General features: G+C 56.7%; 45 protein-coding genes, 1 tRNA gene and 7 pseudogenes (1 of these 53 cut by a window edge). 26 read left to right on the top strand and 27 right to left on the bottom strand.

The genetic code is table 11. The features are described from left to right. A protein-coding gene (gene gltB / locus AAYR33_05425) for a glutamate synthase large subunit (protein XAO72308.1) crosses the window boundary here: on the top strand, positions 1 to 482 show its 3' end. Its footprint begins 4,036 nt before the window's first position; 482 of the gene's 4,518 nt are visible here — the last part of the coding sequence; its start codon lies beyond the left edge, outside the window; the stop codon is at positions 480 to 482. Between the two features lie 39 nt (positions 483 to 521). Here gltB and galE read toward each other — a convergent pair whose 3' ends face one another. Beyond that, on the bottom strand, positions 522 to 1,547 hold the full coding sequence (galE, locus tag AAYR33_05420; protein ID XAO72307.1) for a UDP-glucose 4-epimerase GalE: 1,026 nt from the start codon (positions 1,545 to 1,547) through the stop codon (positions 522 to 524). A 332-nt stretch (positions 1,548 to 1,879) separates the two neighbouring features. On the opposite strand from galE, the gene AAYR33_05415 reads away from it, so the two are divergent. The 3 genes from AAYR33_05415 to AAYR33_05405 are packed head-to-tail and all read left to right on the top strand — an operon-like array spanning position 1,880 to position 6,524. Beyond that, complete coding sequence (locus AAYR33_05415) at positions 1,880 to 3,322, top strand: AMP nucleosidase (protein ID XAO72306.1); 1,443 nt, start codon at positions 1,880 to 1,882, stop codon at positions 3,320 to 3,322. Positions 3,323 to 3,345: 23 nt separating this feature from the next. After that, on the top strand, positions 3,346 to 5,160 hold the full coding sequence (locus AAYR33_05410) for a M3 family oligoendopeptidase (protein ID XAO72305.1): 1,815 nt from the start codon (positions 3,346 to 3,348) through the stop codon (positions 5,158 to 5,160). Then, positions 5,157 to 6,524 (top strand): AarF/ABC1/UbiB kinase family protein, encoded by a 1,368-nt coding sequence (locus tag AAYR33_05405; protein XAO72304.1) that lies wholly within the window; start codon positions 5,157 to 5,159, stop codon positions 6,522 to 6,524. The genes AAYR33_05410 and AAYR33_05405 overlap by 4 nt, the downstream gene beginning before the upstream one ends. Before the next feature lie 62 nt (positions 6,525 to 6,586). Here AAYR33_05405 and glpK read toward each other — a convergent pair. The 4 genes and pseudogenes from glpK to AAYR33_05385 all read right to left on the bottom strand — a co-directional run bounded on the left by glpK (position 6,587) and on the right by AAYR33_05385 (position 11,795). After that, positions 6,587 to 8,066, bottom strand: a pseudogene (gene glpK / locus AAYR33_05400) (glycerol kinase GlpK). A gap of 143 nt (positions 8,067 to 8,209) precedes the next feature. Then, positions 8,210 to 8,991: pseudogene (locus AAYR33_05395) on the bottom strand (MIP/aquaporin family protein). 301 nt (positions 8,992 to 9,292) lie between these two features. Continuing rightward, positions 9,293 to 10,802, bottom strand: a pseudogene (glpD, locus tag AAYR33_05390) (glycerol-3-phosphate dehydrogenase). A 216-nt stretch (positions 10,803 to 11,018) separates the two neighbouring features. Next, on the bottom strand, positions 11,019 to 11,795 hold the full coding sequence (locus AAYR33_05385; GenBank protein ID XAO72303.1) for a DeoR/GlpR family DNA-binding transcription regulator: 777 nt from the start codon (positions 11,793 to 11,795) through the stop codon (positions 11,019 to 11,021). Between the two features lie 172 nt (positions 11,796 to 11,967). Between AAYR33_05385 and uvrB the strand changes: the two are divergent. From uvrB to gshB, 4 genes and pseudogenes are all read left to right on the top strand, one after another. After that, positions 11,968 to 14,185: pseudogene (uvrB, locus tag AAYR33_05380) on the top strand (excinuclease ABC subunit UvrB). Beyond that, positions 14,185 to 14,979: pseudogene (locus AAYR33_05375) on the top strand (aldose 1-epimerase). The pseudogenes uvrB and AAYR33_05375 overlap by 1 nt, the downstream one beginning before the upstream one ends. A gap of 147 nt (positions 14,980 to 15,126) precedes the next feature. After that, a complete protein-coding gene (gene greB, locus AAYR33_05370; GenBank protein ID XAO72400.1) occupies positions 15,127 to 15,645 on the top strand; it encodes a transcription elongation factor GreB in 519 nt (172 codons plus the stop codon). 74 nt (positions 15,646 to 15,719) lie between these two features. Beyond that, complete coding sequence (gene gshB, locus AAYR33_05365) at positions 15,720 to 16,703, top strand: glutathione synthase (GenBank protein XAO72302.1); 984 nt, start codon at positions 15,720 to 15,722, stop codon at positions 16,701 to 16,703. Between the two features lie 37 nt (positions 16,704 to 16,740). Here the strand turns inward: gshB and AAYR33_05360 are convergent, their stop codons facing one another. Further along, positions 16,741 to 16,866: a hypothetical protein gene (locus AAYR33_05360; protein XAO72301.1), complete on the bottom strand. Its 126-nt coding sequence runs from the start codon at positions 16,864 to 16,866 to the stop codon at positions 16,741 to 16,743. 380 nt (positions 16,867 to 17,246) lie between these two features. Here AAYR33_05360 and AAYR33_05355 point away from each other — a divergent pair, with 380 nt between their 5' ends. The 3 genes from AAYR33_05355 to AAYR33_05345 all read left to right on the top strand — a co-directional run bounded on the left by AAYR33_05355 (position 17,247) and on the right by AAYR33_05345 (position 20,220). Next, a complete protein-coding gene (locus AAYR33_05355; GenBank protein ID XAO72399.1) occupies positions 17,247 to 17,915 on the top strand; it encodes a class I SAM-dependent methyltransferase in 669 nt (222 codons plus the stop codon). Positions 17,916 to 18,050: 135 nt separating this feature from the next. Beyond that, entirely contained in the window at positions 18,051 to 19,262 is a 1,212-nt protein-coding gene (locus AAYR33_05350) for a hypothetical protein (GenBank protein ID XAO72300.1), read from the top strand. A 58-nt stretch (positions 19,263 to 19,320) separates the two neighbouring features. Continuing rightward, the gene (locus tag AAYR33_05345) at positions 19,321 to 20,220 is read left to right on the top strand and encodes a heme o synthase (protein ID XAO72398.1); all 900 of its coding nucleotides are present in this window, start codon (positions 19,321 to 19,323) and stop codon (positions 20,218 to 20,220) included. 298 nt (positions 20,221 to 20,518) lie between these two features. Here the strand turns inward: AAYR33_05345 and AAYR33_05340 are convergent, their stop codons facing one another. From AAYR33_05340 to AAYR33_05310, 7 genes and pseudogenes are all read right to left on the bottom strand, one after another. Further along, positions 20,519 to 21,478 (bottom strand): TIM44-like domain-containing protein, encoded by a 960-nt coding sequence (locus AAYR33_05340; protein ID XAO72299.1) that lies wholly within the window; start codon positions 21,476 to 21,478, stop codon positions 20,519 to 20,521. A 14-nt stretch (positions 21,479 to 21,492) separates the two neighbouring features. Beyond that, positions 21,493 to 21,837, bottom strand: a complete 345-nt coding sequence (locus tag AAYR33_05335) for a metallopeptidase TldD-related protein (GenBank protein ID XAO72298.1) — start codon at positions 21,835 to 21,837, stop codon at positions 21,493 to 21,495. 55 nt (positions 21,838 to 21,892) lie between these two features. Next, positions 21,893 to 22,132, bottom strand: a pseudogene (locus AAYR33_05330) (metallopeptidase TldD-related protein). 205 nt (positions 22,133 to 22,337) lie between these two features. Continuing rightward, positions 22,338 to 22,823 (bottom strand): DNA gyrase modulator, encoded by a 486-nt coding sequence (locus tag AAYR33_05325; protein XAO72297.1) that lies wholly within the window; start codon positions 22,821 to 22,823, stop codon positions 22,338 to 22,340. Next, entirely contained in the window at positions 22,820 to 24,085 is a 1,266-nt protein-coding gene (locus AAYR33_05320; protein ID XAO72296.1) for a pitrilysin family protein, read from the bottom strand. Before AAYR33_05320 ends, AAYR33_05325 begins: the two co-directional genes overlap by 4 nt. A 31-nt stretch (positions 24,086 to 24,116) precedes the next feature. Next, positions 24,117 to 25,517 (bottom strand): threonine synthase, encoded by a 1,401-nt coding sequence (thrC, locus tag AAYR33_05315; GenBank protein ID XAO72295.1) that lies wholly within the window; start codon positions 25,515 to 25,517, stop codon positions 24,117 to 24,119. Between the two features lie 64 nt (positions 25,518 to 25,581). Continuing rightward, positions 25,582 to 26,616 carry an L-dopachrome tautomerase-related protein gene (locus tag AAYR33_05310; protein XAO72294.1) on the bottom strand — a complete coding sequence of 345 codons (1,035 nt, stop codon included), beginning with the start codon at positions 26,614 to 26,616 and terminating at the stop codon, positions 25,582 to 25,584. Positions 26,617 to 26,764: 148 nt separating this feature from the next. On the opposite strand from AAYR33_05310, the gene AAYR33_05305 reads away from it, so the two are divergent. The 3 genes from AAYR33_05305 to AAYR33_05295 are packed head-to-tail and all read left to right on the top strand — an operon-like array spanning position 26,765 to position 28,417. Further along, positions 26,765 to 27,493: a tetratricopeptide repeat protein gene (locus AAYR33_05305; GenBank protein ID XAO72293.1), complete on the top strand. Its 729-nt coding sequence runs from the start codon at positions 26,765 to 26,767 to the stop codon at positions 27,491 to 27,493. Positions 27,494 to 27,542: 49 nt separating this feature from the next. Beyond that, positions 27,543 to 28,133, top strand: coding sequence for a hypothetical protein (locus tag AAYR33_05300; GenBank protein XAO72292.1), 591 nt, complete (start codon positions 27,543 to 27,545; stop codon positions 28,131 to 28,133). 53 nt (positions 28,134 to 28,186) lie between these two features. After that, positions 28,187 to 28,417, top strand: coding sequence for a glycosyltransferase family 9 protein (locus AAYR33_05295; GenBank protein XAO72291.1), 231 nt, complete (start codon positions 28,187 to 28,189; stop codon positions 28,415 to 28,417). 80 nt (positions 28,418 to 28,497) lie between these two features. Here AAYR33_05295 and AAYR33_05290 read toward each other — a convergent pair whose 3' ends face one another. From AAYR33_05290 to AAYR33_05275, 4 genes and pseudogenes are all read right to left on the bottom strand, one after another. Further along, a complete protein-coding gene (locus tag AAYR33_05290) occupies positions 28,498 to 31,371 on the bottom strand; it encodes a [protein-PII] uridylyltransferase (GenBank protein ID XAO72290.1) in 2,874 nt (957 codons plus the stop codon). A gap of 23 nt (positions 31,372 to 31,394) precedes the next feature. After that, a pseudogene (gene mutS / locus AAYR33_05285) lies at positions 31,395 to 34,024 on the bottom strand (DNA mismatch repair protein MutS). A gap of 172 nt (positions 34,025 to 34,196) precedes the next feature. Then, complete coding sequence (gene murJ / locus AAYR33_05280) at positions 34,197 to 35,753, bottom strand: murein biosynthesis integral membrane protein MurJ (protein XAO72289.1); 1,557 nt, start codon at positions 35,751 to 35,753, stop codon at positions 34,197 to 34,199. Between the two features lie 80 nt (positions 35,754 to 35,833). After that, positions 35,834 to 36,328, bottom strand: a complete 495-nt coding sequence (locus tag AAYR33_05275; protein XAO72288.1) for a glutathione peroxidase — start codon at positions 36,326 to 36,328, stop codon at positions 35,834 to 35,836. Positions 36,329 to 36,738: 410 nt separating this feature from the next. On the opposite strand from AAYR33_05275, the gene AAYR33_05270 reads away from it, so the two are divergent. The 3 genes from AAYR33_05270 to AAYR33_05260 all read left to right on the top strand — a co-directional run bounded on the left by AAYR33_05270 (position 36,739) and on the right by AAYR33_05260 (position 38,560). Then, a complete protein-coding gene (locus tag AAYR33_05270) occupies positions 36,739 to 37,608 on the top strand; it encodes a 3-hydroxyacyl-CoA dehydrogenase family protein (GenBank protein XAO72287.1) in 870 nt (289 codons plus the stop codon). 108 nt (positions 37,609 to 37,716) lie between these two features. Continuing rightward, positions 37,717 to 38,244, top strand: a complete 528-nt coding sequence (locus AAYR33_05265) for a Gfo/Idh/MocA family oxidoreductase (GenBank protein ID XAO72286.1) — start codon at positions 37,717 to 37,719, stop codon at positions 38,242 to 38,244. Between the two features lie 37 nt (positions 38,245 to 38,281). Then, positions 38,282 to 38,560 (top strand): hypothetical protein, encoded by a 279-nt coding sequence (locus AAYR33_05260; GenBank protein ID XAO72285.1) that lies wholly within the window; start codon positions 38,282 to 38,284, stop codon positions 38,558 to 38,560. Positions 38,561 to 38,575: 15 nt separating this feature from the next. Here the strand turns inward: AAYR33_05260 and AAYR33_05255 are convergent, their stop codons facing one another. The 4 genes from AAYR33_05255 to hemC are packed head-to-tail and all read right to left on the bottom strand — an operon-like array spanning position 38,576 to position 42,181. Further along, positions 38,576 to 39,541, bottom strand: a complete 966-nt coding sequence (locus AAYR33_05255; protein XAO72284.1) for an NAD(P)H-dependent glycerol-3-phosphate dehydrogenase — start codon at positions 39,539 to 39,541, stop codon at positions 38,576 to 38,578. Continuing rightward, positions 39,538 to 40,386 carry a 23S rRNA (adenine(2030)-N(6))-methyltransferase RlmJ gene (gene rlmJ, locus AAYR33_05250; GenBank protein ID XAO72283.1) on the bottom strand — a complete coding sequence of 283 codons (849 nt, stop codon included), beginning with the start codon at positions 40,384 to 40,386 and terminating at the stop codon, positions 39,538 to 39,540. Before rlmJ ends, AAYR33_05255 begins: the two co-directional genes overlap by 4 nt. A 9-nt stretch (positions 40,387 to 40,395) precedes the next feature. Then, a complete protein-coding gene (locus AAYR33_05245; GenBank protein XAO72282.1) occupies positions 40,396 to 41,139 on the bottom strand; it encodes a uroporphyrinogen-III synthase in 744 nt (247 codons plus the stop codon). Beyond that, positions 41,123 to 42,181 (bottom strand): hydroxymethylbilane synthase, encoded by a 1,059-nt coding sequence (gene hemC, locus AAYR33_05240; GenBank protein ID XAO72397.1) that lies wholly within the window; start codon positions 42,179 to 42,181, stop codon positions 41,123 to 41,125. Before hemC ends, AAYR33_05245 begins: the two co-directional genes overlap by 17 nt. Before the next feature lie 154 nt (positions 42,182 to 42,335). On the opposite strand from hemC, the gene tsaD reads away from it, so the two are divergent. Continuing rightward, entirely contained in the window at positions 42,336 to 43,439 is a 1,104-nt protein-coding gene (gene tsaD, locus AAYR33_05235; protein ID XAO72281.1) for a tRNA (adenosine(37)-N6)-threonylcarbamoyltransferase complex transferase subunit TsaD, read from the top strand. Positions 43,440 to 43,512: 73 nt separating this feature from the next. Next, positions 43,513 to 43,602 (top strand) — tRNA-Ser (locus AAYR33_05230). Positions 43,603 to 43,817: 215 nt separating this feature from the next. On the opposite strand, the gene AAYR33_05225 is transcribed toward AAYR33_05230, so the two are convergent. Both AAYR33_05225 and AAYR33_05220 read right to left on the bottom strand, forming a co-directional pair. Next, entirely contained in the window at positions 43,818 to 45,017 is a 1,200-nt protein-coding gene (locus tag AAYR33_05225) for a hypothetical protein (GenBank protein ID XAO72280.1), read from the bottom strand. A gap of 1,082 nt (positions 45,018 to 46,099) precedes the next feature. Next, positions 46,100 to 46,375 (bottom strand): hypothetical protein, encoded by a 276-nt coding sequence (locus AAYR33_05220; protein ID XAO72279.1) that lies wholly within the window; start codon positions 46,373 to 46,375, stop codon positions 46,100 to 46,102. Between the two features lie 383 nt (positions 46,376 to 46,758). On the opposite strand from AAYR33_05220, the gene AAYR33_05215 reads away from it, so the two are divergent. Beyond that, positions 46,759 to 47,904, top strand: a complete 1,146-nt coding sequence (locus tag AAYR33_05215; protein ID XAO72278.1) for a Hint domain-containing protein — start codon at positions 46,759 to 46,761, stop codon at positions 47,902 to 47,904. 110 nt (positions 47,905 to 48,014) lie between these two features. Here the strand turns inward: AAYR33_05215 and secB are convergent, their stop codons facing one another. Then, entirely contained in the window at positions 48,015 to 48,536 is a 522-nt protein-coding gene (gene secB / locus AAYR33_05210; protein XAO72277.1) for a protein-export chaperone SecB, read from the bottom strand. 438 nt (positions 48,537 to 48,974) lie between these two features. Here secB and AAYR33_05205 point away from each other — a divergent pair, with 438 nt between their 5' ends. The 5 genes from AAYR33_05205 to AAYR33_05185 all read left to right on the top strand — a co-directional run bounded on the left by AAYR33_05205 (position 48,975) and on the right by AAYR33_05185 (position 53,679). Continuing rightward, positions 48,975 to 49,658: a Tim44/TimA family putative adaptor protein gene (locus AAYR33_05205; protein ID XAO72276.1), complete on the top strand. Its 684-nt coding sequence runs from the start codon at positions 48,975 to 48,977 to the stop codon at positions 49,656 to 49,658. 117 nt (positions 49,659 to 49,775) lie between these two features. Then, positions 49,776 to 50,894: an MltA domain-containing protein gene (locus AAYR33_05200; protein XAO72275.1), complete on the top strand. Its 1,119-nt coding sequence runs from the start codon at positions 49,776 to 49,778 to the stop codon at positions 50,892 to 50,894. Between the two features lie 65 nt (positions 50,895 to 50,959). Then, positions 50,960 to 51,733, top strand: a complete 774-nt coding sequence (locus AAYR33_05195) for a site-specific DNA-methyltransferase (GenBank protein XAO72396.1) — start codon at positions 50,960 to 50,962, stop codon at positions 51,731 to 51,733. A gap of 81 nt (positions 51,734 to 51,814) precedes the next feature. Next, complete coding sequence (locus tag AAYR33_05190) at positions 51,815 to 52,201, top strand: heme-binding domain-containing protein (GenBank protein XAO72274.1); 387 nt, start codon at positions 51,815 to 51,817, stop codon at positions 52,199 to 52,201. Beyond that, positions 52,156 to 53,679, top strand: a complete 1,524-nt coding sequence (locus AAYR33_05185; GenBank protein ID XAO72273.1) for a cytochrome c peroxidase — start codon at positions 52,156 to 52,158, stop codon at positions 53,677 to 53,679. Before AAYR33_05190 ends, AAYR33_05185 begins: the two co-directional genes overlap by 46 nt. On the opposite strand, the gene AAYR33_05180 is transcribed toward AAYR33_05185, so the two are convergent. Both AAYR33_05180 and hemF read right to left on the bottom strand, forming a co-directional pair. After that, a complete protein-coding gene (locus tag AAYR33_05180) occupies positions 53,630 to 54,649 on the bottom strand; it encodes a hypothetical protein (protein ID XAO72272.1) in 1,020 nt (339 codons plus the stop codon). The two genes, AAYR33_05185 and AAYR33_05180, sit on opposite strands and share 50 nt — an antisense overlap. 213 nt (positions 54,650 to 54,862) lie before the next feature. Beyond that, positions 54,863 to 55,816, bottom strand: a complete 954-nt coding sequence (gene hemF, locus AAYR33_05175) for an oxygen-dependent coproporphyrinogen oxidase (protein XAO72271.1) — start codon at positions 55,814 to 55,816, stop codon at positions 54,863 to 54,865. A gap of 170 nt (positions 55,817 to 55,986) precedes the next feature. Here hemF and AAYR33_05170 point away from each other — a divergent pair, with 170 nt between their 5' ends. After that, complete coding sequence (locus tag AAYR33_05170) at positions 55,987 to 56,889, top strand: S-methyl-5'-thioadenosine phosphorylase (protein XAO72270.1); 903 nt, start codon at positions 55,987 to 55,989, stop codon at positions 56,887 to 56,889. A gap of 60 nt (positions 56,890 to 56,949) precedes the next feature. On the opposite strand, the gene AAYR33_05165 is transcribed toward AAYR33_05170, so the two are convergent. Further along, on the bottom strand, positions 56,950 to 57,621 hold the full coding sequence (locus AAYR33_05165) for a dienelactone hydrolase family protein (GenBank protein ID XAO72269.1): 672 nt from the start codon (positions 57,619 to 57,621) through the stop codon (positions 56,950 to 56,952). Between the last annotated feature and the right edge of the window lie 50 nt (positions 57,622 to 57,671).

Here is a 57,671-nt window from a genome sequence, read left to right as displayed (position 1 = left end):
ACGCAATTATCGGCAATACGGTGCTGTATGGCGCGACGTCAGGCGCGCTCTTCGCAGCGGGGCAGGCGGGTGAGCGCTTCGCGGTCCGGAATTCCGGCGCACTCAGCGTCATTGAAGGCTGTGGTGCGAATGCGTGCGAATATATGACAGGTGGAGAAGTGGTCATCCTCGGGCAGACGGGCGCGAATTTCGGCGCTGGCTTTACTGGGGGCATGGCTTTTGTGTTGGATGCGGAGGGCCGGTTTGAGGAGAAGCTGAATCGTGAAACCCTCTTATGGAGTCGCGTCATCGACCCTCATTGGCAAGCGCGGCTGCGGCACTTTGTCGAACGTCATGTCTCGGAAACGCGCAGTGCCTATGCGCAAGAGATCCTGCATCGTTGGGAAGATCACCTCCCGCGTTTCTGGATGATTGTGCCGCAGGATTATGCGCGGTCAATCGGCTTTAAAGTGACGGAAACGGCGGAAAGCCTGCGTGCCTGATCCGGCCGGTGTCGCCCGCAAGCGTGGTTGCGTGAGGACTTACCGACGCATCACACTGGCGACATCGACCTGGCTTGCTGCATTTCCGTAACCATCAGGATGGCGCGTGCGCCAGGCGATCGCTGTCTCAATGATCTGATCAATTGCGGCATAACGGGGCGTCCAACCCGTATCTCTCGTCAAAGAGGTCGCGTCAGCGACCAGGACGGATGGGTCTCCGGCCCGTCTTTCCGCCTCATGCCATGGGACGTCGCGACCGCTGACGCGTGCGATACTCTTCAAAACGTCGAGATTGGAATGCCCGGTGCCCGTGCCGAGATTATAGGCGACGCTGCGATGATCAAGCACATCCAGGACGCAAATATGTGCCGCGGCAATATCGGATACATGCGTGTAATCGCGGATGCAGGTCCCGTCAGGTGTCTCATAATCCGTGCCGAAAATCTGTAAGGCACGACGGCGGCGCAGCATTGCATCAAGGGCAAGCGGGATGAGATGCGTTTCCGGCTTGTGATCTTCCCCCGCGCGGCCATTTGGGTCCGCCCCGGCCGCGTTGAAATAACGCAGGCAGGCGCTGCGAAGGCCGTGCACCCGATCCGCCCAATGTAAAGTGCGCTCAATGAAAAACTTGCTTTCCCCATAGACTGATCCCGGAATGATCGCGGCATCCTCCGTGATGGCACTGTGCCGGTCCGGCCCCCCGAAAAGCGCGGCGGTCGAGGAAAATACCAGCTTGCGGACGCCTTGCTGCGTGCAGGATCTGATCAGGTTCAGCGATGAGGTGAAATTATGTTCAAGGTAATGAAGGGGGTCGCGCATACTTTCCCCCACGATGGAAAGCGCGGCAAGATGAAACACGCCATCCCATCGATGCGCCCCGAAAATCGGTGCGAGCGCCGCGCCATAGCGCAGATCAACCTCATGCAGGCGGGCGGCAGATGGCACGACCTCTCGATGACCGGTCGACAGATTGTCGATAATTTCGACCTCGTGCCCCGCATCCAGAAGGGCGAGGACGATATGACTACCGATATAGCCAGCCCCGCCAGTCACCAGGTAACGCATAAAACCCCCTTTTAAGAGGCAACGCCGCCCATTTTGACAATTGAGCTGGATGGGTAGCTGCCGAACTGAAGAAGAGACCGCCTAAAGACACCGATATGCTTCGTCATGCCAAATATTGTCCCATTGATCAATGATGTAACACGGGCATTCCATCACTGATTATCACGTTGTGGAGCGTATGATTTACGTCCCCGGGCGGGATCCGTCGCGCGTTTTAAAAGGGCTTCCGCTTCCTGCCTTCCCTCAAGCCTTAACAAGGGCTACCATAATAGCTTCCGCGCGACGCTGCGGCTTCGTGGGCGTGGGTGAGGCGCAGGCCAGGGGGGCTTTCAATGGACGAAACGCAGGATCTGGAGGCATTATCGCGCGTGGGTTCGGCGTTTAAACGCGCCGCGACTGCGGAAAGCGCGTATGAACGGCTTGTCGCGCTTTACAAGGGCGAGGTCGCCCGCGTTGCGGCGTCCATCAAGGGAGAGGGGAAAGGGTCGGGCTATTATCCCTATCTCGCTTTCTTTCAACGCCATAATGCGGCGGATATCACAGCGCGCGCCCGATATGATATTCTGCTTGAATCCGGATTCTACGGCACAACCATCACCCGCCCGAAACTTTACGACGCTTATTTGCGGGATCAGCTTGCAGATTTGATGGCAACTTACCGGGCGCCCGTTTATGTCGGGCTCTCACGACGCCCCATTCCGCTGCCTTATGTCGTCAAATCGGGCGAGGGGCTGTCGGTTGAAATGCTGCAACGTCATGGCGTGGGGTTTGACCTGCCGGATCTGCATGCGACGGATGATGACATCGCCAATTGCGTCTATAAGCCGGAGAGCGAAGCCCCGCGTCCCCTCTCATTATTCTCAGCAGAGCGGATGGATTATTCCCTCGGGAGGCTGCATCATTATACGGGGACATCGCCCGAGCATTTCCAGAAATTCATCCTCCTCACCAATTATCAACGTTACGTCGATGGCTTCAGGGATTTTGCCGCGGCACAATTGGGGGAGGAGTATACGCATTTCGTCGCGCCCGGAGATACGGTCTATGGCAAGGAGGGGCTTATCTCCGGTGAGGAGCCTTCAAGCCTGCCGCAAATGCCAGCCTATCATTTATGTCGGCCGGATGGTCACGGCATCACCCTCGTCAATATCGGGGTGGGGCCGTCAAACGCCAAGACGATTACGGATCACCTCGCCGTGCTGCGTCCGCATTGCTGGCTGATGGTGGGCCATTGTGCGGGGTTGCGTCGTTCCCAGAAGCTGGGAGATTATGTGCTGGCTCATGGCTATGTGCGCGATGATAATGTCCTGAACGACATGCTGCCTGCCTGGGTGCCGGTGCCCCCCATTGCGGAAGTGCAGGTGGCGCTGCAACAGGCCACGCAGGAAGTGACGCAGCTTGGCCCGTCGGAAATCAAAACCCGTATGCGCACCGGCACAGTCCTGACAACGGATGACCGTAATTGGGAATTGCGTTTGCGCGCTCTTTTTTCCCAGATCAATATGAGTCGGGCCATTGCCATAGATATGGAATCAGCGACAATCGCGGCGAATGGTTTTCGCTTCCGCGTCCCTTATGGGACGCTGCTTTGCGTCTCGGACCGCCCTTTGCATGGTGAGCTGAAACTCCCCGGCATGGCCAATACGTTTTATCGGACGCGTATTTCCCAACATTTGATGATTGGCATTGAAACGATGCGCGCTTTGCGACGCAATGGGGTTGATCACCTCCACTCCCGCAAATTGAGAGGCTTTGACGAGCCGCCTTTCCGCTGAATGATATGAGAACGGATCATAACTTGACTGACACGACGACGCCCACCGATAGACAGCCGACGCTTCCCCGTTGGGATCTCTCTGACCTTTACGCGAGTCTTGATGACCCCGTAATCGCCCGGGATATCGAAACCTGCGCGGCGGAGGCGCGTGCCTTCGCAACGCGGTATAAAGGGCAGGTGGCGCAGCTTTACGGGGAGGCGTCGGCTGTCGCAATCGAAACTTATCAGACATGTGATGAGCGTATGGGTCGCCTCCACGCTTATGCGCAGCTTCGTTTCGCGACGGAGGCGACGCAGGATAAAGTCGGTCGCTTCAGCCAGATGATTCAGGAGCGGCTGAATAAGATCGCCTCTGACATCATGTTTTTCACGCTGGAGATCAACCGGATGGCGGATGACAGGCTGGAAGCCTGTCTTGCGGACACGTCTCTCCAAGATTGGGCGCCTTTCCTCCGCGCCGTGCGCCTGACGCGGCCCTACCAGCTCGCCGATGATGTGGAGAAGCTCCTGCTTGAAAAAGACGTGACAGGGCGCGCGGCCTGGGTACGGCTTTTTGATGAAACGCAGGCCGCGATGACCGTCTCACTCGATGGGGCCGTGAAGCCTCTCGGCGAAGCACTGAATCGCCTGAGCGACCCTGACCGTGCCCGTCGTAAGGACGCTGCGGATGCGATGCACACCACATTAACCCGTCATCAACATGTGCTGACAATGGTGACCAATGTCCTCAGCAAGGACAAAGCGATTGAGGATCATCTTCGCGGTTATGAGAGACCTGATAGCAGTCGTCATCTCGCGAATTTTATCGCCCCGGGGATTGTTGATACGCTCGTTGAGACGGTCACGTGCAATTACGAAAATTTCTCACACCGTTATTATCGTCTGAAGGCGGGATGGCTGGGCTTGGACAGCCTGTCCCATTGGGACCGGAATGCACCTTTAACGCAGGATGAAACAGCCCAGATTTCCTGGGTGGAAGCCCGTCAGATCGTCACGGATGCCTATCAGGATTTTGACCCGGTATTGGGCGAAATGGCCCGCGATTTTCTCGACAGGGACTGGATTGATGCCGCGTCTTATCCCGGCAAAAGCGCCGGCGCCTTTGCCCATCCCGTCACTCCTGCCGTACATCCCTATTTTCTACTGAATTATCACGGTAAAGTCCGTGATGTGATGACGCTTGCGCATGAACTGGGCCACGGTCTGCACCAGATCCTCGCAGGGCGGCAGGGTTATCTGCAATCAGCCACGCTGCTTACGCTCGCTGAAACCGCGTCTGTGTTTGGTGAGATGCTGGTCTTCCACCGTCTCGTCGCCAATGAAAAAGACAAAGTCAGGCGTTGCCATATGATCGCGGCAAAAATTGAGGATATGCTCAATACCATCGTGCGCCAGGTCGCCTTTTATAAGTTTGAAAGGGAGGTGCACGCGGCGCGTCAGGATGGTGAGCTTTCCGCGGCGCAACTCGGTGAAATCTGGCTGAAAACCCAGCGCGACAGTCTCGGCCCGGCCATCATGCTGGATGAAAGTTATAGCATCTACTGGAGTTACGTGTCGCATTTTATCCATGCGCCTTTTTATGTTTACGCCTATGCTTTCGGGGATTGCCTCGTTAACGCGCTCTATCAGCTTTACCAGCAGGGACACCCGGATTTTACCCGCAAATATTGCGCCCTACTTGAGGCGGGCGGCACACAGTTCCATAAGGAACTGCTGGCACCTTTCGGAATTGACCTGACGGATCCGACATTCTGGCAAAAAGGTCTCGATGTCATCTCCGGCTCGATTGATGCGTTGGAGGATGAGGCACTTGAGGAAAGACAACCTGCAGCATGACGAAGAAAGATCCTCTCGATGAGACCGGGTTATTCGGTGAGTTCAAGCGCCTCGCCCGCACGTCAGGCACGGTAGGGGGGATCGCGACAAGGCTGATCGGCAGTAAACTCGGCTTCTCGCCAGACACATCCGCACATGCGAATGAGCTGCGCCTGGCATTGGGGGGGCTTAAAGGCCCTTTGATGAAGGGCGCGCAGATCCTCTCAACCATTCCCGGGGCGCTGCCCGACGCTTATGCGGAGCAACTGGCCGAACTCCAGGCCAATGCCCCCCCGATGGGATGGAGTTTCGTGCGCCGCCGCATGATGTCGGAGCTCGGACCGGAGTGGGAGCGGCAATTCCGCCATTTCAGTCACGAAGCGTCTGCGGCGGCCAGTTTGGGCCAGGTGCATCGCGCGACGACGATGGACGGGCAGGATGTCGCCTGCAAATTGCAATATCCCAATATGCGCGCCACGGTTGAGTCGGATTTGCGGCAATTTAAACTGGCGGTCGGGGTGCTGCAGCGCGTCCTGCCCGCCATCAAGCAGGATCAGGTCGTCAAGGAGTTGGAAGCGCGGCTGCGGGAAGAGCTTGATTACCAGCGTGAAGCGTCCCATATGCGGCTTTATGGCGACATGTTGTCGGATCAGAAGCGTGTCACGGTTCCAAAAGTTGTAGAAACGCTTTCAACCGGGCGGCTTTTGACGATGGAGTGGGTTTCCGGCGAGGGTATCAAGGCGTTTCTTGAAGGAAATCCGTCGCAGGCGACGCGGAATGACGTCGCCCGCGCCTTGTTTTACGCATGGTATACGCCCGTTTATCGCTACGGCATTATCCATGGTGACCCGCATATGGGTAATTTCACCGTCCGGCAGGATCGTGGGCTGAACCTGCTTGATTTTGGCGCGATCCGGATTTTCCCGCCGCATTTTGTCAAAGCCATCATCGACCTTTTTTCAGCTTTACAGGCGGATGATGAGGATATGGCCCTCGCTGCCTATGAGAATTGGGGATTCACCGGCCTCTCACGGGATACGGCCCGCGTCCTGAATGAATGGGCGCGTTTTGTCTATGGTCCCCTGATGGATGATCGTGAGCGGCTGATTCAGGAGGATGACGACCCGAATTTCGGGCGGGATATTGCGGAACGGGTCTATGAAGGGCTCAAGCGCACCGGTGGCGTCCGGCCGTCGCGGGAGTTTGTGCTGGTTGATCGTTCAGCGATCGGGCTCGGAAGCGTTTTTGTAAGGTTGAAAGCAAAACTCAACTGGCACCGCCTGTTTCAGGAACTCATCGCCCATTTTGACGTCGATGCCCTCGCATCCCGCCAGAAGGAAGCCCTCGACCGGGCGGAAGTGCCCCCACCTCTGAGCGATCTTTAACGGGCGCAGTTGCGCTGCATAAAGGTGCGACGCTGCCTTTATTCCGCAGCGCCGCCCTTCGCTTATCTCGCGGCCGGGGTCAGGGTGCGGCGAATGGCATCCTGCCAGCCGGATAAGAGATTTCTCCTCAAATCCTGATCAATACGTGGTTTAAAAACCGCATCTTGCTTCCAGCTTTTGGCAAGGTCGTCGGTGGACTGCCAAACGCCGGTCGCCAACCCCGCCAAAAAGGCGGCCCCGAGCGCCGTTGTTTCGAGATCTGTCGGGCGCTCAGCCGGTGTGTCCAGGATATTGGCCAGAAACTGCGCGAACCAGTCATTTGCCGCCATGCTGCCATCAATCCGGAGGGCTCGCGTTTCTGCCGTGCCATCATCCCGCATGGCGTGCACCAGATCGTACGTCTGATAGGCGACTGACTTCCAGAGCGGCGCGCGCAATATGGGCCTGGGTTGAACCCAGGGTCAGCCCGCAAATCAGCCTGCGTACATCCGGGTCCCAATGCGGTGCGCCAAGCCCGACGAAAGCGGGGACCATATAAACACCGTGACTGTTAGGGACACGTGTCGCCATATCATCTGTCTGGGATGCATGGGTGATCAGATGAAGCCCGTCCCGCAGCCATTTGATCGCGGCACCCGCGACGAAGATGGACCCCTCAAGCGCGTAAGTCGTTTCATTGTCAATCCGGTAACCAATCGTGGTGAGAAGGCGGTTGCGCGATGTGACGGGTTTGGACCCGGTATTCATCAGCAGAAAACACCCTGTGCCATAAGTGGATTTGGCCATGCCGGGTTTGAAACAGGCCTGCCCCACCAAAGCCGCATGCTGGTCACCCGCCATGCCGCCAATCACGATTTTCTCTCCGAAAAGTGAGGGATCCGTGTCACCCAGATGGCCGCCATTCTCGACGATACGTGGCAGGATGGCTTTCGGCACATTGAAGAGCTTCAGCAGTGCGTCATCCCATTCCTGCGTATCGATATTGAATAAAGCCGTGCGCGACGCATTTGTGATATCGGTGGCATGGACCGTGCCGCCTGTGAGACGCCATAATAAAAAGCAGTCAATTGTGCCGAAAGCCAGTTCGCCTTTCTCCGCTTTCCGACGCGCGTCGGGCACGTTATCCAATATCCACGCGACCTTACTGGCGGAGAAATAGGGGTCTAGAATCAGACCTGTCTTCTCCCGCACGATTTTTTCATGCCCTTCATGTTTGAGTTGTGCGCAGGTCTGTGCGGTGCGGCGGTCCTGCCAGACAATGGCGCGATGGATGGGGCGACCTGATGAACGCTCCCAGATCACAATCGTCTCACGCTGCGTTGTGATGCCTAGCCCGGCGATTTTATCCGTCCCGCCCGCTTTGCCGATCACCTCCCGCGCTGTGGCGAGGATATCTTTCCAGATCTCCTCCGGGTCATGTTCCACCCAGCCCGGCTCCGGATAATATTGCTGGAACTCGCGTCGTGCCAGCGCAACCGCATGAGCGTCACGATCAGAGACAATGCTGCGTGTCGATGTTGTTCCCTGATCAATCGCGAGAATATGCGTTTTTTTTGGACATGGTTATTTTCCTGTAATGCGACTTGAGAGCGCAAAGCGGCCTTTGAGACCCGGTCAGGCTTCAACAGACGGGGAATGTCGGGGTTGTTCGGGCCGGAGAGGGCGTGTGCTTCCTCCGGGTAGAAGCGCGGCATGAAGGGGCGCACGAGATATTGGTAAATCCCCGCCCCGATAATGCCGCCCGTGATCGGGCCGATAATCGGCACTCGCCAATAATTTCCGGGTACCGGGATGGCGGAGGGCCCCAACCGGCGCACCAGGCAAAGAGGCGCGACCCGAAGTCACGCGCCGGATTAATGGCTCACGCATCCAGATAGCCGGAAGAGGCCCCGATGGCCGCCACGATAAGACCAATGATAAGCGCGCCGGAATTCGCCTGCGGGGCCATGGTGTTGTAATGGCGGGTCACCGCGAAAATCCCGAGGAGAAGAAGCGCGGTCAGGACAATCTGAACGATGAGCGAGTACAGGGGCGTGACGGCGAGCCTCGGATGGGTGAAAAACACGCCTGACGCCCCGCCATCGAGATAGCGGCTGAAATGGTGCACGGCGTTATAATGATCAATGACCGGCGCAAAATTGAGATAGACAAGGGCTGCCCCGGCAAAGCCGCCAGCAATCTGTGCCAGGCAGTAAAGGGGGACCTTTCGCCAGCTGAAATCACGAAACAGCGCGAGGGAGATTGTGACGGCCGGGTTGGCATGTGTGCCACTGACGGCGCCGGTTACATAGATGGCGATGGTCACGCCGAGCCCCCAGACGATGGCGACACCCCAATAGGCATTGGCGTAGGGGCTGAGGTCATAAAGCACATACGTGGCGGCGACACTGTCACCAAACGCTATGATGATCACGACAGCAATGAATTCCGAGATCAACTCACCAAAAAATCTTTTCGAGGGAGACATGTCAGACGTCCAGACAGATCGTGTGGCGATAATGCCGAAGAAGGTGGACGCACCTCGATCGGCCGCTGAAAAGCAGAGGAGGATCCGTCAGCCGGGCTTATCCCGCGCTTTGAAGGATCGACGCCAGCGGACAGGTGACGCTGTGCGATGCGGGGAAATGATTTCTGTCGGCAGTTCAAACATGGTCTTTTTCACATCTGCTCCCTGCCGTTTTAAGCTTTAACGACGGTAAAAGCGCGCTCTTCTGCACGTGAGAAATTGCACGGGATTGCGCCGCGGTGATGACGCCCTTAACGAGATTTCAAGCATTGGCGGCCAATTTCCCGTGAATATAAGCGGCGAGCTGCGTCACCTCGTCCGGCGACAGGCGCAGTCCGAATTTACCGCGTCGCCAGATGATGTCATCCACCGATCGCGCCCATTCTTCCGAGATGAGGTAATCAACTTCCGCCTGATAAAGGTCCGCACCGAAATGCTGTCCGAGAGCTTCTTGGCGCGACGTCACAAAATTCCAGGCGCGCGTCCCATAATTGCGCATAAGCCGCCAGGCCGTCTCAGGGGGCAGGTAGGGCGCTTTTTCCACGAGTGCGGCGACTTGCTTGTCAAATTCCGCACGCGCAAATTCACCTCCGGGCAGGACGGCGTGAGATGTCCAGGGTTCAGCGCCCAGAACCGGCATGTGGGGGGGGGTGAGCTTTTCAATTACATGCTCCGCCAGTTTGCGGTAGGTCGTGATCTTGCCGCCGAAAATGGAGATGACGGGGGCTTTTCCACGTCGAGATCCAGCTTGTAATCCCGAGTGACGGCGGAAGCGTTCTCGGCATGATCATCGAAAAAGGCGCGCACCCCGGCATATTACCAGACGACATCTTTCGGAGAGACGGTTTTGTTGAAGTAGCGGTTGACGCTCTCACAAAGATACGTGACCTCAGAATCATCAATCGCAACGTGATTGGCAGACTTGTCCCAATTGACATCCGTTGTGCCAATCAGCGTAAAGTCTCTCTCATAAGGCACAGCAAAGATGATGCGTTTATCGGGGTTTTGCAGGATGTAGGCCTGAGGTGTGTCGAAAAGCTTGGAGACCACAATGTGGCTTCCCTTCACAAGCCGCGTTGAATTGCGGCTTGTGACGGATAACTCCCCATGCAGGAGATCTGTCACCCAAGGCCCGGCAGCATTGACGATGGCGCGTGTTGTGACTTTTGTTACCGCGCCTGTGACACTGTTTTCAATCCGGGCTTCCCAGTAATCGTCAAACCTTTTTGCAGCCAAGAGGCGCGTGCGTGTGCGGATCGTGGCGCCATGCTCACGTGCGCTGATCGCATTCAGCACGACAAGCCGGCTGTCCTGCACCCACCCGTCAGAATATTCGAAGCCTTTGACATATTGACGCTGAAGAATCCTTCCTGTGGGGTCCTTCCTGAAACGAATGCGTCGCGTTTTGGGAAGGGTCATCCCCATGCAGAGATGGTCATAGATAAACAGCCCCGCCCGCAGCAGCCAGGCCGGGCGCAGCATGGCGGAATGGGGGAGGACGAAACGCATGGGCCAGATGATATGGGGCGCGATCCTGAGCAGATTTTCCCGCTCCATCAGCGCCTCACGAACGAGGCGAAACTCGTAATATTCAAGATAGCGCAGCCCGCCATAAATCAATTTCGTGCTTGCCGATGATGTGTGGCCGGCCAGATCGTCCTTCTCAACGAGAAGCACGCGCGTCACGCATCCCGGGCGATGCCGGTGCCGTTGATACCCCCGCCAATAATGAGAAGATCATAATCGAGGGGCCTGTTGCTCGGTTCTTTCATACGCGCTTTTATCCTATGACACCGTCGGATTGCCGTCGAAATCGAATATCGAACGCGTAACTTCCGTTAAAGCGAACTGAACATTCTTAAAATGGAAATAACAAACGCGTGTATTTTGAAAAATATTTTTATGATATTTTATTAAACTCTGCGTGATGTCAGGGCCGCGCGTCCTCCAGCCCTGCACGCGACCGCCCGCGCGGGAAAATCGCATGGTCAGCTTTTGACGACGTGCAGCGTGACGCCGGAAGCCTCAAGCAGTTTTCGGATGTTTTCAGGGGGTGGGGTGTCCGTCACGAGGTCATCAATATCGCGTAACTGGCCGACACACCCCATTGGCGTGCGGGAAAATTTTGTGTGATCCGTCAGTAACATGACGCGCCGCGCATTGCGGATGATGGCACGGGCGCACTGCACCTCTTCCAGATCATAATCCAGAAGCGCCCCATCCTCATCAATGCCGCTAATGCCGATCACCCCGATTTCCGTCCGGAAATGGGTGAGGGACTGGGTCGCTTCCGCCCCGACGATACCGCCATCCTGCCGACGGATTCGCCCGCCTGCGATAAAAACCTCGAAGCTTTCATGCCAGGAAAGCGCCGAGGCGACATGCAGGTTATTAGTGATCACGCGCAAATCATGATGCTGCATCAAGGCGCGGGCGAAAGCCTCCGTCGTGGTGCCGATATTGATAAAAAGTGACGTGTTGTCCGGTATCATGGCGGCCGCGTAGGCGGCGATTCCCTGTTTGGCGCGGGCATTCAAGACCTGTCGCTGGCGGTATGCGCTGTTTTCAAAAGCGATGACGCTGCTGGCGCCACCATGATGCCGCGCGAGAAATCCGTGGGCGGAAAGGAAGTTGAGGTCGCGGCGGATGGTCTGCACGGTCACATCGAGTGCGCGGGCAAGCTGTTCATTCGAAATATAATTTTCCGCGCGGACCATATCGAGAATTTTGCGGTGGCGCGGTATCGTGATGATCGTTTCGGTCATGGATGCGCCTTTGCCAGCTTGTTGTCGTGAAAATCATCGCAAAAGCTCTTAATTTGGGCAACGCATCTCTACCATGATGCGGCCGGATCTGGGAAACCGAGTAAGTTCGCACATGGTTTGTGACTTTGCCGCCATTCTTGTGCTTAAGCAGAGGGTTCCTTATCTCTGGTGAATGTCCATGCGAACGCGATCGACACTTCAGAATATCCCCGATATTCGACTGACCGGTTTCAAGCCCGAGCGCCAGCCGGCAAAAGAAAAACTGCGCCATATGGTGGTGCAGTCCGATTTTTCACCCTCAGGTGACCAGCCGACCGCCATTGAGACCCTCGTTGCCGGGGTGGCGGAAAATGCGCGGGATCAGGTGCTGCTGGGCGTCACCGGGTCCGGCAAGACCTTCACGATGGCGAAGGTGATTGAGGCAACCCAGAAGCCAACTCTCATCCTCGCGCCCAATAAGACTCTTGCAGCCCAGCTTTACGGGGAGATGAAGCAATTTTTCCCGGAAAATGCGGTCGAGTATTTTGTGTCCTACTATGATTATTATCAGCCCGAGGCTTATGTCCCGCGCTCAGACACCTATATCGAGAAAGACAGCCAGATCAACGAGCAGATCGACCGGATGCGCCATGCGGCCACCCAAGCGCTGCTGGAGCGCAATGATGTCATCATTGTCGCTTCCGTCTCGTGCATTTACGGTATCGGCTCGGTCGAAACCTATTCCCGCATGGTTGTGTGGCTTGAGACAGGTGGCTCGATTGATCGTGATCGCCTGATCAAAGCACTTGTTGAACTTCAATATCGGCGGAATGATGCGGCCTTTGAGCGTGGCACTTTCCGCGTGCGGGGAGAGCAGGTGGATATCTTCCCCGTGCAGAATGAGGATCGCGCCTGGCGGGTTACGCTTTTCGGTGATGAGATTGACGAGATCATCGAGTTTGACCCTTTAACGGGTGCTAAAACGGCGGATCTGTCGGAAATCAGCATTTATGCGAATTCTCACTATGTCACGCCGCGCCCCACCCTCAACCAGGCCATTATCGGCATCAAGGATGAGCTGCGCGCGCGCCTGGGACAATTGACGGCCGAGGGCAAGCTTCTGGAAGCAGAACGGCTTGCCCAGCGCGCACAATTTGACCTTGAGATGATCGAGACAACCGGCGTGTGTAAGGGGATCGAGAATTACTCACGTTACCTGTCCGGGCGCGGCCCGGGCGACCCACCGCCGACGCTGTTTGAATATCTGCCGGAGGATGCCCTTCTGATCGTCGATGAAAGCCACGTGACCGTGCCGCAGATTGGGGGCATGTCGCGCGGTGACCATGCGCGGAAGTCGGTTCTGTCGGAATATGGTTTCCGTCTGCCATCCTGTCTTGATAATCGCCCTCTGCATTTTCATGAATGGGACAGTCTGCGCCCGCAATCGATTTTTGTTTCTGCGACGCCCGGCCCTTGGGAGCTGGATCAAACTCAGGGGATTTTTGCGGAACAGGTCATCCGGCCCACAGGTCTAACTGACCCGATTACAATCATCCGCCCGGTTGAAGGCCAGGTGGATGACCTCCTCGGTGAGGCGAAAGCGACGATCAGAGAGGGGGGGCGCGTGCTTGTCACCACCCTGACAAAACGCATGGCGGAGGACCTGACGGAGTATCTCACTGAAAATAACATGCGGGTGCGTTACTTGCACTCCGAGGTCGATACGCTTGAGCGCATCGAGATCATCCGTGACCTGCGCCTTGGCGCTTTTGACATTTTAGTCGGGATCAATCTTTTGCGGGAAGGGCTGGATATACCGGAATGCTCGCTCGTCGCGATCCTCGATGCGGATAAGGAAGGTTTCCTGCGCAGCCGCACCTCGCTGGTGCAGACAATCGGGCGGGCCGCCCGCAATGTTGATGGGCGGGTCATTCTTTATGCTGACAATATGACCGGCTCCCTGCAATACGCCATTGATGAAACAGCGCGCCGCCGCGCACGCCAGGCAGCTTGGAATGAAGCGCATAACATCACCCCGAAGACAGTGCGCTCACGGATTGGGGAGGCCATGTCTTCCGTCTTTGAGCAGGATTACGTCACTGTGGCGGCGGATGAAACGCAGAGTCATGCGGAATTTGTCGGTAAATCCCTCGCGACTTCCATTGCCGAGCTTGAAAAGCGCATGCACGAAGCGGCCGCCGACCTTAATTTTGAAGAAGCCGCGCGCTTGCGAGATGAAGTTAAACGCCTTGAAGCCATCGAATTGGGCATGGAGCCACCCCCCCATCGCCCGTTCGACAGCGGGCAGGGAGCGCAAAACCGGGGATAAAGTCCGCACGCCGAAGCCTTTTGGACCTGGCGGGGGTGGTTATGACCCGCATAAACAACGATCGCGACGTGGGAAAAAATAATGATCGAGCTGCAATCTGGGCAAAATACCATCGGCATCTTGCCGGAAACAGGTGCCGCCATCGCCTTCTGGCGTGATGGTGCGACGGATATCCTTGTCCCCGTCCCGGACCCGAACCTTGAGGCGCAACATGATGTCGCGGTTGCGGGATATCCCCTCATCCCCTACTCAAACCGTATCGCGCAGGGTCGATTTTCCTTGAATGGCGAAAATTACCGTCTCACGCCGAATATGCGCGGCGAGACGCATAGTATCCATGGCAATGCGTGGGAACATGAATGGAAGGTCGCGCAGCATGATGTTGACCGCGCCATCCTTTATTTTGACCATAAACCCCAAACTGAGCGCGATTTCGCGGAGTGGTCCTTCCCCTACCGGGCGGTCCTCTCCTTCATTCTGACTGGTGACGCGCTGCAGATTGAGATCTTACTGGCGAATCGCGGCGATGTGCCGCAACCGGTGGGTTTCGGCTATCACCCTTTCTTCCGTCGGACACCGGACATGCGCGTTGCTTTCAGCGCGCGGGGCGTGTGGGAAAATGATGCGGCGCATCTGCCGGCGGTGCTCCTGCCATCGACCGGTAAGTGGGATTTCTCAAAGGCGAAGAGCGTCGACACGCTGAATGTCGATCATTGTTTCGCCGGTTGGGCGCATGAGGCGCGTCTGAGTTACCTGGATGCCGGATATGACGTCGTCATCAGTGCGACATCTTTATTCCACCACATCGTGATGTTTACATCGCCGGAAAAGCCTTTTCTTGCGCTTGAAGCCGTGACGAATATGAATGATGCGATCCATCACCCGGAGGTGCTGGATGCGGGCCTTACCATTCTGAAACCTGTGGTGACGCGCTTTCCGGCACCATCACCTACCATATTGACCGCAACACGGCGCGCGCGTCATAAGCGGTTTCCCACGGATATATTTACCGAGTGCATTGACATGGCCGAAACGACGTCCAGTCATTTGGGCACCTACCTCACGCCCGGGGGCGCTGACCGTATGAGGCGGGGGCTCAATGCCCTCCTGCTGGAAGAACGGCCGAAAATTGTTGAAATTGTCTCCTGGGCCGCCGGGAATGGAGACCGCTCCGAAAATGGCGATTATATTTACGGCAAGCGTCGCCTTCATGAAATCGACCGACGCATCCGCTTTCTGCGCAAGCGTCTCGAAAACGCCGTTATTGTGGATCCGTCGCGACAGGAAAAGCGGAACATCGTCTATTTCGGGGCTGTTGTCGATTATATTGATGAGGAAGACCGCACCCATCGCGTGCGGATCGTCGGCAGTGATGAGGCGCGGATTGATCAGGGCGAGATCAGACTGATCTCGCCCCTTGCACAGACCTTGTTGCGCCGCCGCGCGGGTGATGAAGTCGTGTTAAAATCCGCTAAAGGTGAAACCACGCTTGAAATCACGTCCATTTCCTATGACGATGACGTATCGCGTGATGATCATTAAAAGATGATATTCGGTTGCGCTGCCAGTCCCCTGCGACGGGTGAAAAGGCGATATCCGAAATTGAAGGACAAATCATGATTCTTGACATCGCCTTTCAGATGGACCCGCTTGAAGACGTGAATATTGATGGCGATTCGACCTTCGCGCTGATGTTGGAGGCACAATCGAGAGGGTATAATCTGCATGTTTATGACTTTCGGTCACTTGCCTATGGTGAAGATGTCGCGATGCCGGGCCCTGACACCGGCCATGGCGCGCTCTCGGCGGTAACCCGTGCCGTGCAGGTCAAGCGGCGGAAAGGCCGCCATGCTTTTTTCGGTCCGCCCCAACGGTGTCGACTGACATCATTTGACGTTGTCTGGATGCGTCAGGACCCGCCATTCGATATGGGTTACATCAGCGCCACCTACATGCTTGAGCAGATTGAGGGGGCGGGTCCGGATAGAGTGCGCATTTTCAACCATCCGCGCGCCGTGCGCGACGCGCCGGAAAAATTACTGCCCATGCAATTTCCGGAGTTGATGCCCCCGACACTTGTGAGTTGGGACATCGCGGCGCTGACGCAACTCCGGAAGAAATACGGAGATGTCATTCTCAAGCCCCTTTACGGCAATGGCGGAGTAGGAATTTTCCGGGTGCGGGAGGATGATGAAAATTTTGCTTCCCTGCTTGAGGTGCATTTTTCACGCGGGCGGGAGCCTTTAATGATCCAGCGTTATGAGGCCAAAGTAAGGGACGGCGATAAACGCATTATCCTGGTTGATGGCGTGCCGATCGGCGCCATCAACAGAGTGCCGCAATTAGGGGAGGCGCGCTCAAATATGCATGTGGGCGGGAAGGCCACGGCCATTCCGCTCTCGGCACGGGATCAGGAAATCTGCGCGCGGATCGGCCCTTATCTGCGTGAGAATAATTTGATTTTCGTCGGGATCGACGTGATCGGCCATTACCTGACTGAAATCAACGTGACATCCCCAACCGGCCTTCAGGAGCTTGACCATTTTAACGGCATCAATAGTGCGGGACTGATTTGGGACGCGGTTGAGACGCGTCTCTGAATCACGGTCACTCCGCTTTCTCGGGTGTCGTGTCTTCCTACCCTTCCCGCATCACTCGGATGGGCGGGGCTTCATCATCCGCCTCAGCGCTCTTTTTCATGCCGTGATCATAACGCATGGGCAGGCTGAGGGGGAGGGAGGTCGGACTCAGTTGGTGTTTCATGGCGCCAACTGAAACGCTGACTCAGGAATCTCCTGATCTCATGACGATAGTGAAAGGCGAAAATCAACGGCCAGGAGAAAATGGCCACGGTGGCGATGAGAATTTCGAGGAGCATCTTGTTACGCTCTGATATCCTGCTGAGGATTCTCGACATAACGGGGTACGACGGTGTAAGCAAGGGAATGACGGCGCAGCGTTGCGATGATCATAAGATTGGCGCATCTGTTTGCATCACGCCCTCTCGGGCATAACGACAATAATGTCTTCAGGAGTCCAAAAGTGCAATACGGCCTTAATACCTGGTAGAAGTTGCGGGAGAGAGCAAGATCAGCGCGATGACACGGACCAAAATGCCAGACGCCGCCCATCAGCCCGTTGACATGTCGGGTCTGCCGATCGAGTCCCATCAGCCGAAATCCGCTTTGGATGCGGAGGCCGTACGGGCGGCCTACCGGCGCTGGGCCAATATTTACGACACGGTTTTTGGCGGAATTTCAGCTTTCGGTCGGCGCCGTGCTGTTGATGTCGTAAATGGCCTAAGCGGGAACCGAGTTCTCGAGGTAGGAGTGGGCACGGGGCTGGCCCTGCCGCATTACCGCGCTGATAAAATCATCACCGGGATTGACCTCTCCGAGGCGATGCTCGCGAAAGCGCGGGAACGCGTTGCGCGAGAGGCCCTCAGCAATGTCGCGGCTTTGCATGAAATGGATGCTGAAGCCACAGGTTTTGCGGATGACAGCTTTGATATTACTGTGGCGATGTTTGTCGCATCCGTCGTGCCGCATCCGCGACGCCTTCTTGCAGAACTCAAGCGCGTGGTGCGTCCGGGCGGCCATGTGCTTTTTGTCAATCACTTCCTCGCGACGGGTGGTGTGCGCCTGCTTTGCGAGCGTGCGATGGCGCGCGCTTCTCACTCCCTTGGCTGGCATCCGGATTTCGCGCTTGAAGCTTTGCTGACGGAGTCCGATATTCGCAAAGCGAAGATCACCCCCGTGCCACCTTTCGGCCTCTTTACACTTGTGACGCTGCAATGCGACGACGAGTCCTGACATTGTCTTAACAGGTGCGGCCGGTGCCTATTTTATGTTAAACCCCTGACCATCAACCAAATTGCGCCGCAATTTGGTGCATATTTGCAGCGCGACGGCACGTAATCGTCCGTTCGCGCTTGGAGGGTCTTGACGATGGCGCAGGGCAAGCCGATCTATCGGGGCATGATGATCTCTCAAAATCGTCAAGGCGCCCTTCTGCTTGTGATTTCCCTGATTGCAGGCACGCTTGGCGGTTTGCTTGGCCTGCTAGAAACCGGTGTTTCCGGGGCCGCGATGCGCGCTGTCCATGGCGTGCTGCTTGAATTTTACGTGATCACCCCCGCATTTCTTGGTGGGCTGGGGCGACTCCTTCTGCCTTCCGCTTTGGGCCGGGCGGAAGCGCGTTTTCACCCGATTGACTGGGTCGCCGTGACCCTCTTAACGCTCGGGATCGGATGTGCGCTGGCGTCACTCTGCGGTTTCGCGCCCGGTATGGCTTACAGCCTGATCGCCTGGTCTCTCAGTATGGCGCTTCTCAGTGCCAATACGGTTGTTTTCATTCTTGAAAATCGTCGGACAGGTTTTGCCAACATGTCGTGTTTGGCATGGACGGAGCTGGCCACGTCGGCCGGGATGATCGCCATCACCCCCGTCATCGCGATGATGGCACTCAAAATCCTTTCCGCTTCAAATGCTAGCCTGTCCCTCTTTGTCGGGGTTTTTGCCTTGCCCCTTCAGGCCATCGCCATGTCGGCGACAATCGGGATGATGTCATCTGCATTTTTTTTAGATGATCATGCACCTTCCGTCCCATTGATTGGGCTGATCAGTTTCATTGGTCTGGCTGTTCCTGTGATCTGGCTGAAATTCTTCACGATTGGTGTGCTCCAGGCGGGTAACGTCGCGTTAGCTTGGCTGAGTGTGCCGAGTATCGCCATTATTGCGATTTTCATCCGCCAGCTTTGGCGACCGGCGCGACATGACATCGCCGCCATCATCTGGTCCATCGGGGCGATGCTTTTATTGGTTGCGGATGGTGTGCTGCAATGGGGACGCCCTACCGGCATGGCGGAACATGCCATGACCCTCTACGCCGCGATCTGCGCGCTTTTCGGCAGTTTCTATGCGTGGCAGCGTCCCCAGTCGATTATTGTAGTCTCGCCATTATTCGGCATCCCCCATTTTTCGACGTTCTTCTCCGGCGTGTTTCTGTCAATGGCACCCTGGCCTGCGGCGCAGTCCATCGGGCATTTGATGATGTCCCTCTGTCTCACTTTCGTTGGGGTGCTGCTTCTGCGCCTTGTCCTCTGCGCGCGCGATGGGCGGGCGACATCGCCGCACATTGAAATGTCTCACAGGGTTTGAAGAGGGGGCCGTTATGTGCGCCGAGCCGGTGACCTCAATCAATCAATTAACGCCGTCAATGCCGGAAGAGGGTGCGACAATGGCCGATTGGCTGGCGCTCCTCAAGCCGCGTGTCATCTCACTCGTTGTTTTCACAGGGGCTGCCGGTATGGCTGTGGCGCCGCAATGGCCGCCTGTCATCCTGGCTTTTATTGATATTTTCTGCATCTGCATCGGGGCTGGGGCGGCTGGCGCCATCAATATGTGGTATGATCGGGATATTGACGCGATCATGCGGCGGACGTCCGTCAGGCCAATACCGGACCACCGCATGGACCCTGACCGGGCCCTGACTTACGGGATCGTGCTTTCCGTCCTGTCCGTCATATTGCTCTGGCTGGCGAGTAACGCACTTGCTGCGGCCATCCTCGCTTTTTCAATCTTTTTTTACGCCGTCATTTATACGATCTGGCTCAAACGGCGCACGCCACAAAATATCGTCATTGGCGGGGCGGCCGGGGCTTTTCCGCCCATGATTGGTTACGCCGCCGCCACGGGCACGCTGCATCTTCTGCCCATCATCCTGTTTGCAATCGTATTTTTATGGACGCCGCCGCATTTCTGGTCGCTCTCCCTTTACGCATGTAAGGACTACACTCGCGCTGGCATACCGATGTTGCCCGTGGTCAAAGGTCCGCGCCATACAAGGTGGCAGATCCTGATTTACACGATCATTCTGGTGGCGGCCTCTCTCGTGCCGGGGTTCTATCATCTCGCAGGCCCGCTTTATAACGCGGCTGCTGCGCTTCTGGGCTTGGGCTTTTTGATCATGGCGCTGGGCGTATTGCGCGATCCTCAGGATCGTGATGGGCAAAGTCTCACGGCAGATAAGCCAGCGCGGCGGGCATTCCGATATTCCCTTCTTTATCTTTTTCTCCTCTTCCTCGCGCTTCTTTTCGATCGGGTTTTCCTGTCATGACGGAAGATAAGTCTCGACGTCAGTCTCCAAAGAAGCGGTCACCGCAGCAGCAGCGTTTCTGGGCGATGATGGCCGGCATGGCCTTTTTGTGGCTGTGCCTTTTCGCCATTGCGTGGATTTCTTTATAATCAATCATGCCGACATGCGTGGGGATGACGCGGTGTTTTTCTGAACCAGGGCAGTTGTTTTCTGCGCATCCAGTTCAGTAAATACGTCCCTATCACCTACCCACAAACAGCACGTATAAAGCTGGTGATTCGTCATCAGCTTTATACGTGCTACCTGGGTGGCGGGTAGGTCAGCTGCCTGCCTGCTGTATCGCGGAAAGCACCCAATTGCGGCGACCATCGGCCCGGACGAAACTCCAAAGCTCCGTTACGATCTGAGGCTCCGTCTGGCTTCCATCAATTACATAGCCCATCTGATCCGTCGTGATGTCGATCAGACTGTAGCGCATCGCAACCGTCGCATAGACAAGCCGTCCCTCTCGCCATGCTTCGGCAAGGTCAGCATTTATGAAAGTGACATTGGAGGTAACATTTCGCGCGCCGCGGCTGGCATAATCCGTCAATTGCTGATTGAAATATGAGGTCATTTCCGGCGTGGCCATCGTCGAGAGAGCCTGCACATTCTGCGCACTCCAGGCTGCTTGCACATCAACGAGAAGGCGCTGGAATGTCTGATAATCCTCGGCGCTGATGGTGACGTTCTGACTGCCGAAACCCGGTGTCGCATTGGATGAGAAACCGTAAGGGCCGGGCGCTGCCTCATTTCGTGGGGGCGTGACGCCATTATATTGACCTTGCACCGACGCGCCATTCCGTGTGAAAAGCCGCACGGCCCATCTGACCACGATGAAGAGCAGAAAAAGCTGGATGATGACACCGAGGAGGCTGCCAAGCCCGCCTACGCCGCCGAAGAAGCCGTGACCCGACAACATCCCGAATAGACCAGCCCCCAGCATCCCCCCGAGGAAACCGGTCATGAGCGGGTTGCGGCGTGCGAACCCCATACCCGGTGCTCCCATCGGCCGTTGTGCGCCCCAGGGCCGCGCCATGCTGGGCGGCGTGCGCGGCGTATAACTGCGATCAAAAGGACGCGCGACAAAAGGGGCCGTCCGTGTCATGGGTGGGGCCGACCATGTGCGACCACCCCGACTGCCAAAGGACCCGCCGCCTCCCGCGCGCGCCATGGCGTCCATCCCGGAGGTGCTGATGATGAGCGCTGCAAGGAGCGCATAAATACTGAGTTTCTTCATGATCCGTATTCCAACTACTCTCCCGCGATCGTCATATCATTGATGCGCAATGTTGGCGCATTGATACTGCGTTGGAAGGTGAGGTCGTCTGCTGCATATATCTTGAGAAACATATTGCTTAACTGCCATGCAACGGTCATCCCCGCAACAGGTTCGGCAATTTTACCATTTCTTATCATAAAACCTGACGCCCCGCGACTATAGTCCCCGGTCAGCATGTTGATGGTCGATCCGATCATTTCGGTAATATAGACACCTTCGGCGATATCCGCGATGAGGTCTTTCGAGCTTCCCTGCCCACCGGAAAGGTAGAGATTGCTGCTTGTCGGGGCGGGGACTCCGTCCGGGGCGCGAACCATTATTGGGGAGGTTGAGGTGAGAGGCGCTCGTCTGGTCCAGGAGCCAGTTTTGAAGGCACCCATCCTCAACCAATGTTAGGATTTGCGGCTGCACGCCTTCACTGTCAAATAACCGTGAGGCCAGCCCTGCCGGGCGTGTCGGGTCATCAATGACATGCAACCCGGCGGGAAGCACCTGCCGGCCCTTCGATGCTGCAAGAAATGAGGTGCCGCGCGCAACCGCCATGCCATTCAGGGCGGCAGCCAGATGACCCAGCAAACTGCCGGAGACACGCGGGTCAAACACGGCCGCCATCCGCCCGGTGCGGGGCTTGCGCAGGTTGAGACGGTTTTTTTGCCCGAAGGGCTGCGACGTGCCCGAGCGTTGCGGGTGGGTGAGGTCACCCCAATGACGCGTGACGTGAGAGGCGTAATCTCGTTGCATGAGATCGCCCTGACCCGCAATTACGCTGACACTCGCGCCGAAAATTGTCTCCTCACTCTGCGTCATAAACCCGTCACTATCCGCTAAAGACGTGTGCGCGCCAGGATGAGGCCGACGCCCCGTTGCTTTTTGTGATACCGTCACCCGCCAGGGCGCTTTCCTCCGCAATGCGGGAGGCCTCCTGCAGCTGCGCGATAGTGACATTGGAGGTAGGGCCCGTCAGGCGCATTTCCCTCGCGGAAAGCTGTCCTTTGATGGCGCTGGAGGCTAGGCCCGCATGGGGGTTTTTGGGCAGGGCGCGCGCCATGGTGACAGCCTGAGACGCCAACCGCGCGAAGCTCTCCTTTTTTATGACGGTGCTGAAGACATTCGCCACGCGCCGCCCTGAAAACACACGCAGGCCGAGTTTAACAGTCTGCGCATGTTCCGTATCCTCCAACCGTCCCTGCCTGATTGTTGTCGAAAGCGACGTGGTCTCAACCAGCATCGCATCAGCCTGGTCGGCGCCTGCTTTTTTGGCCGCATCCAGAAGTGCGCTGAGGAGATCTTCCTGCGTTTTCATGCGACGGGACAGATGGCGGCGTGGCGAAGCGGGGGCAGCTCCTTGATCGGCCCGACAGAGGCACGGGTGGGCGGCGTTGCGAAGATCTTGCGGACTGCGTGCAGAATGTCGTCTCCCGAAACGCGGTCAATTTTGGCAATTGTCTCCGAGGTCGGGATGGTATGGCCGAAAATCTGCATTTGGCGGGCGATCTGCTCACAGCGACTTCCGGTATTTTCGAGCGACATCAGAAGAGAGGATTTAAGCTGAGCCTTGCCGCGCCGAAGTTCCGCGGCGGAGAACCCGTTTTCGAGCTTCTGCAGTTCCTCTTCAATAACCGGAAGCAATGTCGCCACATCCTCCGCCGCCGTGCCGGCATAAATGCCGAAAAGACCCGTATCCATAAAAGGCTGGACAAAAGAATAGACTGAATAAACGAGGCCGCGTTTTTCACGGATTTCCTGAAAGAGGCGCGATGATATACCGCCTCCGAGAAGGGTCGAAAGCAGCATGACCGCGTGATAATCATCATCAAGATAGGAAATCGCCTTATAACCCAGGATGATATGTGTCTGGTCCAGCTCCCGATGCGTCACGATTTCCCCACCCGCATAAGTGGCCGGCATCCACAAAGGGGCGTTGTGGGTCGACAGGTCTGCGAAAGATGTCTCGACCATCGCGACGACATTGTGATGTGAAACGGCACCTGCTGCGGCAATGACCGTATTATGCGTCGTGTAATTTCGCTGCATGAAGGCAAGAAGCGTCTCACGCCGCATGTTGCGTATCAGTTTTTCCGTCCCAAGGGTCGGGCGGCCCATGGGCTGGTCCGTAAATGCCGTCTCCTGAAACTGATCAAAGATAATGTCGTCCGGCATATCATTCGCCTGGCCGATCTCCTGCAAAATCACACCGCGCTCACGCTCAAATTCATGGTCAAGAAACGTGCTGTGCGTCAGGATATCGCCGATCATATCGATGCCGAGGGCGAGATCATCCTTTAATAATTTGACGTAATACGCGGTTTGCTCCCGCGCTGTGTAGGCATTGATATGGCCGCCCACATCTTCAATCTGCTCAGCAATCTCAGCGGCGCTACGACGTTTTGTGCCCTTGAAAGCCATATGTTCAAGAAAATGCGCAACGCCATTTTCCTCGGCTTTCTCATGGCGGGTGCCGGACGCGACATAAGCGCCGAACGATACCGTTTCGACCCGGTCCAATTTCTCTGTGATAATGGTCAGGCCGTTATCCAACCGGGTGATTTGGCAATGTTCCGTCATAAGGTCTGAGGATCTCCTGAAATCATCTGAGTCAATTTGCGTCAGCCGCGATGTGGGCGCGGATGGCGTCCTGGACAAGCCCGAGGTCACAGGCCAGTCTGTCATATCGTTCAGGCTTCTGCATAATGTCCTGCAAGGGAGGCGGCATGTCCGGGCGGAACCCGAGCGCTGCTTCAATCGCATCTGGGAATTTTGCGGGATGTGCCGTGGCAGCGGCGATCATCGGGATGCCGAGCTTCTGATTCCCGGCACCAGCGGCGATGCCGATGGCGGAATGCGGGTCCGCCATATAATGGCTGTTATCGAAAATGCGTTTGATTTCCGCACGTGTCTGCGCATCATCCAGACGACGCGCTTTGAAGAGCGTTCCGATCGCGTGCCATGCTTCCGTCGGTACTGCCATCCGGCCAGTCTGGCGGAAGCCCTGCATGGTGGTGCGGCAAAGGTCACTGTCTCGGCCCAGAAATTCAAAAAGAAGGCGCTCAAAATTACTGGAAACCTGAATATCCATAGAAGGGGACAGGCTGGGCGCAACGGGTTGCACCGACATATCATTATCGAGGATGAATCGGGTCAGAATGTCATTTTTGTTGGAGCCAATGCAGAAGTGACGGATGGGCAGGCCCATGCGATGCGTGACCCATGCGGCAAGGACATTGCCGAAATTACCGGTCGGCACCGCGAAGGAGACGTCCCGATCCGGCGCTCCGACAGCGAGGGCGGCCCGCACGTAATAAGGGATCTGCGCCGCGATCCGCGCCCAATTGATGGAATTAACGGCAGAGAGCGCGACCTCATCCTTGAAGGGGGCGTCCGCAAACATTGCTTTGACGAGATCCTGGCAATCATCAAACGTGCCGTCAATCGCGATATTAAGCACATTGACTTCAGTGACGCTCGTCATCTGACGGCGCTGAACATCGGATGTCCGGCCATAAGGGTGCAGGATAACAATGAAAACGCGATCCCGCCCTTTGAAAGCTTCAATGGCGGCGGACCCTGTATCGCCGGATGTCGCACCTATAATGGTGACGTGCTGATCGCGCTTTTGCAGGGCGTCCTCGAAGAGATGCCCCAATAATTGCATGGCGACATCTTTAAACGCGTAGGTCGGACCGTGGAATAACTCCATGGCATATTGCTCAGGCGCGATTTCTATGAGAGGCGTGACAGAAGGGTGATCGAAACGCGCATAGGCTTTTCTGCAGAAGCCTTCCAATTCGGGGAGGGCCAGAACATTCTGCGTGAACGGGGCAATGACACGCGCGGCGAGCGCCGCATAAGAGAGGCCCCGCAGACTGCGCCAGTCATCCCGTGTCAATTGCGGCCAGATTTCGGGCACGAAGAGCCCGCCATCCTCTGCCAGCCCGCCAAGGAGAACATCGTAAAAATCCTTGCCTCGGATGGCGCCACGCGTTGATTGATAAAGCATTAAAATAACCTACCACATTCTTTTTGGTACGGGGAGGGACCGGCCATCCGGGCCATAGTTCCTATCAAGGTTGCGGATTCCGGTAAGGCGTCAAACGCAAAAGTTCCGACCCGGCAGCAACGTAAATCTCATTTGTGATGGGGTCGGCATAAGGTGTCTGCGCGTCCACAAGTCTTTGATCGGCAACCTGCATAAAAGGGTCGCGACCCGCATCAAATGAGAGCAGGCGGCCCTCACTCCGGTCGATCATATAGAGCGTGTTATCTGAGCCGATTGTGATGCCACCAATGGTCGGCGTGCGACGCCATTCCGTCAGGCTCTCCATTAATTCAACGGGAGTGAAATCAGGGTCACGCAGAAGCTCCGTTTTCAGGCGGTAGAGGGGGCCGGTCGGTGTCTGAAGATAAAGCCATGCGCCATCCCGCTGAAGCGCGAGGTGCGAAATATTGCGTTGCAGGGGACGCCCATCCGAAGCGCGTACCTCCTGCCCACCAATATTCATGAAACGCTGCCCGAGCATCGCCGGATAATGGGTGAAGAAGCGGCGCCAGATCTTTTTCTCAAGGTCATAAGTGACGAGTGCCGCATCGCCCTCATCGGCGAGATAAATCATCGGCCCATGCACTGCGATGGCGATGAAGCGGCTTGACCCGTCATAAATATTCGGGCTTGCGTCAATGCGGGACTGTAATTTTCCTGTCTCCGCATCCAGTTTCAGCAGAAATGGTTGTGCGCCCGGGCGCGCATTAACGACCCATATTGCGCCGTCATCCGCGCGTGCCAGGGCGGAAGGTGCGTCCAGCCTATCTTTGACGTGCTGCGTCATGGGGAGGGGATGGGCGCCCCCCGCCCGATCCAGTTTTATCAATGATTCTGCGCCGTCTTTCGGGGCGCGTTGCAGGATAAATCCGTCCCTGACCGCGACCACATTATGCCAGTCCGACCCTTCCGGAAGATGCGCGATGACGGTGATATCCGCCGGATGCGGGACGGGTGCCCAGGGTCGCTCCCGCGCTGCAAAACCCTGGAACGGGTAGCACAGCATAACGAACAGCAAGATCGCCTTGCGGAAATGGGAAAGGCTTGCCGTGTTTTTCATGTTTGCCCACCGGAAGATATGCGCCATGGGGTCCGACCTGATCTCACATTGTTGAGGAAGTGAGCTTATCGGCTTCCTTCCCGTGCGTCTATTGCGCGCCTCACATGATGGGCTTCTCAGTTCCGCCATCTGAGCTAAAAATAGAGTGATGCGCTTCGCTTCTCAAAAACAGAATATTGTCGATACAGGAATGGCGCTTCTGGCGTCAGGGGACTTCGAAGGCGCCGCTGCGCGCTTTCGGAAAGTTCTGGCGCAGATGCCGGACGATCACGATGCGATTTACGGCATGGCGTGCGTTGCGCGTGCGGAAGGGCGGCCTGACCGCGCCATTGCCCTGATCGGGCGGGTTCTTAAAGAGGATCTCACGGATGATAAACGGGCGCTTTACCACATCACCCTCGGACATGCGCTGTATGAGGCCGGACATCTGGAGCCCGTGCGGGCGGCATTTTCCGTCGCGACATTATTGACGCCGCAGGATTTCCGCGCCCATGCCGGTTTGGGCGGGGTGTTGATCCAGCAATCTCGATTTGAGGAAGGGGCCGAAAGTTGGAAGCGCGTCGCTGACCTCGCGGCAGAGCCGATCCCAATCTGGCAGGAATATGCTGAGCGCCTCATGTCCCTGCGGCAATTCGAGGCGGCCGCCGCGCCTTTCCGGATGATTGCGGAAGCCCTTTCTGAAAATGGGTTTGCCTGGGCCAATCTGGGTGCGGCTTTATTTGAAGCGGGCAAGATGGAGGCGGCGCTCAATAAGGCAGTGGCACTGGGCGGCGATAGCGCCTACACGCGCGTCAATCGCGCGCTCACCGCCTTGGCCCTCGGCCATTTTGATGCGGCGGAAGCCGATATGGCGCGCGCGAGATCTGGCGCCGGATGACCGGCGCATACGCAACAACGCTGCGACATTGATGCAGCAAATGGGGCAAATGGCTGACGCAGCGGCGATCTACGCAGCGTTGATGCAGGGCGACGATGCGGAAGCGCCGCGCGCGGTTTACAATCTCGCGACATTGCGCCTGGCAGAGGGCAAAATGCGCGATGGGTGGCGTTTATTTGAGGCGCGTCATGCGGTCCTCGGGCGATATTCTCCATTGCCGCCATGGGATGGGCGGGGCGGCTCAGAATGCGTTCTGATTGAGGCGGAGCAGGGGGCGGAGGATTTTATTCAGTTCCTGCGGTTTTTACTGGTGGCGCTGGCGCGTGTGCCGGTTATTCTTCAGACTGATGCGGCTTTGCATCCCCTCATCCATCTGCATCCGGCGCTTGACGCGCATTTAAAATCGGGGCGGCTACGCTGGGAGGGGGGAGCCACCGCGTCTTGCGGCATGATGAGCCTGCCGCATCTGCTCCAGATCACTGAACCGGATGATACGCCCTATCTTATTACCAACGTCATCGCGGCAGAGCGATCATTCAGGGTTGGCCTTTGTTGGCGCGGGTCGTCGCGATATCGGTTCGACGCACGACGCTCGATTGATCCGGCACTTCTTGCACCGCTTTTGCCATCCCCGGTATAGATTTAGTCTCTTTACAGAAAGGGCACGATGATGAAGTGGAAGGGTGCCACATCATGCAGAGCCAATTGCAGGATTGGCGGGCGACGGCGTCGGAAATTCAGGGATGTGACCTTATTATCTCGGTCGATACCGCCATCGCGCATCTTGCCGGCGCTTTGGGACGGGACGTCTGGTTACTCAACCGTTTCGGCGGAGACTGGCGCTGGCTGGGGCCGCGCTGGTATCGCAACGTCACCATCTCAACGCCGCGCGGGCGGAGCCTCCCTGCGCGGCATGGGAGCTGATCATCGACGCTGCGTGTCATTATTTGCGGCAACGCGCTGACCAACATCGGTGACACAGGGGCGCGAAACGGGCGATCCGCTCAGCTTTCCAGTTCAATAAAGACGGAGTCGGCTTCCGTGAGGCTCTCGACAATGGCACCGCGAATACGGTCCAATTGATCAGGCGCCGTGATCTTATTGCTGTCAGCATCCCGCACGTAAAAAACATCCACGGCGCGTACGCCGTAGGTTGTGATATGCGCTGAGGAAATCTGAAGTCCCAAGCCGTTAAGCGTCTGCGCGATGCGGTAAAGCAGGCCAGGCTGATCCCGGCCATTAATTTCGATCACCGTGTGCCGTTCAGACGCACGATTATCAATGACGACGCGAATAGGCACGTTGATCAGTCGCATGCGCTTGCGCGACCGCTCCGCGACCGCGCGACATAACAGGCCGGGCACGTCGAGCTGGTCGTTGATGCTGCGTTCGATTTTGCTGTTAAGCTCTATCAACTGCGCAGGTGTATCGAGTGCTTTCCCCCGTGCATCCTGAATCCAGAATGTGTCGAGCGCGAACCCGTCACGCAGCGTGTGAATGCGCGCATCGACGATGGATGCCCCCGCCACGGCCAGCCCGCCCGCAATCCGCGAGAACAGACCGATGCGGTCCTTACTGATCACCGTGACTTCTGTCACGTCGCGGGAGGGGACGGGTGTGGATTCGACCGATAAAGGCGCGTTGGCGGCATCGGCCTCCGCCAGCAGGCGCGCATGACGCACATGGGTCGCCGAGTCAAAACCGAGCCAGTAACTCCCATACCCACGGGCCAGAAAGCGCGCTATTTCCCCGCGCTTGACGCGGTTCTCCTGCAGCATTTTGTCAGCAAGGGCTTTCGCGAAATTGATCCGCTCATCTGTTTCCGAAGCGGCGAGTCCACCTTCAAGCACTTCCGCGACGCGGATATAAAGCTCGCGCAGCAAGGTCGCTTTCCAGGCATTCCAGACCGTTGTGCTGACCGCTCTAATATCCGCGACGGTCAGGATCAGCAGAAGACGCAGGCGCTCCGGCGATTGAATGACGTCCGCCAGGTCAAGAATCGTTCGAGGATCATCAATATCCCGTCGAAAGGCAGTTTGCGACAGCAACAGGTGATGCAGCACCAGCCAGGAAAGCGTTTCCGTCTCCTCAACTTTCAAACCGAGCGTCGGTCCCAGACGGGCCGCGATTTCAGCGCCGATAACGGAGTGATCCCCCCCGCGTCCCTTTGCGATGTCATGGATCAGCGTCGAGAAATAAACGACAGGACGCGACTGAATAGCGTCGACCAGCGTGTAGACAATCGGGATTTCATCCGCCATGCGGCCATTTTCGATTTCACCCAGCATACGAACGGCGGCGATGCTGTGCTCATCAACCGTGTAAATATGATAAGTGTCGAACTGCATCTGCCCGACAACCCGCGACCATTCCGGTAAAATGGCGCTCATCAGTCCCGTCTGGTTAAGCAGATGAAGCCAGTCCGCCGCGGTTTTCCGGCAGGGGCCGTTCTGCCCCGATGCTTTCTTTTCCACTTCCGAAGGCAGGCCCCGCGCGGTGAGAAGCCGCGCGAAAATAAGCATACTATCGGCATCATCCCGCAAACTTGTTGCGCGCCGCTCATGCTGGATCAATGCGCGGATGGTGAGGGGGTGAATGGGTAACTGGTTATTCTGCGCGACTTCCAACAGGCGCAGCATATCGGCGGGCCGTGCATCAAAATCCGTCTGATCCGTCGGTGCGATCTGACCATCGACCAATGTCAGATGCAGCTCTTTTAAAGCCTCATAGGCAGGGTTGTTTTTTGTCAGGGAAGGTTGCGGCGGGTCAAGACGCGCCATGATGACAGGCTCAATCAGACAGCCCAGCCGGGTGATTTCCCGCACGGTGAGAAAATAATGGCGCATAAAGCGCTCGACACCCTGTTGGCGCCCATGGCTGGCATAACCCATGCGCGCGCCGATGACGGGTTGCGTTTCAAATAAAAGCCGCTCATCCGCGCGGCCGGCGATGTAATGTAGATGCAGCCGGATGGTCCAGAGGAAGTTCCAGGCACGGCGTGCGCGCTGGCGTTCCTGCTCGGTCAGGATATCAAGGGCGCTGAAAGCGGGCTCCGTATGAGGGTGGGGCACCGTGAAGACCGAGCCATCGCTTTCCGAAGCGATCCGGGCCATCCAGCCCAGAGTCTGCAAATCACGTAATCCGCCACGCCCTTCCTTGATATTGGGCTCAACGATAAACGGGTTATCCCCGAATTGTTTGTGTCGGCGTTCCCTCTCATTAAGGGCGGAGAGGATAAAGGCCCGCGCGTCCCCTTTTTCAGAGAGAAGGCAGTTCTGCAATTCGGTGAAGATCGTCAGCGCACCGGCGACAGGGCGGGCATCCATCAAATTGGCGCGGATGGTGATATCCGTCTTGACGGTCTCTAGACAGCTCGCGACGGAACGCGTGGCATGGCCGACACGGATGCCCAGATCCCACAGAAAATAGAGGATGAACACGATCCGCTCCGCCAAAGGCGGCGTCAATGCGCCTGACGTCAGAAATAACAGGTCAATATCACTATGCGGCGCCAGTAAGCCGCTGCCATAACCCCCTGTTGCACAGATACAGAGAGGCTGCGTGCTGGCCGACGTGTGTTTGCGCGCGAAAACATCGAGGCAGTCAATCACGCCATCCATCAGCGCCGCTATCATGCTGGCGGAGGCGATGCCCTTAATATGGCGGCCTTCAAATAATTGCCGGATTTCCCCGTAATGGCGTCCAAGATGCCGCCGGAAAATGGCCACGACGTCTTCCCGCGTCGGGGTGCCGCTTTCACGATAAAGGGCGTCGATCGCTATTTCGAGCGAGGTGTGCATCGTCTGGGCATTTGTGAAAGCCTGTTCGATCATCCTCTGGCGCTCCTGATCTGCACGCATATCCTCCCGGGCCATCATGATGCGTCGCGTCGTGCGTGCCCTTATTCTCGCGCGAGGCGTTGAAGCTCATACAGCGCCGCCAACGCGTCCCGCGGGGGGAGGCTGTCAGGGTCCAGCGCTTCCAGCTTGCGGATGACCTTATGAATTGAAGTGGCATCCGCCTCCAAAGTTTCCGTCTGCCCTGCGTTATCCGCTATCGGCGTGTCGTCACTCTCGGACGGTGCTGTCGGTTCAAAAAGGGGAAAAAGCGCCGCAATGCCCGGTTGCTGTGCCTCCAGCGCGGCCAGCAGACGCGTCGCGCGGTTGACGACAAATTCCGGCACACCGACGAGGCGGGCCACATGGACGCCCCAGCTTTTACGCGCGGCACCCTTGCGCACTTCGTGCTGGAAAATAATCGTGCCCTTCCACTCCTTGATGATCATCGTATAAGGGGTGAGGTGCGGCATCGAGTCCGTCAGGCGGCCCAGTTCATGGAAATGTGTCGCAAAAATCGTGTGTGCGCCGAGTTGTGAATGCAGCGCCTCCAAAGTGGCCCACGTAATGGCGAGACCATCCAGCGTGGACGTGCCCCGCCCGATTTCATCCACCACGACGAAGGAACGCGGCCCTGCAAGGTGCAAAATCGCGGCCGTCTCTGACATTTCCACCATGAAGGTGGAGCGTCCGCGCGCAAGGTCGTCAGCGGCCCCGACCCGTGAGAAGAGGCGATCCACGACACCAATCCGCGCGCGTCGCGCCGGGATCGGCATCCCCGACTGGGCGAGAATAACCGCAAGCGCGGTCTGCCTTAAAAAGGTCGATTTGCCCGCCATGTTCGGCCCGGTCAGCAGCATGATGCGATGCTCAGGCGGTAAGGCGCAGTCATTGGGGATGAAATGCATCCCGTCATCCAGCGCTTCCTCCACCACCGGATGGCGGCAGGCTTCGATTTCAAACGCGCGGTCCGCCGTGACTTCCGGGCAGTACCACACACCCTCCTGAGAGAGCTCTGTCGCGCCGGCCAGCACATCGGCGAGGGAGAATAACTCCGCCATCCCGACAAGGGCCGGGTGGTCGAGCACTTCATGGGCAAGCTTCGTGAAAATCTCGACTTCCAGCGCCTGCGCCCGGTCTGCGGCTTCAATGATCGCGCACTCCAGCGATATAAGCTCATCCGTGCTGAAACGGGCCAGATTGGCCGTGCCCTGCCGGAAGATCAGGGAGTTATCTTTTCGCAGGCGGTTAGCGTGGGTCGCTGTCGTTTCAACAACATAGCCGAGCTGCGCGTGATATTTAATTTTCAGGCTGCTGACCTGATAATGCGCGGCATATTGTGCCTGCAATGCCGCGATGGCCTGGCGACTATCGTCCCGAAGCGCGCGGGCCGCATCAAGCTCGGCATCATAATCCGCGGCGATGATATTGCCATCTTCGAGTCGCGCGGGCAGGTCTGGCTTTAAGGCGGCTTCAAACTTGTTGAGCAGCGGGTCCGCGCGGCGGTGAAAGCCGGTATAAAGCCCGCGAATATATTCCGGCGTGTTATCACTATAAACGGGTCGTAAAAGCGCAATGATGCGATCCGCGGACAGTAGTGCCACCTTGACTGCACCGAGATCCCGCGGGACGAGGCGCAGGGAGGAGAGGCGCGTCAGCGCGCGTGCAAGGTCGGGCGTGTGTTTCAACACATCCTGCAATGCATCCAGGAAGCTCGGCGTCCGGGCGAGCCATTTCCATGCTTCCTGCCGCGCGGCGCTGATACCAGGTTCAATCAGGGGCGATGAGATCCACCGCGCCAGCAGGCGCTTCCCACCTGCCGTGTGCGTGCGGTCCACGGCGGATAATAGAGTATGGGTTGTTGTCCCGTCACGTGCGGACAGAAGCTCAAGACTTGCCCGCGTCGCGGGGTCGAGGGAAAGGGCGGAGGATTGATCAAGGCGGAGAGGGCGTGAGACGCGCGGTACATTATCCGCCAATGTGCGCTTGACGTAAGCAAGGACAGTTGCGCAGGCGACAACTTCCTCATCCGAAAAGGGACCGAGTGAGCCAATCTGCGTCAGGCCGAAGCGACGTGCCACGGCAAGGCGGGCAATATCGATATCGGGGATGCGCAGGTCACGCACGACATGGCTGCGGTAAGGTTCCGACACGAAATCATGCAGATCGGTCAGGATCTCAACCGGGTCAATGCGCGAGAGCAACTCACCCACTTCAACGACATCAACGATGGTGGTCTCAAGCTCCCCGGTTGAAACGTCGATCCAGGCGGCGCCAATCGGGGCTGAGGCGGTGTGGGATTTAAGGCGGACGAGGGAGAACAGGATGTTGGCCTTGCTTGACTCCAGTAATTTATCCTCTGTCAACGTGCCGCGTGTTGCCAGACGCACGATTGCCCGTTTAAGGGGGCCTTTCTGCGCCGGATCACCTTTTTTAGGCGGCGCGTCAATCTGTTCTGCGATGGCGACACGGAAATCCCGCCGGATCAGCCGGGCGATGTAATTGGCTACGGCAGGGACGGGTACGCCGCACATCGGGATCAGTGTCTCCTGATGGCGGCCCGTGTTGTCAGGCTGATATCAAGCGCCAGGGACGCGATTTCAGCATCCTGGAAAAACAGTTCGAAAAAATTCTCCATTCGGAAAAAAAGAAGGGCATCCGGCTCCTGTGCTTTGAGGGCAAACCATTGCGCCATGGCAGGCGTCGCGCCTTCAGGGGTCGGGCTGGGCGTTTTTCCGGTTTTTTGATTCATCAGTCGACGATGGCTGCTTTTCTTGCGGGGGCATGTCAGAACCGTTGGCGGTCCTGGCCCCGATCATACGCAAAAAATTCACACGAGGTAAGTATTTATCAAGCCTCTGCGCATGTCACGGTGCTGGGTTTCGCATTCCGCGTCGGGCTGCTGCGAGGTCACGCACGCGCGCAACGCCTGAAATCTGAAGGCAGGCAAGATATATCGCCGCGCCGGAGGTAATCATGACGCCCAGGGCGCCAATCCGGGCCCAGCCTCGCCAGAACATAAAATCCGGGATAAAATACAGCGCCGCGACCCGAATCAGCACGGCCATGATTATTGCGGAACCCAGCATGATCAAAAGCCGTCGCATGGTCACGGCAGCGATTCGCATCGCATCGCGTCGATGGAGCAACCACCAGAGCAGACCGAAATTGATCATGGCCGCGAGGGAACTCGCTAATGGCGGCCCGATATGCGCGAGAGGGCGATAAAGGGAGAGATTCAGAGCGAGATTCAGCGCGAGAATGCCGAACCCGATGCGGACCGGTGTTTTTGTGTCACCCTGCGCAAAAAAAGCGGGTGACAAGACTTTGACAAGCACGAAGGCGGGCAGCCCGATCGCGTAAACGCGGAGGGATTGCGCGGTGAATGACGCATCCTGCATCGTAAAGCGACCGTAACCGAAAAGCGCCGACATGATCTCCGGCGCCAGCGCGATAATCCCGAAACTCGCGGGCAGGGTTAGTAGCATCGCGTAATCAATGGCGCGGTTGAGCGTTTCCCGGCTGCTTTCCCGGTCACCGGATGCGTGGTGGCGGGTCAGAACCGGCAGAATGGTCGTGCCAGCCGCCGCACCTAGCACGCCGAGGGGAAGCTGGTTGATGCGATCAGCAAAGTACAGCCAGGAAATTGACCCTGTTGGCAGCAGGGTCGCAATCATCGTGTCAATCGTCAGGTTAAGTTGCGTCACCCCTGAGCCGACAAGCCCCGGGGCGAGGCGGCGCAGCACGTTTCGCATGTCACCATCCATGACAGGGCGCTGCAAACGCAGTTTCATGTCCGCCCGGCGCGCGGCACCGTAAAGCAACCCAAGCTGCACAATGCCGGAAAGCGTGATCCCCCAGGACGCTGCCTGCGCCGGCATATGAAAGACTTGCGCCCCGAGGATGATCGCCATGATGCCGACGACATTGAAAGACACGTAAGCCCCGGCCGCCAGAGCGAAGCGGTGCATGCCATTCAGCACCCCGGCAAGGAGCGCCGCGATGCAGATCAATAGGAGGTAAGGGAAGGTGATGCGGCTGAGCGAGACCGCCAGATCAAAACGCGTCGACCCAGCGCCGAAGCCAGGTGCGATGAATGAGATCACCCAGGGCATGAAGATTTCACCCAGGATGGTGATCCCGGCTAGCCAGATCGCCAGCCAGCTCATGGTATTCGAGGCGAAACGGCGTGCGGCTGACGCGCCGTGTAACGTCATCTTCTCGGTAAAAAGCGGGACGAAAGCCGCGTTGAAGGCGCCCTCACCGAAGAGACGGCGAAACATATTGGGCAGACGGAAGGCAATCTGAAAAGTATCTTGGGCGATGCTCGCGCCCAGCAGAGCGGCCAGGAGTTGATCCCGCACAAGCCCGAGGACGCGGGAGACCAGCGTCCATCCACCGACGGTGAGAAAATTTCTGAGCATGGCGTCTCTGTTACAGGCTTCGGACGGGAAGAGTCCTTAACGGCACACGGTTTAACGTGCGCGATTATGCCTGAAAGAGATCAATTGTCGAGGCAGTGTCGCACACGCTCCCTGAAACGACGTGAGCTGGGGCGCGTGATGGAGGAAAACCACGCGGCGAGATGTCCGTCCCGCCCTATATATTTGTAAAAATTCCAGCGCGGTTTGCTCAGGCAGCCGCCTTCATGCTGCAACCATTGGAACAGGGGTGAAATTTCCGGGCCCTTGATCGTGGTTTTTTGTGTCATCGGAAAGCTGACGCCGTAATTGACGGCGCATGACTCTTTGATGGTTGCCGCATCATCCGGCTCCTGCTGGCCGAAATCATTACATGGCACGCCCACAACAACCAGCCCGGAGGTGCGGTAAAGCGTCCAGAGATGTTGCAGATCCTCATATTGAGTCGTGAATTTACATTTGGAGGCGGTATTGGCAACCAAGGCCACCTTCCCCCTAAAGGCACTGAATGAGATGGGGGTCTTCTCGTCAAGGGCCTTAAGTTCAAGTCGGTAAAAGTCGTCAAGGGTCGTCGTCATCAGGTGCTCCGCGAAAGAGACAAATTAAGTTATACGGTTAATCGACCGGACCCTCAATGAGGGAGCGAAGCTTAGCCGGCTGTGATTAACGCGATGCGGCATCAACACCTGTAACCGTGCGACGATGAGACGTCTGACCCGCGCATCGACGTCTACACACCTTCAATGGGAGTAGGGGACGTGACCTCTGGCCAGCACATCTTGAGTGCCGCGCAATTCAAAATACTGAAATATGCTTCAGGTTTTATTATTGGATGGAAAATATCTATAAAGTAAATTTTAAAGATCCAATTGACATACATATTCATGCGGGGTTTCACGATGACGGAAGAGCTGAATACGGTCGCCGTGGCGGGTGCCGGATATATGGGGGCGGCATCGCGCAATCCCTCGCCGCGTCTGGTCTGGACGTGACAATCGCCGATATCGACCCCGCGTCAACACGCCGGAATTACCAGCGTCTCCTTGAAGAAGCCGCACGTTTTGAGGCGGAGGGTCTGAAGCAAGCGGGCTACGCGGTGCTGGTCAGGGAGAATCTGCGCATGGCGGAGTCCATCGAGGTCGCGGTAGAAGATCGGGACCTGATTGAGGAGGCCGTGCCGGAAGCCCCTTCCATCAAGCAGGCGGTTTACCAGCGCATCTGCAGAGCTGCGCGTCCCGATGCGATATTGGGCACCAATACGTCGACCCTACCCGTGCACACGCTGGCGCCCTATGTCAACCATCCTGAGCGTTTCCTGATTATCCACTTCAGCAATCCGGCACCGTTTATCTCCGGCGTGGAGATTGTGCGTGGTGAGGCGACCGCCGATAACGTCGTCTCCGCTGTAAAAACCCTGTTGAAGCGTGCGAACCGCATCGGGGCGGAGGTGGCGGACAGGCCCGCTTTTGTGCTGAACCGCCTGCAATATGCGTTGCTGAAGGAGGCAGACAAAATCGTGCAGGAAGGGGTCGCGACGACGTCCGAATTCGATACGGTCGTGCGCACGACATTCGGGTTCCGCCTGCCATTTTTCGGCCCTTTTGCCATCGCGAATATGGCGGGGCTGGATGTTTATGCGGATTGCTTCAAAACGGTTGAAAAAGCCTATGGCAGCCGCATGGCGATGCCTGACCTGCTGGCGGAAATGGTGCAGACGGGCGCCCATGGTGTCAAAAACGGCAAAAGGGTTTTATGGGGATTACAGCCCCGAAAAGAAGGCCGCCCTCGTTGCTTATCGCAACAAAGCCTACGTAAAATTACTGGAATTACTGGAGGAGCTCGGCCCGTCACCCCTTGAGGCATCACAAAATTGCGGCCGGATCGATAAGGTGCCTCAAGGGGAAAATGGCCCCACGACATTCTGCCATGTTGCGGCAGGGGCGCAAGCTGATCTTTTACGAGGTGGGTGGTTGAACGCCCTCAGGGGCGCAGCATGTTGAAGATCGTTTTGGTTGGTTACGGGCAGATCGCGAAATCCCAGCATGTTCCGGTGCTGCGAAAATCCCGGGAATTTGAGCTGGTCGGCATGGTTGATCCGCAGATGGATGATGATATCGATCTGCCCTGTTTCCCGGATCTGCCCGCATTTTTTGAAGCAGACCGAGATTGTGACTGCGTGGCGATTTGCACTCCGCCAGCGTCCCGCTATGCTCTGGCGGCAGCGGCGATGGAGAAGCGCCTTCATGTTTTGCTGGAGAAGCCGCCTGTTTCCTCCCTCTCCGCTCTTTTTGCGCTGAAGCAAATGGCGGTGCATCGCGGTGTAACGCTTTTTACCGGGTGGCATAGTCGATATGCGCCGTGCATTCCCGCCATTACTACACGTCTCAAAAATCGCGACATCCGAGAGATTGAGATTTGCTGGCAGGAAGATCATCGCAAATGGCATCCCGGGGCGCGATGGCTTTGGAAAGCCGGGGGGGGTCGGTACTTTTGATGCGGGTGTCAACGCTCCCTCACTCCTGCACGCCATTATGAAAGCGCCATTGATCTACCAGCAAAGAGATATGGCGTTTGCGGCAGGCGCGGAGACACCGATCCGCGTCGCGCTTCACCTTTCAGCGGGCGCTGATAAAATCCCGGTCAATGGCGAAATTTCGTCGCCCGATGCGTCCGATGTCACGCGGAGTATCGCGCCTTATACGCTGATTTCGCCAGTAGCATCACACGAGCATCATCGAATTTCGTCGCCGTCCCTTACCTCATCGCGACAGATTGTCTCGCGCAGGGACGGCGTCACGCCGGGGATATGAAAGCTCCGGATTGGATCATTCCGTCGCGAGGGGGCGGGACATAAGGGCTGCCTTTGCCACCGCGACAGACATATCGCTCGCGATCAGTTTTGACACAGTTTCAACGAGGGGCATGTCGATGGCATGGCGGCGGGCCAGTTTGAGGAGGACCGGGGCGGTGCGACAGCCTTCGACAATGCCGTGCGTCTCATCCATGGCAAGGGCGCGCACATCCGCATTTTGTCCCAACGCCAGGCCGAACCGGAAATTACGGGATGAGGGGCCAGTGCAGGTCAGGATGAGGTCTCCCATGCCGCTCAGGCCGGAGAGGGTTTTCGCCTGCCCGCCAAGAGCACGATTGAGGCGGTGCATCTCCGCCAGGCCGCGCGTCATCAGGGCGGCACGTGCATTTTCCCCCAATTGCGCCCCGATGGCGATACCGGCCGCAATGGCGATCACATTTTTGGCCGCACCGGCCAATTGCACACCCGTCAAATCATTGGAGGCGTAGAGGCGAAAGCGCGGTGTCGCCAGTCGGGAGGCGATCTCCTCTGCCGACGACAAACGCGACGCGGCCAATGTGGCGGCCGCAGGCAGACCTGTGGCGATCTCACCGGCAAAATTGGGCCCGGACAGCACGGCGACATCGCGCCCCGGACAGGTGGCGCGCAAGATGTCGGCGGGGAAGGCATAACTGTCACGTTCCAGACCCTTACAACATGCGATAACCGGGCCGTCACCCATTGAAGCGGCGGCGATGTCGCGTAATGCATGGGTGGGGGTAGCGAAAAGCGTGTCATCGGCGCCTTTCGGCATCAGGTTCGTGACATGTACGGTGGGCAGAAGCGCGACATGCGGCAGCCGTGGAAGTTTGCGCGTGGTGGCGTCAACGGGGCTTCGGCTCCAAAGTGTGACGTTATGGCCCGCGCGGGCGAAATTCTGTGCGAGGGCGATCCCCCAGGCACCTGCCCCGATAATGGCGATATGGCGCGGCGTGCTCATGCTTCCACCAACCAGCGGATGGAGATTTCAGGCGGCTCCTCCTGCTGCAGATAAGGTGCGAGTGCTTCAAGAATGTGGCGCCCATTTTCATCAAATCGATAATGCGGATTCGCCACTAAAAGGCCGCATCCATTCAGGCGTGTCGGGTCCGTCGGCGGGTTAAGCAGAAATTCGCAGGTCAGAAGTTTCTTGAGACCCGTCTCGATCAGCATATCCTGAAACTCCCGAACAGGGGCGCGATGTTTGATCGGATACCATGCCGCGACCACCGAGGCCGGGAAGCGCCGACGCGCCATAAAAATCGCCGCGCGGAGCCGATCGAACTCATTTGTTTTTTCGAAGGGTGGGTCAATCAAGACCAGCCCGCGCCCGATGAGGCGGGGCGGCAGAAAGGCTTTGACCGCACGGTAACCGTCAAGATGGTGCACACTGACCTGTCGGTTGCTTCGGAAGAGACGCGCCAGCGCGACGGCATCATCGGGGTGCAGCTCGGAGCAAATCAGCGCATCTTGCGGGCGTAAAAGTGACGCGATCAAGCTGGGGGAACCAGGGTAGGATTGCGGCGCGCCAAAACGGCGCATGACATTGATGTAAGGTGTCAATACATCCGGTAATGCGGCGCCATGCGCGATTCGCGGGGGGATGAGGCGGCCAATCCCGTCGCGCCATTCCCCCGTATTTTGCCCTTCCTCGGCGTTCAGCTCATAAATGCCTTTGCCCGCATGTGTGTCGAGTACGGCGAAACCGGCATCCTTGCTTTTGAAATGCGCCAGCAGGCCAATCAAAAGCGCATGTTTGACGACATCGGCGAAATTTCCGGCGTGAAATGCGTGACGGTAATTCATGCTCAGGCTTTACGGAAATTCGGCGCATCCGTCACGCTTTGTCTGCGGCGCGGGGCCGAGACGTTGGAGGATCGCGTCATGATCCGGCGCGTCGCTGACGGAGATTTCCCGCCAGTCAGAGGGTTTCAGGTGTGCCGCGATGGCAGCAGATAGGGTGATGGCGCGCAGGTTGCGCGTATCGACGCCACTGACCGACGCGGCCTTGACCCAGGCAGATGCGGTCCTGGAAGAAAAAAACATGATGGCGTCAACTGCATTTGATCGTATCTGCGACATAAGCGAATCAGAAAGTGACGTGACCGGTCGGCTCCGATAAGTGAGATATCGCACGACATCCCAGCCACGCTCCTGAAGCGCACGCGTCAGTTTCAGGCCCAGTTGCGCCCCGGTGGGGAAGAGAAGACGCCCCGATGGTGGCGCTGACCCAAGATGCGTCACGATGGATGCCGCGTTTCCCGCGCAGGTGGCGATGTTGGTGAAGTCGTGCGTACGGAGGCGCGCGGCTGTCGCGGCCCCAACGGCACAGACCGGTATATCTCGTGCGATGTCACCGAGTGCGGGGATGGCCTGGGCGCTGGTAACGACCAGTTGCGTGAAACGCCCCGAAGGGACAGGGCGTGGGGTGGCTTCAATCTGTAAGAGAGGGTGCCAGATGACATACCAGCCTAAAGCCGCAACCTGTCGGCAGGTTTTTTCAGCCCCGGGGGCGGGGCGCGTCACGATGACGGCGTATCTTTCAGCCTGGCGTGTCATCCAGAAATATATCCTCAGGCGCTTCTGCTCTTAATGCATCGCCAAGCGCCAGGCCAAGTTGCTCCGCATCTTCCGGCGCGCCGGCAACTTCTTTCTGGAGGTAGAAACTGCCATCCTCACGCGCAACAATGCCTGTCAGCACAATTTCATAATCCTCAAGCACGGTGCGCGGGATGTGTCCGGGGCGGGGGCGCAGCCGCGCATATCCGCCGATCGGTGTACGGCAGGAGCCGTCAAGCGCGTCGAGTAGGGCGCGTTCCGCCGTGGCGACGGCGCGGGCTTCCGGGTCTTCAATCGCGAGGAGAAGCTCCTTAAGCTCCGTATCCGCGCTGCGTACGGTGACACCGACAATACCCTGCCCGGCCGCGGGGATCATATCATCCGTGCTGAGCACGACATCGGCCCGGTCTTCCATACTGAGGCGCTTCAGCCCGGCATAGGCCAGCATTGTTGCGTCGCACGTGTCGCCTGCAAGCTTGTCAAGCCGTGTCTGTACATTGCCCCTCAGGAGGCAGAAGCGAAGGTCCGGGCGTTTATATCGCAATTGCGCCTGTCGACGGACGGAGGCGCAGCCAATCATGGCATTTTGTGGCAGCACATCGAGAGGGTCACCCCCCGCCGCGACGATGGCGTGCGCTTTTTCCCGCAGGCGCGGATGGACGATCAGCGCGTCGCGCGCATCCTCCCGCTTGAGCGTGCAGGCGAGCGCCAGGCCGTGGGGGAGTTTCGTCTCCAGGTCCTTGAGGCTGTGAACGGCGAAGTCGATCCGCCCTTCGATCAAAGCCTCGTGAATTTCCTTTGCGAACAGTCCTTTACCCCCGATTTCGGCGAGGGCGCGAGACTGAACGCGATCACCCGTTGTTGAAATCTTGTGCTCCTGAAACGCACCGAGATCCCGCAAAATCGGGCAGAAACGCGTCAGACGAGTCAGGAAGGTGCGCGTCTGCACGAGGGCCAGGGGTGAACCACGCGTGCCGACGCGAAGGAGGAGGGCGCGACGTGCCTCCGAAACATGGGCGCGACCCATGGCGCGGCGTTTCATCGCCTCAGCGGCGACTTTCTGAAGTGCGCTCTTCACAATTTCAAGCTCAATCTGATCAATGGCGTTATCGTGCGTTCAGGGTTTAAAAGAAAGTATTCTCTCCGTCGGACGGAAAATTGTTACTTAAAGTTAAGCAATGACGTAACATGATGAGATGACCTCGTCGCTTTCCTCTGACTCTTCTGCCGCCATTGACGGGCGTGCTCCGATCCTCGCAATCGAATCTTCATGCGATGACACGGCCTGCGCCATCATGTTGCCCGATGGTCAGATCTGCGCGGACCGGATCTATTCCCAGAATGAACACGCGGCGCTGGGTGGGGTTGTTCCGGAAATTGCGGCGCGCGCCCATCTTGCGCATTTGCCGGACCTCGTCTCGCAATGTCTTTCCGATGCGGGATATCGACTTTCAGATATGGGCGCCTTCGCGGCAACAACAGGCCCCGGGCTGATTGGTGGTTTGATCGTCGGCAGTCATTATGCCAAAGGCCTCGCCCTGGCCATGAACCGGCCTTTTATCGCGATCAACCATATTGAGGCCCATGCGCTGATGGCGACATGGCCGCTTATGCTGGGCGGGGGGGCGCCCTTTCCCTTTCTGCTTCTGCTGGTCTCCGGTGGGCATTGCCAGTGCGTCGCCGTGCGCAATATCGGGGATTACACCCTTTTAGGAGGCACGATTGATGATGCGGCCGGTGAGGCTTTTGATAAAGTGGCGAAGATGCTGGGCCTCGGCTGGCCTGGTGGCCCGGCTCTGGAAATGCTTGCGCGGGAGGGGGATGCACGTCAATGGGATTTCCCACGTCCCCTCATCGGGCGCGCGGGGTGTGATTTTTCATTTTCCGGACTGAAAACAGCCGTGTCCCGGGTTGTTTCCCGTTTCGGGGCGGAAGCGCTCACTCGCCGGGATGCCGCCAATATCGCAGCCAGCTTTCAGGCCAGTGTCGCGCGCGTCATGGCGGATCGCGTCAGAAACGCGCTGTCGGCTTTTCCCGAGGCGAAAAATATTGTCGTGGCCGGTGGCGTTGCCGCCAATCAGGCAATACGCTCGTCCATAGAGGCGGTGGCGCAGGAAGGCGGCCTCCCGCTCTTTGTCCCGCCTGTGCGATATTGCACAGATAATGCTGTCATGATCGCGTGGACCGCATGGCAGAAAAGACGGACGCACCCCGCCGCGGATATAAACGACCTCAACGTCGCACCCCGCCCAAGATGGCCGCTGGATGACATGCGCCCCAACCATGCCGCGCCAGGCTGAAGCCGTAACGACACACCGTCAGGAAACGGGACTTGCGTTTGAACGCGCTTTTCGGCAAAGAGTGTCTCCGTATGGAGAGGTGACCGAGCGGTTTAAGGTAGCGGTCTCGAAAACCGCCGTGCGTGGAAGCGTACCGTGGGTTCGAATCCCACCCTCTCCGCCACCGGGCATTATTGCGCATCCCGCCAGAGCGGGCTTGATTCACGCCATGCTGCACGCGACGTCCGGCTGTAAGGGGCAATCAGGTTTTTCACTTTTGGGCGAAATACGACCTTGCGTTTTAGGTTCGTTTTAGAGCTACTCCTAAAATCGAATTAGAGGCGGTTTCACGCGGTATTAGGCGTGAGCAGGTCCATGCTGATCGGACGGCGCGATTGATCAGAAATGGCCGTTTTTGGGGCATCTTAGTTTCTTCAATAGTTTTACATTGCCATTACATTTGCAACTCGCGCGACGGCCCCCGTTTTGGGAAATAAATGGGGATAATGCGGTGCCAAGATCGGCAAAACCGTCCCGACTGACTTTCGAGCCTTCTCTTGGACGAATGGGTGGAGGGGCTATGCCGAAGCGCGCATCTGGCTTTGTCAAATCTAAAATGACGACTTTAGAAAGGAAAGGTTGATTTCCGATGATGCCGCTTACGCCTGAAAGTCGTTCTTTGAAGCGTCTCGGTTGACCCCGGATTGTAAAAGCGTATCCAATTTCAAAAGGTGCAGTTTCAGAAATTGAAGAGCTGAGCCCTTCTCCGTCTAAAGTGAGGCTTTTCCCGAAGGCGCCAACTTGTGTATGAATTGCGGCATCATGTGGGCGTTCAAGGTTGGTCAGGACTTTCCAATTGTCCAAGTCGACGATCAAAGGAAAGAGACTAGACCCCGTATCACAACCGTAAAATCGACTTCCTAAATTCCCTAATTTCAGCGGTAGGAGAAGGTGATTATCGCGGAGTTCACCTTTTATCCATTGCGTCCCGGGAAGCTGAGAGGCCGGAAATGAATCGACATCGAATAGACAAAAGAGCTTGTCAGGATAGTCGATTACGCTCACTTTTTCGATCAGGTTCACTAAACCAAGAGAACCATCAAATTGATCGTCGGCGATCGCGCGATCCACCGAGAATGAAGCTTTCTTAGGTTCGATCTGTCCGAGGAGAACTCTAGCGGAAAAGCGAGGCAGTCTACCGTCCTCATTTTGATCAGCGAGACCTTTCCAATTTTTATAAATGATATTGTTGTAAATTCCTGTATCGAGTTGCATCTGTGCGGAACGATTATTTATGATAGCCTGGATCTCCATTGAGGCTTTTTCATTCCCTCCATCATTTTTCCATTTGAATGGAGAACAATTGGCTTTTTTATCAGGGAAAACCGGCGCGCCGAGACATTTAGAGACGGTCAATAGGATGAAGGCAGGACGTAGAAGCGCTTTCAAAGTATCCATCAAGAACGGTGACCGTGTGCGATGGACGACGCGATAGGCGGGAAGAATTTCCGAGATGGACCGAAAAATAGTCTCGACGAAGAGGGACACGCTCTTCAAACGTTTGGAACCTATTAGCTTAATCACACCCATCTTGTTCATTATAATTGTCCTATAGAGATTACTCCCGACTATTAACATTTACATTTATTTAAACAAAGACGCGTTTGAAGCAACGACTTCGTCTGAAATTTTTGGATTATCTATTTCAAGCTGCTCGGTGCTACGCTCGGCTTCAAAGCGCGGCAAAGCTGGAAGCTATGTGCCTCGTCTCTTAAAAGGTCGAGCCATCATCCCCCGCCACACCGTGCACGTGAGTGCACGACGGTTGACAGTAAATCACAACTCAGAATGAAACACGCATCCGAAGCAATTTAATAAGGTTGAAGGGGTGGCGGTGGGGAGAGGCCACCTGTTGCCGGGTTGTTCTGTGTCAATATTCGTCATGCTTGCTCCCAATGTTCTGATAGGGCCACTTGTGATCGGATATTGGTGCGTCGACAGGTAGGGATCATTGTTTGATTGCGTGTCACCAGGCACGTAGTGATCATTATCTATCGTGGTTTCATGGATGACGCCTCCAACGCGTGTGAAGATCGTCACAGACTGAATTTGCTCGGTCGGTATGTGGAAAGGGCACAAACCATTCCTGTTCTCGCACCATGGTGGCTCTCATCTGGTCTGAAACGCGTCACGGTGGCGTCGCGTGCTCGTAAATATTATAGATCGACGTCGATGCCGAATAGAAATTCGCGTCAGGCTGGATATTACAAATGTAACTTGTGGCGTCACGCGCGACATTAAGCAGGTCGATGGCAAATCTACGTACAATATCGGAGTTGGACGTCGTAGGGATAAGGGCTGAATCGCGACTGCCCCTCCCGCCACTGAACCCCAATATATGTGCATTGACATTGATATTATTTCCCCAGGGCGTAAAGCCGGAATCGAATACTTCAGAAGGGGGTCTCGATTCAGCGCGGAATACTTTCTTAACCGGTAACGCGTACGCGCAAGAGAAGCTGAAAATGACCATTGAAGTAACGATAAGCCTGTTGATAAGCGATGCGCTGCTCATGCGTGTTTTCTCGCCAGGGTTGACTCAGATAATCTGATGCCGACAAGCTCATCAATACTTGGGTCGAGCGTGCTTTGAGCGACGCAGATATCGGTCTTCACGCCGGTTAGATACGCCTTTTCGCGACGTCATACGCCCAGGGATTGTCATTTTTAATGGTGTAATGCCAGTAATTCGTGCCGAGATCGCCGCCGCCGATTTTGAATGTGGCTCCCCAACTCGGGCCTAATTTGGCACCGATGACATCGGTGACGCTTGTGCCATTATATAAAATAGTCTGCCCGTGATCAAATTTACCACACAACGCAGCACATAACTGTTCAAGATCATCACCTGCATGAGCCGGGGAAGAGATCGCGCAGACGCACATTGCGACCGCCATTATAATTTTCATGAATTTATGCCTTTTTATTATTGTTTTCTAGTCATAGAATTCGATTACTATACAGTAAACATCAATAAAGCGCAAGTTTATGAGGGGGGTTATGTTTTAAAAAAACGGTCACGAAACGCCCAATGCAACAGGCTTTTACGTCCTGTGCCGGTCTTGTCAGGAGAGGGGGCAGGTCCCAGCTGGCTTAGCGCTGTATGGGCTCACGCCAATCAAAAATGATAAAATTCGGATTGGATGAGCATCCTAGGGCGCACTGGTGAAATGGGAAAGATTTCATCCCGCCATCAGCGTCCCCCCTCTCTCGATAAAGTGGCCCGGAGACGCTTTGCTCCCGGGCGCAGGCGATATAACTGTTACGCGGAGTTCAGATTTTGCTGACAAAGACGGAAATTGCTGCAGAAACGCTATCCCAAGTCGTGATGGAGGATGACGCCCTTCCTTCAGAAAGCACGCATGACGGGGTGAATTCGGTCACAGACCGCCAGTCTTACCTGGCCGGCACAATGATTCGCACCCTGTCAGGTGAAAAACGCATTGAGGATATCCTTGTCGGGGACAGGATCGCAGCGCTTGTCGATGGAAGAATGACCGGTTGCGACGTCATCCAAACAGGTCACCAGACGGTGACCGCCGGTTCTGGTAAAGATGACGACTTCTCCCGTTTTCCGATCCGGATCATGCAAGGTGCGATCGCCGATGACGTACCGTGCCGTGACTTACTTGTTGGGCCGGCACATTTTGTGGCTTTCGGCGCCTATCTTGTCCCGACCCACAGGCTTAAGAACGGCGCGACGATTTATTACGATCACGGGATTTCCTCAAGCACCCATTGTCATTTTGCAACCGTTGAAAATGCTGTGGTCTGGGCCAATAACTTGCCATGCCGATCTGCCATCCCGACAGAAGAAGCAATTTTGAGCGTTTCCGAAGTCACGGATGAGCGCGTGTCACCGTCCGGGATGCCGCTTTCAGGGAATATGCCGCTGCAGATCGTGACCTCAGACTATATCGAGCCGATTGCGCGTGGCATTCAGGCGCGCGCGGCGCATATGGGCTTCCGACAGGAGGGCAAGCTCGACATGAAGCCATCACAGGAAATCACTTGCCAGGTGGTGGACGCATGTGGAAGGGCCGTCGCGCCGATCCGGCATCACGGCAGAACCTTGCTGTTTAACGTTGAAACGCTTCAGGGATTCATATCCATCCGAAGTCCTGCGGCGCGGCCGTGTGATGTGGTTAGACCCTTCACTGATGACAGGCGGAATCTCGGCCTTTTAATCGGTGAAATTACGGTCATCTTCCCGGATCGCGTGGAGGCGATGACCCATCATCTTTCAGAGCCGAATCTTTTTGGTTGGCATGACGTTGAGGCGGAGCAGGCAATGCGATGGACAGCAGGGCAGGCCGTGATGCCGATGGAGGAATTGCTGGACGGTCAGGCACGCATTCTGGCGATTGAGATCAAAGCGTTCGGTCCCTATGTCGCGGAGGATGATGTCGTGTCGACGCTGGCGTAGCTGCGGACCCGGTGAGGTCAGTGACACACGCACGCCACGATCTCCAACCTCCCATCAGAAAAAAGGCGCCCGGGTGGGGCGTCTTGATCAAATCGTGCTTGCAGCGACTTTCAGGCATTACCTTCCGTCTGTGGAAATTGCTGCGCGCGTTTGCTCTGCCAGAGCCCGACAAAATCGATGGGATGCAGAACAACAGGTGCAAAGCCGCCATCCCGCGTAACGTCACTGATGATACTACGCACGAAGGGGAAGAGGAGGCGCGGCACTTCGATCAGCAGGATAGGTTCGATGGTTTGTTCCTGCGCGTCGGCGATGGTCACGACGGATGCATAAGTCAGTTCAAGAATGAAAATCGGTTTTCCCGGGACACCACCTTCCTTCTCAGGGGCTTCCTGCGCCTCGGCTTTCACGGCGATTGCGACTTCATAAACAGGTTGTTTATCGTCGAGCTTATGCGCCTGCACATCGATATTGACGCCGATCTGCGGTGTCGCCTTAATGGAGGCGAAAGTCGCCGCACCGCTCGGAACCTCGAAGGATAGATCTTTGATGAATTGAACATTGACAGAGAGCGACAAGGCCGACGGCGCTGCGCCTGAATTCTCGTTCTGTTCGTTGCTTGGTTGTGTCATTCTCAATTCCCGCGCTTTGGTCTGATCACTGTCGTCGTCATGACATGACGGTGTTTGATCGGCCGATCTTAGCACGGGCACAAGGCTGGGGCCTAGACTCTCCAGAAAGTTTAAGGGCGTTCGACGTCGATTTTATCCGTGTCGGTCGGCAGAGTGACGGCATTAAAAGGCGGCGTTTATTTACAGACCAACACTGCCTAAAATATTGCTTAACCGGCCCCGTCACGGTTTCTGCTGCGTTAGGCCTTGGGGATGGGGGTTGAAAACACATCTTTCAGCGCCATTTTTCAGGGTGACGTCAGCATTGACGCCGTGACTGGCGGAGGAAGGATGATCTCATTTCGGCAGGGATGGGGTGAAAGTCTATTTAAAGGTTGTTCCTGTGCGGTAAGCGATCTAATTTTACGTTTCCACTTTTGTGAAAGAGATTAACCGCCTATGTCAGGCTTGCCTATCCCGCTCGATATCATCTTCTTTGTGCTGGTTGCCCTGGTTCTGGGTTGGCGGCTCTTTGTCGTGCTCGGTCGACGCGTCAGGGTGGAAGCCGTCGTGACATTCCAGAAAAAGCCCCTGCCGTCGAGCAAACTGGCGTCCGGCCCAGATATGGGCGAGGTCAAGGCGGCGACACGCTGCGATATCCCGCAACCCAATACGCGCGTCGGCCAGGTCCTGCAGGAAATCGGGCGGCACGTCAGCAAGTTTGAGCCATCAGGCTTTGTGGAAGAGGCACAGCAGACATTTCGGGATGTCGTGACGGCTTTTGCAGCGGACGATGTCGTTCGCTTGAAAGCCTGCCTCACTTCGGATGCGTTTGACACGTTTAACGCTGTCATTGAGGCCCGTCAGAAAGATCAGACAACCCAGAAGGCCGAGATTAAGGCGATTGATGAGGTCGCGCTTGAGGATGCCGCGATAACAAGCCCCGGGACGCAGGCGGGCCTGGCATCCATTGATGTCAAATTCGTCTCAAGGCAGATCAGCACCGTTTACGACGCCGACAAGAATTTTGTATCCGGGACAGAATCCGTGACGGAATTTTCTGAGCTTTGGCGCTTCATCAAGGTAACCGGGCCGGAAAACGCGCAGGAGAAATGGCGGGTCGCTGCGATCAGGGCGGCATAAGCTGACTGAAATGCACTTAAGTGGCTGCCAGTTTCCAGCGGCGTGCCAGACTGTTCAAAGCATCAAGGCTGATGATTAATGAAAATAAATAGTGCAGGGCGTTTCGTGGTTTCATTGGTGACCCTTATCATCAGTGGGTGCGCGCCGCAGCTCCCTTCCGGTCAGGAGACTCATCAGCCTGTCCCTTATGGTTCCCTGCGCAGCTGGGGGAGTGAGTCCTTCAGCCAGATCGCTCCGATCGTTCATGAAGAATGCCGCCGGATTTTGACCTTGCCGGGCGATGCCCGCATCAGCGGTGGGACGCCTCTGCCTGCGGGAAATCTCGCGCGTGAGTGGCAGCCTGCCTGTCGCGCCTTCAACGCAGCACCGCCGGCTGATGACCGGTCGATGCAGTCTTTCTTCGAAAAATGGTTCACGCCTTACTACGTGAATGGTGACGACCTCATTGAGGGTTTCAGTGAAATCATCGTCCCGGCGTCACGCGATGAAACATCAAATTATCACATCCCTATCTATGCCCGGCCGCAGGATCTCGTTCGCTCTCAGCGAGGCGGCGGCTGGGTCACAGGGCGCTGGATCGGAACGCGCTTCGTCCCGTTTTATTCAAGGGCGGAAATTGATGCGGGTGCGCTGAAAGGGAAAGGGCTTGAAATTGCCTGGGTCAGGAGCCCGGCTGATCTTTTCATGCTTCAGTTCCAGGGGGCGGGGCGGCTTCGCCTTTCGGATGGCAATATACTCCATATCGCCTATGCGGCACGGAATGGACGTCCCTATACGCCGATCGGTCGCATTCTGCGGGACAGGAATTATATTTCGGATGGAAACATCACAATCGCAGCCATTCGTGACTGGATGAACCATTATCCCCAACAGGCGCGTCAGTTAATGGCGCAAAATCAGGACTACGTCTTTTTCAAGCTTCTGCCATCCCAATCACTTTCATCAGGGTCACCCGGCGCGATGGGGATCGGCCTGACACCCTACCGCGCCCTGCGTGCCAATGCGAAATCGATTCCTTTCGGTGCACCGGTCTGGGTTGAGACATCCATGAAGCTGCCGAATGGGGGGTCCCAATCATGGCGCCACCTGGCGTTCATGCAGGATGCGAATCTGGCCGCGCCGCTGGGCCATGTCGCACTCTTCACAGGTTGGGGCCCGGATGCGGATCACGTCGCCGCGGACCAGCATGAAACGGGCCGCCTCTTTATATTGTTGCTACGTGCGACGCCGGAATGACGGTGCCGAAGCGTCGCGCGCGGCGTGAGAAATCAGGGCGACATGTGCTGATCAATGGGGACGCGATGACCGTCCTCTGGCGCATGAAGGCGGCTTCCATTGATGTGATTGTGACCTCGCCACCTTATAATATTGGTCTGCCCTATAATTCATATAAAGATGCAATGGCGGATACTGATTACCTCGAATGGATGATACGGATCTGCCAGCAGTTAAAGCGCGTCCTGCGTCCGGAGGGGTCGTTCTTCCTCAATATCTCCGGCACGTCGCGACGACCCTGGCTGCCTTTCGAGCTCGCCATGAGATTGCAGCCGCTATTTTCATTGCAGAACCACATCATCTGGGTGAAATCCCTCGCGATCGGAGATGTGACACACGGACATTTCAAACCGCTCAATTCGACTCGTTTCCTCAATCATAATCATGAGCACGTATTCCACTTTACGCATGAGGGGGCTGTTGTCATTGACCGCCTCGCCATCGGTGTGCCCTTCAAGGATAAAAGCAACATTGCGCGACGCAATCACGCGCGAGATTGCCGATGCCGTGGCAATACTTGGTATATCCCCTATGAAACCGTGCGCACGAAGCAGCAGAAATTCATGCATCCCGGCACCTTCCCTGTCGAGTTGCCCAGCGCCTGCCTGGCTCTGCATGGTGTGAATGAAAAATCGCTCGTGCTTGACCCGTTTCTTGGTTCCGGCTCCACGTTGGTTGCTGCGGAAGAAGCTGGCGCAAACGGGATCGGCATCGAGATGGACCCGACTTATTACCGCACGGCGCGCGCCCGGCTTCGAGCCTTAATGCCAACCCGTGCGGGGGAAAACGCACATTCATGACGGTATCGACATTGTGTAAAATCACTTCTACCTGCGCATCATCTCTTGCTATACAACCCGCGCCGGATAAAGGGAGTTAGGATGTCGGTCAAACGAGGTAAAGCGCGACTTATCCGTCAATTTGTGATGATTGCTGGGGTCATCGGGCTGGGCGCTTACGGCGTGACCATCGCCTGGCTGACGCATTTTGACCGGTCATCCGCGCCACCATTATCCGCCTCAAGCGCCACGCGCAAAGACCCGATCGCCTTGGCCGCATTCAACGCATTGCGTGGCGCGCGCTGCGATTATTGTCACACCGAAAACGCGCAACTGCCATTTTACTTTAAAATTCCGGTCGCCAGGCAATTAATGGCGAAGGACCTTCGTCAGGGCCTCCGACATTTCCGTTATGAGCCGGTCCTGAGGGCTTTCGATGCCGGGTGCCCCCTTCGGTGGAGCAATTATCGCGCATTGAGGAAGTGGTGACGCAGAACCGTATGCCGCCCTCGCTTTTCCTGCTGATGCACTGGCGCGCTTATCTCATGTCTTCGGAACGTGCTGCGATCCTGACCTGGATACGTCAGACACGCCGCAACTATTACGCCACGCCGGATGTCGCCCCGCAACATGCAGAGGAGGTTATCCAGCCAATCCCTGAGCAGATTCAGGCTAATTGGGATCGCGCGGCGCTCGGCAAAAAGCTGTTTTTTGAGCGGCGTCTTTCCGGCGATGGGAAGTTGAATTGCGCCAGCTGCCACGGCCTTGATAAAGCGGGCGTCGATAATCTGAAAACGGCGACAGGCATTAATGGGAAGAAAGGCCCGATCAATTCACCGACTGTCTATAATGCAGTCTTTAATATTGCGCAGTTCTGGGATGGGCGCGCGGTGGATCTCGCGGCGCAGGCGGCAGGGCCTGTGACCAATCCGCTTGAGATGGGCGCGCATGATTGGGACACGGTCGTCGCCACATTAAAAAGCGATCCGGAATATGTCGCGGATTTCCAACGTATTTACGGGTCGGACGCCCTGACGAAGGAGAATATAACCAACGCGATCGCGGAATATGAGCGCACCCTCATCACGCCCGATAGTCCCTTTGACCTCTATCTGAAAGGTGACGATAACGCGATCACGATGCAGGAGAAACATGGTTATGCGTTGTTCAAGCAGGTCGGTTGCTCAGGTTGTCATAGTGGTGTCGCCCTCGGCGGGGACGCTTACGAGGTGATGGGGCTGGAGGGGCCTTATTTCTCAGACCGCAATACGCCTTTGACCCAGGCGGATATTGGTCGGCAATCCTTTACCAAAGCATTGAGTGATTTTCATCGTTTCAAAGTGCCGAACCTCCGTAATGTGGCGCTGACGGCCCCTTATTTTCATGATGGGAGCGCGCCGACGCTGGATGACGCTGTTAAGAAAATGGTGCGTTACCAGACACCCGCCGACATGCGTACTCCGTCGAGACAGCGATTGAAGACCGCGCCACGTCAGGATATGTCGCCCCGCCGCACGATCGTTCCCACGCCAAAAATTGAAATTGGCGCACGTTTGCCGGGGTTAGACAACACCTCCTGGCGCGCATTGCTCAAAGAGAAAAAGGCGGCGCAACGCAAATTAGATCTTCATGGTTTTGCGGCGCGGAAAGCTTTCCACGCACTTCATGACTTCTTCATTCAGTCGCATCGGGACGAGATTCGTTATGTCGAAGTCATTGCCGGCCTTGGTGGAGGTGGGGGTGTCCTCCGCCGTGAGCTACCGCATTGGCTTGAACGGCACGAGCTTCGGCCTTTAATCCTTGGCGTCGTCTACACACATCGGGCCAATAAAGGGGCTGTTCGCATTTTATTGTGTGCAGGGCGTTCGAGGACGCCCAACGCCGTGATAGGTCACAACCGAACGCTGGAACGAGCCGCTAAAAAGACCGCTTCGTTTCCTGACCAAGTCGCCAGCGCGGAAGATTGATATTCAGCCAACGTCGAAGCGCCAGTAACGCGGATAATTCAGGCGTGAAACTGGCCATGACGCCGGAGGCGGCGACGCCCGTACTGGGGTGAAGCGCATGCGCGGCGAGCCACGATTTGACCTGCTCATTATCCATGACGGAGCCGATCGCATATCGCCAGCGTGCGACGGAAACAGGTGATGTCAGCATGGGAAGTGCGATCAGGATCGGCGTCGCGGCCGCTGCACTCAAGGCGCGCCAGCCCGCGTAAAGGGTGGACCTGGGTGCCCGGCTGAAAGCCTGCCGAAAAGTTTCTTCAAATTTAGGCACGCCCGCCATGTCAGCACCGACATAAAAGAGGGGGGGCGTCCCCTCCGGAAGTTGATGTAGGATGGAGAAATCATCTTTGCGTGTCAGGGTAAGCTGGATCGCGTCAACCTCATTATTGGCAAGCGCGGCGAGCGCCTTTTTCTGGCTGACAATGCCGGAAACGGGCAAAGGGTGCAGGCCGAGAACGGAAAGCCCCAGCACAGTTGCGAGTTCAACCCCGATGGGCTGTGCAACAGCCACGCGCGACGGTTTATCGTGCAAAAATCCCGAAACCCGCGCACGAAATGAGCGATGGAGCTCCGCACGCGCGATGGTCATGACAGTTTGTTGCGCCGCCAGAACGCTGATCCAGCGCGAGTAATCGAAATGCACGCGGGCATCGTCACATAATGACGCAATCACGGCTGAGCCCTTTGAGACCAGCGCCATTTCGCGATTATCTTCCGGCGGGTTTCTGTCAAAAAGATTGGCCACCGTAACACCATCATGCCCAAGGTCAAAAGCAAGGTCAAGATCGCTCTGCATCCCCAGCCCGCTGGAAAGGGAAGGGGCAATGAGGCGCGCAAAAGCCCCGCTTTCAGACGCTTCATTGCCGCTGACGATCAGTCGGGTTGGGGGGACTGAAGGGTTGGGCGCGCCAGTCAAAGGCGTCTGCCCCATCACGCGAGAAGACGCGAAACAAGCAGACCCTAAAATTGCGGAGAGAAGCCGACGTCGAGAGAGTACGGCGTGATTTCTGGCGCTTTCACTCATATAATTTTATTATACACATCCATGCTGTCCATGTCCTTAAACTTTAACGATGGCACGGAGTTCCACGGCGATATTTGACCCAAAACAACATGATGAAGTCTTTCCTGCATAGGCGTGACGTTAGGGCCATTTCACCTCTGGCGGCATACTCATTAAAATAGCCTCGGTGTTACCACCCGTTTTAAGGCCGAAAATCGTCCCACGGTCATGGATCAGATTAAACTCAACGTAGCGTCCCCGGCGGATTAATTGCGCGTCGCGGTCTTGATCCGTCCAGGGCGTCATCATGCGTTTCCGGACGATGGCAGGATAAATATCGGCGAAGGCCGAGCCGACATCCCGCGTGAAGGCGAAATCACCCTCTGGATTTTCCGTGCGATGCTGATCGAAAAAGATCCCCCCAAGACCGCGCGGTTCATTTCGGTGCGGAAGAAAGAAATAACGGTCACACCACGCCGTGAATCGCGGATAGTAGGTGTCGTCATGCGTGTTACACGCTCTCTTGAGAGCTTCATGGAAGGCGGCGGCATCCTCCTGCGCGGCTTCGTTTTCCGGGAACATGGGCGTGATGTCTCCACCCCCGCCAAACCATCCCTCACTGGTGATGATGAGCCGCGTGTTGAAGTGCGCGGCGGAAACATGCGGGTTGCAGGGATGCGCCACGAGGGAAATGCCTGTCGCGAAAAATCGCGGATCAGAATCCGCGCCGGGGATAGTGCGTCGGAATTCTGGTGAGAATTCGCCCCAGACAGCGGAGATATTGACGCCGACTTTCTCAAAAACCCGGCCCCGCATGACGGACATGACGCCGCCGCCATTCAGAGTGGCACCTTCACTCACATGCCGCTTCCAGCTTTCCCGATGGAATGTCCTCGCATTGATGCGGTCGCCCAGAACGGGACTTCCTGCGGCGACGGCCTCCGCCTCAATCGCTTCGTAGGACGCACAGATCTGGTCTCGCAACGCGTGGAACCACGTCTGCGCCCGCTCCTTGAAGGAATCATGCGCGATGTCGGGCCGTAAAACCTCATTGAAAAATTCAGGACGGGATAAATCTTTTTCTATGCGGCTCATCTCAAAGTCTCCGAGAGCGTGGGGCTAGCGCTCTTGAGGGTAGGGTTTGACCTGTGACATATAGTCGGCTGAGTATCCCTTCACAGGGTGCAGATTCAGGCAGGTCGCCGCGCAGAACGGCAACGCGATTGTCCGGACTTACAACATTTTTTGGAAGGCTGCATTGATCCATGTCTTCATCTCAAATCATTCAACCGGTTATCGGAATCATTGGCGGTTCCGGTCTTTACGATATTGACAGGCTTGAAAATAAAAGCTGGCGCAATATCGAGACGCCGTGGGGCCAGCCTTCTGACGCTTTATTATGCGGTGAGCTGGGCGGCGTGCAATGCGTATTCCTACCGCGCCATGGGCGTGACCACCGGATACCGCCGTCAAAACTGAATTTCAGGGCCAATATTGACGCGCTCAAGCGCCTTGGCGTGACCGATGTGCTCTCACTTTCAGCGGTCGGTTCACTTCGGGAGGTCTTATCTCCCGGCACGTTCGTCATTGTGGATCAGTTTATTGATCGGACGTTCGCCCGGAAGAAAAGCTTTTTCGGCACAGGCTGTGTCGCCCATGTCGGGTTAGGTCATCCGACAGCGCAGCGTATCAATGATGTGATTGAGATGGAAGCCGCGGCCCTGCAATTGCCCATTACCCGAGGCGGCACCTACCTGGTGATGGAGGGGCCTCAATTTTCCACTTATGCGGAAAGCAGACTTTACCAATCCTGGGGCTGCGATGTGATTGGCATGACCAACATGCCGGAGGCCAAGCTGATCCGTGAGGCTGAGATGTGCTATGCCAGTATCGCCATGGTGACGGATTATGATTGCTGGCATGAGGATCATGATTCCGTGACGGTGACGGATGTCATGAAAGTTATGAAAAACAACGCCGCCGCTACCCGCACCTTATTGCAGCGTGTCATTCCAAAACTCGGTGAGAAGCGGGGTCTGTGTCCCTCCGGCGCCGAGCGCGCGCTGGACCACGCCATTATCACGCTGCAGGACAAGCGAGACCCGGCGCTTGTGCGTAAGCTGGATGCCGTCGCCGGGCGGGTTCTGCGTTCGGAAATCGTCTCCTGAAGCCAATTTGACGGTTATCATCCCCACCCTATCGTGTTAAGCACGCGGGTGGGCGGCGCGTCAGATATGTTGGCTGAGGAAATCCATTGAACGCTGCCACGCCAGGCTGGCCGCATCCTCATTATAGCTGCTGCGATCAAAGCAGCCGAAACCGTGATCAGCCTGATCATAGACGAAAAGCTCAAGATCAGGTTGGTTCTGGCGGATTGTCAGAATATCCGTATGCGGGATATGCGCATCCTGTCCCCCGAAATGGAGTTGCACCGGGCAATGAGGTGCCGCATGGCTTTCCGCCGCGATGCCGCCACCGTACCATGAGACGGCCGCCTGCAATTTCTGCGTTTGAGTCGCCATCCGCCAGGAGAGGAGGCCGCCCCAGCAAAAGCCGATCGCGCCCACGCGCTTGTGCCCGGCCTGATGAAGATAGTCCGCGGCGGCTGAGACATCCAGCAGGGCGTCGGCCTGATCACAGGAAGCATATGTCTCAAGCGCGCGCTTGAGTCCGTCACCCTCATAAGCGAGCACCAGATCCCGCTCAACACGGTCATAGAGCGCGGGAGAAATGGCGTGATAACCCATCTTCGCCAGCCGGTCGCAAACGGAACGTATGTAAGGGGTGACGCCGAAAGCCTCCTGAATGACGACGATGGCACGCTCCGCATCTGCATCGCCTGCGATGTAGGCGCTGAGATGGTGGCCGTCCGAAGACGTTAAAGTTTCAATTTTGCTCATGGACTGTCTCCCTTGATGAGGCCTTTTTAGACCTTTGTAGCAGGAAGCGT

Source organism: Acetobacteraceae bacterium, from assembly GCA_039613835.1.
Lineage (GTDB): Bacteria > Pseudomonadota > Alphaproteobacteria > Acetobacterales > Acetobacteraceae > Sorlinia.
The sequence above is the reverse complement of the archived record's forward strand: the minus strand, read 5'-3'. Positions and strand labels throughout refer to the sequence as shown.

Excerpts from the sequence above, each read along its gene's own strand:
- AAYR33_05325 (XAO72297.1), bottom strand. The coding sequence starts at position 22,823 with ATGAAAACGCAGGAAGATCTCCTCAGCGCACTTCTGGATGCGGCCAAA.
- secB (XAO72277.1), bottom strand. The coding sequence starts at position 48,536 with ATGACACAACCAAGCAACGAACAGAACGAGAATTCAGGCGCAGCGCCG.
- hemC (XAO72397.1), bottom strand. The coding sequence starts at position 42,181 with ATGAAACGCCGCGCCATGGGTCGCGCCCATGTTTCGGAGGCACGTCGC.
- AAYR33_05170 (XAO72270.1), top strand. The coding sequence starts at position 55,987 with ATGTCTTCATCTCAAATCATTCAACCGGTTATCGGAATCATTGGCGGT.
- hemF (XAO72271.1), bottom strand. The coding sequence starts at position 55,816 with ATGAGCCGCATAGAAAAAGATTTATCCCGTCCTGAATTTTTCAATGAG.
- AAYR33_05405 (XAO72304.1), top strand. The coding sequence starts at position 5,157 with ATGACGAAGAAAGATCCTCTCGATGAGACCGGGTTATTCGGTGAGTTC.
- AAYR33_05275 (XAO72288.1), bottom strand. The coding sequence starts at position 36,328 with ATGACGACGACCCTTGACGACTTTTACCGACTTGAACTTAAGGCCCTT.
- gshB (XAO72302.1), top strand. The coding sequence starts at position 15,720 with ATGATTCTTGACATCGCCTTTCAGATGGACCCGCTTGAAGACGTGAAT.
- AAYR33_05165 (XAO72269.1), bottom strand. The coding sequence starts at position 57,621 with ATGAGCAAAATTGAAACTTTAACGTCTTCGGACGGCCACCATCTCAGC.
- AAYR33_05385 (XAO72303.1), bottom strand. The coding sequence starts at position 11,795 with ATGACCGAAACGATCATCACGATACCGCGCCACCGCAAAATTCTCGAT.
- murJ (XAO72289.1), bottom strand. The coding sequence starts at position 35,753 with ATGCTCAGAAATTTTCTCACCGTCGGTGGATGGACGCTGGTCTCCCGC.
- AAYR33_05355 (XAO72399.1), top strand. The coding sequence starts at position 17,247 with ATGTCGGGTCTGCCGATCGAGTCCCATCAGCCGAAATCCGCTTTGGAT.
- AAYR33_05360 (XAO72301.1), bottom strand. The coding sequence starts at position 16,866 with ATGAAACACCAACTGAGTCCGACCTCCCTCCCCCTCAGCCTGCCCATG.
- AAYR33_05310 (XAO72294.1), bottom strand. The coding sequence starts at position 26,616 with ATGAAAAACACGGCAAGCCTTTCCCATTTCCGCAAGGCGATCTTGCTG.
- AAYR33_05290 (XAO72290.1), bottom strand. The coding sequence starts at position 31,371 with ATGATGGCCCGGGAGGATATGCGTGCAGATCAGGAGCGCCAGAGGATG.
- AAYR33_05335 (XAO72298.1), bottom strand. The coding sequence starts at position 21,837 with ATGGTTCGCGCCCCGGACGGAGTCCCCGCCCCGACAAGCAGCAATCTC.
- AAYR33_05415 (XAO72306.1), top strand. The coding sequence starts at position 1,880 with ATGGACGAAACGCAGGATCTGGAGGCATTATCGCGCGTGGGTTCGGCG.
- AAYR33_05190 (XAO72274.1), top strand. The coding sequence starts at position 51,815 with ATGTCGGTCAAACGAGGTAAAGCGCGACTTATCCGTCAATTTGTGATG.
- AAYR33_05320 (XAO72296.1), bottom strand. The coding sequence starts at position 24,085 with ATGACGGAACATTGCCAAATCACCCGGTTGGATAACGGCCTGACCATT.
- AAYR33_05295 (XAO72291.1), top strand. The coding sequence starts at position 28,187 with ATGCAGAGCCAATTGCAGGATTGGCGGGCGACGGCGTCGGAAATTCAG.
- AAYR33_05305 (XAO72293.1), top strand. The coding sequence starts at position 26,765 with ATGCGCTTCGCTTCTCAAAAACAGAATATTGTCGATACAGGAATGGCG.
- rlmJ (XAO72283.1), bottom strand. The coding sequence starts at position 40,386 with ATGAATTACCGTCACGCATTTCACGCCGGAAATTTCGCCGATGTCGTC.
- AAYR33_05245 (XAO72282.1), bottom strand. The coding sequence starts at position 41,139 with ATGACACGCCAGGCTGAAAGATACGCCGTCATCGTGACGCGCCCCGCC.
- AAYR33_05345 (XAO72398.1), top strand. The coding sequence starts at position 19,321 with ATGCCGGAAGAGGGTGCGACAATGGCCGATTGGCTGGCGCTCCTCAAG.
- AAYR33_05180 (XAO72272.1), bottom strand. The coding sequence starts at position 54,649 with ATGGGGCAGACGCCTTTGACTGGCGCGCCCAACCCTTCAGTCCCCCCA.
- greB (XAO72400.1), top strand. The coding sequence starts at position 15,127 with ATGGCCGAAACGACGTCCAGTCATTTGGGCACCTACCTCACGCCCGGG.
- galE (XAO72307.1), bottom strand. The coding sequence starts at position 1,547 with ATGCGTTACCTGGTGACTGGCGGGGCTGGCTATATCGGTAGTCATATC.
- tsaD (XAO72281.1), top strand. The coding sequence starts at position 42,336 with ATGACCTCGTCGCTTTCCTCTGACTCTTCTGCCGCCATTGACGGGCGT.
- AAYR33_05255 (XAO72284.1), bottom strand. The coding sequence starts at position 39,541 with ATGAGCACGCCGCGCCATATCGCCATTATCGGGGCAGGTGCCTGGGGG.
- thrC (XAO72295.1), bottom strand. The coding sequence starts at position 25,517 with ATGCTTTATCAATCAACGCGTGGCGCCATCCGAGGCAAGGATTTTTAC.
- AAYR33_05220 (XAO72279.1), bottom strand. The coding sequence starts at position 46,375 with ATGGCGGTCGCAATGTGCGTCTGCGCGATCTCTTCCCCGGCTCATGCA.
- AAYR33_05260 (XAO72285.1), top strand. The coding sequence starts at position 38,282 with ATGAAAGCGCCATTGATCTACCAGCAAAGAGATATGGCGTTTGCGGCA.
- AAYR33_05300 (XAO72292.1), top strand. The coding sequence starts at position 27,543 with ATGGCTGACGCAGCGGCGATCTACGCAGCGTTGATGCAGGGCGACGAT.
- AAYR33_05340 (XAO72299.1), bottom strand. The coding sequence starts at position 21,478 with ATGAAGAAACTCAGTATTTATGCGCTCCTTGCAGCGCTCATCATCAGC.
- AAYR33_05195 (XAO72396.1), top strand. The coding sequence starts at position 50,960 with ATGACCGTCCTCTGGCGCATGAAGGCGGCTTCCATTGATGTGATTGTG.
- AAYR33_05205 (XAO72276.1), top strand. The coding sequence starts at position 48,975 with ATGTCAGGCTTGCCTATCCCGCTCGATATCATCTTCTTTGTGCTGGTT.
- AAYR33_05350 (XAO72300.1), top strand. The coding sequence starts at position 18,051 with ATGGCGCAGGGCAAGCCGATCTATCGGGGCATGATGATCTCTCAAAAT.
- AAYR33_05225 (XAO72280.1), bottom strand. The coding sequence starts at position 45,017 with ATGAACAAGATGGGTGTGATTAAGCTAATAGGTTCCAAACGTTTGAAG.